The sequence below is a fragment of the Thermodesulfobacteriota bacterium genome, from assembly GCA_035559815.1.
Taxonomy (GTDB): domain Bacteria; phylum Desulfobacterota_D; class UBA1144; order Nemesobacterales; family CSP1-2; genus DATMAT01.
The window spans coordinates 1-45,165 of sequence record DATMAT010000014.1; the positions used below are offsets into that span (position 1 = coordinate 1).

Annotated in this window: 46 protein-coding genes; 29 read left to right on the forward strand and 17 right to left on the reverse strand. The window is 44.5% G+C overall.

From position 1 onward, the window contains the following. Nucleotides 1-184: 184 nt before the first annotated feature. The gene (locus tag VNN20_02990; GenBank protein HWP91150.1) at nucleotides 185-1,054 is read left to right on the forward strand and encodes a phosphatidate cytidylyltransferase; all 870 of its coding nucleotides are present in this window, start codon (nucleotides 185-187) and stop codon (nucleotides 1,052-1,054) included. Nucleotides 1,055-1,392: 338 nt separating this feature from the next. Here VNN20_02990 and VNN20_02995 read toward each other — a convergent pair whose 3' ends face one another. Continuing rightward, the gene (locus VNN20_02995; GenBank protein HWP91151.1) at nucleotides 1,393-2,730 is read right to left on the reverse strand and encodes a YihY/virulence factor BrkB family protein; all 1,338 of its coding nucleotides are present in this window, start codon (nucleotides 2,728-2,730) and stop codon (nucleotides 1,393-1,395) included. Nucleotides 2,731-3,113: 383 nt separating this feature from the next. Here VNN20_02995 and VNN20_03000 point away from each other — a divergent pair, with 383 nt between their 5' ends. From VNN20_03000 to VNN20_03010, 3 genes are all read left to right on the forward strand, one after another. Next, on the forward strand, nucleotides 3,114-3,251 hold the full coding sequence (locus tag VNN20_03000) for a hypothetical protein (protein HWP91152.1): 138 nt from the start codon (nucleotides 3,114-3,116) through the stop codon (nucleotides 3,249-3,251). 47 nt (nucleotides 3,252-3,298) lie between these two features. Further along, nucleotides 3,299-4,015 carry an ABC transporter ATP-binding protein gene (locus VNN20_03005; protein HWP91153.1) on the forward strand — a complete coding sequence of 239 codons (717 nt, stop codon included), beginning with the start codon at nucleotides 3,299-3,301 and terminating at the stop codon, nucleotides 4,013-4,015. A 65-nt stretch (nucleotides 4,016-4,080) separates the two neighbouring features. Beyond that, entirely contained in the window at nucleotides 4,081-4,749 is a 669-nt protein-coding gene (locus VNN20_03010; GenBank protein HWP91154.1) for a heme exporter protein CcmB, read from the forward strand. Between the two features lie 51 nt (nucleotides 4,750-4,800). On the opposite strand, the gene VNN20_03015 is transcribed toward VNN20_03010, so the two are convergent. After that, nucleotides 4,801-5,238: a hypothetical protein gene (locus VNN20_03015; protein ID HWP91155.1), complete on the reverse strand. Its 438-nt coding sequence runs from the start codon at nucleotides 5,236-5,238 to the stop codon at nucleotides 4,801-4,803. A 563-nt stretch (nucleotides 5,239-5,801) separates the two neighbouring features. Here VNN20_03015 and VNN20_03020 point away from each other — a divergent pair. From VNN20_03020 to VNN20_03085, 14 genes are all read left to right on the forward strand, one after another. After that, a complete protein-coding gene (locus VNN20_03020) occupies nucleotides 5,802-8,195 on the forward strand; it encodes an OmcA/MtrC family decaheme c-type cytochrome (protein HWP91156.1) in 2,394 nt (797 codons plus the stop codon). Between the two features lie 10 nt (nucleotides 8,196-8,205). Next, nucleotides 8,206-8,505: a hypothetical protein gene (locus tag VNN20_03025; GenBank protein HWP91157.1), complete on the forward strand. Its 300-nt coding sequence runs from the start codon at nucleotides 8,206-8,208 to the stop codon at nucleotides 8,503-8,505. Further along, complete coding sequence (locus VNN20_03030) at nucleotides 8,506-9,807, forward strand: hypothetical protein (protein ID HWP91158.1); 1,302 nt, start codon at nucleotides 8,506-8,508, stop codon at nucleotides 9,805-9,807. 13 nt (nucleotides 9,808-9,820) lie between these two features. Then, nucleotides 9,821-10,438, forward strand: a complete 618-nt coding sequence (locus VNN20_03035; protein ID HWP91159.1) for a cytochrome c3 family protein — start codon at nucleotides 9,821-9,823, stop codon at nucleotides 10,436-10,438. Continuing rightward, nucleotides 10,428-11,024: a hypothetical protein gene (locus tag VNN20_03040; GenBank protein HWP91160.1), complete on the forward strand. Its 597-nt coding sequence runs from the start codon at nucleotides 10,428-10,430 to the stop codon at nucleotides 11,022-11,024. The genes VNN20_03035 and VNN20_03040 overlap by 11 nt, the downstream gene beginning before the upstream one ends. After that, nucleotides 10,976-11,482, forward strand: coding sequence for a c-type cytochrome (locus tag VNN20_03045; GenBank protein ID HWP91161.1), 507 nt, complete (start codon nucleotides 10,976-10,978; stop codon nucleotides 11,480-11,482). The genes VNN20_03040 and VNN20_03045 overlap by 49 nt, the downstream gene beginning before the upstream one ends. Nucleotides 11,483-11,523: 41 nt before the next feature. Then, complete coding sequence (locus tag VNN20_03050; protein ID HWP91162.1) at nucleotides 11,524-12,150, forward strand: NapC/NirT family cytochrome c; 627 nt, start codon at nucleotides 11,524-11,526, stop codon at nucleotides 12,148-12,150. Next, a complete protein-coding gene (locus VNN20_03055) occupies nucleotides 12,140-12,346 on the forward strand; it encodes a hypothetical protein (GenBank protein ID HWP91163.1) in 207 nt (68 codons plus the stop codon). Before VNN20_03050 ends, VNN20_03055 begins: the two co-directional genes overlap by 11 nt. A 223-nt stretch (nucleotides 12,347-12,569) precedes the next feature. Beyond that, complete coding sequence (gene ccsA / locus VNN20_03060; GenBank protein HWP91164.1) at nucleotides 12,570-13,232, forward strand: cytochrome c biogenesis protein CcsA; 663 nt, start codon at nucleotides 12,570-12,572, stop codon at nucleotides 13,230-13,232. Nucleotides 13,233-13,237: 5 nt separating this feature from the next. Beyond that, nucleotides 13,238-13,408: a hypothetical protein gene (locus VNN20_03065; GenBank protein HWP91165.1), complete on the forward strand. Its 171-nt coding sequence runs from the start codon at nucleotides 13,238-13,240 to the stop codon at nucleotides 13,406-13,408. Nucleotides 13,409-13,411: 3 nt separating this feature from the next. Continuing rightward, nucleotides 13,412-13,825 (forward strand): cytochrome c maturation protein CcmE, encoded by a 414-nt coding sequence (locus tag VNN20_03070; GenBank protein HWP91166.1) that lies wholly within the window; start codon nucleotides 13,412-13,414, stop codon nucleotides 13,823-13,825. Nucleotide 13,826: 1 nt separating this feature from the next. After that, complete coding sequence (locus VNN20_03075; protein ID HWP91167.1) at nucleotides 13,827-15,836, forward strand: heme lyase CcmF/NrfE family subunit; 2,010 nt, start codon at nucleotides 13,827-13,829, stop codon at nucleotides 15,834-15,836. A gap of 54 nt (nucleotides 15,837-15,890) precedes the next feature. After that, nucleotides 15,891-16,421, forward strand: coding sequence for a zinc-ribbon domain-containing protein (locus tag VNN20_03080; protein ID HWP91168.1), 531 nt, complete (start codon nucleotides 15,891-15,893; stop codon nucleotides 16,419-16,421). After that, nucleotides 16,393-17,889, forward strand: a complete 1,497-nt coding sequence (locus VNN20_03085; GenBank protein HWP91169.1) for a cytochrome c — start codon at nucleotides 16,393-16,395, stop codon at nucleotides 17,887-17,889. Before VNN20_03080 ends, VNN20_03085 begins: the two co-directional genes overlap by 29 nt. A 58-nt stretch (nucleotides 17,890-17,947) precedes the next feature. Here the strand turns inward: VNN20_03085 and VNN20_03090 are convergent, their stop codons facing one another. Both VNN20_03090 and VNN20_03095 read right to left on the reverse strand, forming a co-directional pair. Further along, a complete protein-coding gene (locus VNN20_03090; protein ID HWP91170.1) occupies nucleotides 17,948-20,254 on the reverse strand; it encodes a transglycosylase domain-containing protein in 2,307 nt (768 codons plus the stop codon). 59 nt (nucleotides 20,255-20,313) lie between these two features. Then, nucleotides 20,314-22,137 (reverse strand): hypothetical protein, encoded by a 1,824-nt coding sequence (locus tag VNN20_03095; protein ID HWP91171.1) that lies wholly within the window; start codon nucleotides 22,135-22,137, stop codon nucleotides 20,314-20,316. A 627-nt stretch (nucleotides 22,138-22,764) separates the two neighbouring features. On the opposite strand from VNN20_03095, the gene VNN20_03100 reads away from it, so the two are divergent. Together VNN20_03100 and VNN20_03105 are read left to right on the forward strand one after the other, a co-directional pair. Beyond that, a complete protein-coding gene (locus VNN20_03100) occupies nucleotides 22,765-22,986 on the forward strand; it encodes a hypothetical protein (GenBank protein HWP91172.1) in 222 nt (73 codons plus the stop codon). Continuing rightward, nucleotides 22,956-23,267 (forward strand): hypothetical protein, encoded by a 312-nt coding sequence (locus tag VNN20_03105; GenBank protein ID HWP91173.1) that lies wholly within the window; start codon nucleotides 22,956-22,958, stop codon nucleotides 23,265-23,267. Before VNN20_03100 ends, VNN20_03105 begins: the two co-directional genes overlap by 31 nt. A 27-nt stretch (nucleotides 23,268-23,294) precedes the next feature. Here the strand turns inward: VNN20_03105 and ligD are convergent, their stop codons facing one another. The 9 genes from ligD to VNN20_03150 all read right to left on the reverse strand — a co-directional run bounded on the left by ligD (nucleotide 23,295) and on the right by VNN20_03150 (nucleotide 31,738). Then, a complete protein-coding gene (gene ligD / locus VNN20_03110; GenBank protein HWP91174.1) occupies nucleotides 23,295-25,880 on the reverse strand; it encodes a DNA ligase D in 2,586 nt (861 codons plus the stop codon). Between the two features lie 3 nt (nucleotides 25,881-25,883). Further along, the gene (locus VNN20_03115; protein ID HWP91175.1) at nucleotides 25,884-26,657 is read right to left on the reverse strand and encodes a Ku protein; all 774 of its coding nucleotides are present in this window, start codon (nucleotides 26,655-26,657) and stop codon (nucleotides 25,884-25,886) included. Nucleotides 26,658-26,659: 2 nt separating this feature from the next. Continuing rightward, nucleotides 26,660-26,845, reverse strand: coding sequence for a hypothetical protein (locus tag VNN20_03120; protein ID HWP91176.1), 186 nt, complete (start codon nucleotides 26,843-26,845; stop codon nucleotides 26,660-26,662). 38 nt (nucleotides 26,846-26,883) lie between these two features. Continuing rightward, complete coding sequence (locus VNN20_03125) at nucleotides 26,884-27,399, reverse strand: ferritin-like domain-containing protein (GenBank protein ID HWP91177.1); 516 nt, start codon at nucleotides 27,397-27,399, stop codon at nucleotides 26,884-26,886. 141 nt (nucleotides 27,400-27,540) lie between these two features. Then, the gene (locus VNN20_03130) at nucleotides 27,541-27,999 is read right to left on the reverse strand and encodes a YetF domain-containing protein (GenBank protein ID HWP91178.1); all 459 of its coding nucleotides are present in this window, start codon (nucleotides 27,997-27,999) and stop codon (nucleotides 27,541-27,543) included. Between the two features lie 35 nt (nucleotides 28,000-28,034). After that, nucleotides 28,035-28,547: a hypothetical protein gene (locus VNN20_03135; GenBank protein ID HWP91179.1), complete on the reverse strand. Its 513-nt coding sequence runs from the start codon at nucleotides 28,545-28,547 to the stop codon at nucleotides 28,035-28,037. 84 nt (nucleotides 28,548-28,631) lie between these two features. Further along, complete coding sequence (locus VNN20_03140; GenBank protein HWP91180.1) at nucleotides 28,632-29,591, reverse strand: TIGR03557 family F420-dependent LLM class oxidoreductase; 960 nt, start codon at nucleotides 29,589-29,591, stop codon at nucleotides 28,632-28,634. 59 nt (nucleotides 29,592-29,650) lie between these two features. Next, complete coding sequence (locus VNN20_03145) at nucleotides 29,651-29,857, reverse strand: hypothetical protein (GenBank protein HWP91181.1); 207 nt, start codon at nucleotides 29,855-29,857, stop codon at nucleotides 29,651-29,653. Between the two features lie 837 nt (nucleotides 29,858-30,694). Next, nucleotides 30,695-31,738: an AI-2E family transporter gene (locus tag VNN20_03150; GenBank protein ID HWP91182.1), complete on the reverse strand. Its 1,044-nt coding sequence runs from the start codon at nucleotides 31,736-31,738 to the stop codon at nucleotides 30,695-30,697. 245 nt (nucleotides 31,739-31,983) lie between these two features. Here VNN20_03150 and VNN20_03155 point away from each other — a divergent pair, with 245 nt between their 5' ends. The 8 genes from VNN20_03155 to VNN20_03190 all read left to right on the forward strand — a co-directional run bounded on the left by VNN20_03155 (nucleotide 31,984) and on the right by VNN20_03190 (nucleotide 35,156). Next, nucleotides 31,984-32,172 carry a hypothetical protein gene (locus VNN20_03155; GenBank protein HWP91183.1) on the forward strand — a complete coding sequence of 63 codons (189 nt, stop codon included), beginning with the start codon at nucleotides 31,984-31,986 and terminating at the stop codon, nucleotides 32,170-32,172. Beyond that, nucleotides 32,172-32,579, forward strand: coding sequence for a surface-adhesin E family protein (locus VNN20_03160; protein HWP91184.1), 408 nt, complete (start codon nucleotides 32,172-32,174; stop codon nucleotides 32,577-32,579). Before VNN20_03155 ends, VNN20_03160 begins: the two co-directional genes overlap by 1 nt. Nucleotides 32,580-32,773: 194 nt before the next feature. Then, entirely contained in the window at nucleotides 32,774-33,043 is a 270-nt protein-coding gene (locus tag VNN20_03165) for a thiamine-binding protein (GenBank protein HWP91185.1), read from the forward strand. Next, entirely contained in the window at nucleotides 33,012-33,179 is a 168-nt protein-coding gene (locus tag VNN20_03170; protein ID HWP91186.1) for a hypothetical protein, read from the forward strand. The genes VNN20_03165 and VNN20_03170 overlap by 32 nt, the downstream gene beginning before the upstream one ends. 234 nt (nucleotides 33,180-33,413) lie before the next feature. After that, nucleotides 33,414-33,965, forward strand: a complete 552-nt coding sequence (locus VNN20_03175) for an ankyrin repeat domain-containing protein (GenBank protein ID HWP91187.1) — start codon at nucleotides 33,414-33,416, stop codon at nucleotides 33,963-33,965. Nucleotides 33,966-33,991: 26 nt separating this feature from the next. After that, nucleotides 33,992-34,174: a hypothetical protein gene (locus VNN20_03180; protein HWP91188.1), complete on the forward strand. Its 183-nt coding sequence runs from the start codon at nucleotides 33,992-33,994 to the stop codon at nucleotides 34,172-34,174. Between the two features lie 57 nt (nucleotides 34,175-34,231). After that, nucleotides 34,232-34,414: a DUF2934 domain-containing protein gene (locus VNN20_03185; protein ID HWP91189.1), complete on the forward strand. Its 183-nt coding sequence runs from the start codon at nucleotides 34,232-34,234 to the stop codon at nucleotides 34,412-34,414. Nucleotides 34,415-34,550: 136 nt separating this feature from the next. After that, nucleotides 34,551-35,156, forward strand: a complete 606-nt coding sequence (locus tag VNN20_03190; protein ID HWP91190.1) for a response regulator transcription factor — start codon at nucleotides 34,551-34,553, stop codon at nucleotides 35,154-35,156. A 366-nt stretch (nucleotides 35,157-35,522) separates the two neighbouring features. Here VNN20_03190 and VNN20_03195 read toward each other — a convergent pair whose 3' ends face one another. The 4 genes from VNN20_03195 to VNN20_03210 form a co-directional block, all read right to left on the reverse strand. Continuing rightward, a complete protein-coding gene (locus VNN20_03195; protein ID HWP91191.1) occupies nucleotides 35,523-36,896 on the reverse strand; it encodes a sigma-54 dependent transcriptional regulator in 1,374 nt (457 codons plus the stop codon). Between the two features lie 263 nt (nucleotides 36,897-37,159). Further along, nucleotides 37,160-37,960: a LuxR C-terminal-related transcriptional regulator gene (locus VNN20_03200; GenBank protein HWP91192.1), complete on the reverse strand. Its 801-nt coding sequence runs from the start codon at nucleotides 37,958-37,960 to the stop codon at nucleotides 37,160-37,162. Nucleotides 37,961-37,972: 12 nt separating this feature from the next. Further along, nucleotides 37,973-38,515: a response regulator gene (locus VNN20_03205; protein ID HWP91193.1), complete on the reverse strand. Its 543-nt coding sequence runs from the start codon at nucleotides 38,513-38,515 to the stop codon at nucleotides 37,973-37,975. A 56-nt stretch (nucleotides 38,516-38,571) separates the two neighbouring features. Continuing rightward, a complete protein-coding gene (locus tag VNN20_03210; protein ID HWP91194.1) occupies nucleotides 38,572-44,064 on the reverse strand; it encodes a PAS domain S-box protein in 5,493 nt (1,830 codons plus the stop codon). Between the two features lie 814 nt (nucleotides 44,065-44,878). Between VNN20_03210 and VNN20_03215 the strand changes: the two genes are divergently transcribed. Then, on the forward strand, nucleotides 44,879-45,165 hold a 287-nt coding region (locus VNN20_03215; protein ID HWP91195.1), incomplete at its 3' end, for a PA2779 family protein.

Here is a 45,165-nt window from a genome sequence, read left to right on the forward strand (position 1 = left end):
ATTATTCGTAACATTTGACCAAAAATACTGCTATACTTGTTCACGGGATGCCTCCTTCAGGTGGTTGTTTTGTTGTTGCAAATAAATCAATTCTACCTGTTGGAGCTCCCTTCCCTTAAAACCTATTTTGGACAGATATGGCCTTGACCATCTTTTTTATGCAAAGTATATCCGCTTAACGGACATGGGCAATTTGACCAAGAGGGTTCTTACGGCAGTCTTTGGAGTTCCTCTCCTCCTTTTTATTTTCCATATAGGCGGAATCCCTTTTCTCCTTCTTATACTGGCCATTATTCTCGCAGGTCAGGTCGAGCTTCACAAGCTTCTCAAGGAAAAGGGTGTCTCGTATCAGCCGATGCTGGCTTTCCTGTCCGGTGTAGCTCTGGGCATGGCTGCTTTCTTTGGATATATACCTCTTCTTGCCATCTTCACAATCGTGACGGCGCTGGCTTTTATTTTGCGGCTAGGTAAGGGGGACTTGTCCGGGTCCATCTCAGAAATAGGCGCCACACTTTTTCCAGTAGTTTACCTGGGATGGTTTCTCAGCCATTCCATCCTGCTAAGGAACATAGACCAAACCCCGGCCCTTAAAACCTACGCCGAAACGGTGCAGGGGCTCGGGGACCCCGGGTTTTTCTACGTCGTCCTGGTCGTCGCCTGTACATTTTTGAACGATACCGGGGCATACTTCGTGGGGAGATGGAAGGGAAGGAGAAAGCTAACCCCGGTGCTGAGCCCCGGAAAGACGGTTGAGGGAACCGTAGGCGGGTTGGTTTTGTCGATTATTACCGGAGAGGTGGTAAACCTTATTTTTAAGTCCCCGCTCGAGTTCTACTGGGCGTTTTTCTTCGGTTTTATAGTCGGGGTCATAGCCGTATTCGGTGATCTTGTAGAATCCATGCTCAAGAGGAGTGTGGGGATAAAAGACTCAGGCGGGATACTTCCCGGGCACGGAGGGGTGCTCGACCGGTTTGACAGCCTTATACTGGTCTTTCCTATCTCTTATTACGTGGTCTTGTTTTATTACTGGTTAAAAGGGGTTTTCTTGATTTGAAGAATGGTATGCCCAGTAAACCGGGATTGTAATAATCGGAATTTGAGTTTAAAGATTCCTCACAAGCTCCCTCGAGTTAGTTCGAGAGAGGCTCTTCATCAAGGCCTGTGGTGAGCCCTTCGATGAAACTCAGGACAGGCCTGTCGAATAGGGGATTCCTTACATTTTAAATTCATACTTCGACAGGCTCATTATGAGCGGATTAGCATCCGCTAGAAAAGAGGGATAAAAATCCGTTCACCCTGAGCGCAGTCGAAGGGTGAACACATCAAGAGAACCATCCTTCGATTAGACTCAGAGCCCGTCCTGAGCACTTCGCTTCTAGCAGACGCAGCGAATTATATATCTTTTTTATGAGAAAGTACTATGTCCTTGATAGTTTCCTCACCGAGGGCGCTTCCGATGGATTCATCAACCCTTTCCACAACCGAATCAACTTCCGGAACTGAGTAAATTTTATGTTCTAAATGATTATTTTGGCCGTCGGCTCTGGTGGAATCGAGTATTTCTTTAAGCCTGATGGTTTCAAGGTCCCTCGCCGGAAGATATGTGGGGGGTTCATCCGCCGTCTCGATGACCAGCTTCTTCTTCTCTAGCTGGCTCAGGGCGTTCTGGATGGGCTCTTCCGGAAGCCCCAGGCGGTCTACCAGCAAGTCCAATGTCCAGCGGTGCCTATCGTGGTAGTAGTTATAGCCGATGAGGAACATTATCAGAAAAGAGATTTTCTCTTTCAACCGGTTGCTTAAGTGAAAAGCCTCTTTTTTCAAGGTCAAGAATTTCAGATTCTGGTGGCAGAAAGAGATTTGAGCACCTATCAAAAGTATGAGCCAGCTCAGGTATAGCCATATCATGAAAAGTATGATCACTGCAAAACTGGAGTATATTGCCGGATATTTTGTCGATGATGCTACAAAAGAGGTGAACGCCCAGCCGGTGGTCTGCCACATTACCCCGGCAACCACGCCGCCCAAGAGTGCGGAATCTATCTTCACCTTAGTGTTGGGTATTATCATGTAAACGAAGGTATGGGCTATGCTGACCACGATGTACGGAACCAGTTTGCTCCCGTAGTAGATCAGCGTGCCGAAGGGTTCTATGGCGATCAGTTTTTGCACCATGGCATTGCTGGAAAGAGAGGCATTGAGTCCGATTGCGGTGAACATAAGAACCGGGCCGATTATGATTATGCTTATATAGTCGCTAAGCCTTCTTACAACACTCCTCCCTTTTTTTATCTTCCATATGTGGTTTAGCGCGTCTTCAATCTTTTGGACGAGGGATATGACCGTATAGATCAAAATTGCCAGTCCGAGGGAACCCAGAACGCCGACTTTCATATTCTCTACGAACTCTAAAATCTTCTGGGCTATTTCATTACCCTGAGGGCCGAGCGGTTCGAGGAAATTGTAGAGTAATGGCTCTAGTTCGTTATGAACCCCAAAGGCTTTGAGTATGGAGAAGCTAAAAGCAAGTAGAGGGACCAGGGAGAGAAGGGTGGTGTAGACGAGGCTCATGGCCCTCAACGTGAGTTCACCCTCGGAGAACTCACGGACGGATACATAAATTAGCCTGAGTACCTTTACCAGGAAAGCCCGGAAACCATCGAGGGAGCCGGTGTCAATATACCAGAGCTCCCTGGCCAGGAAGTCGTTCAGTCTTCTAACCAATTCATGCATGATTCTTTGACTCTTTGTTATTCTATCATCTAAAAGGGGGAAAAGTAACTGAATCGGTGTTACTTACTTGCAGGATGAAGCATAAATCTGTTTTGTCTACCCCCTTTGAATTACCCCCTTAGTAAGGGGGAACTAAAGAGGGGTTGCTATCTCTTTGTCCATCATCCGGGCCCTTTGATTACCATCACATGAACTCTGATAATGAATCTCTTATTTTGACCAGTTTGCAATGAAACTTTAAGTCGGGTTTCGGAGTTTATATGAACGAGAATACCGGATAAGGAGAATACAGATGAGAAAATATTCCTTTTTATTGATAGCGGTTTTTGCGCTCGGCGTCATGATTTTAAGCTTGGGTTGTCATTACTACGATCCCGGCCACCATGGCTACAGTTATAACTATCGCAGCCATCATTACCATAACTATCACGGGCATAAACATTATAAACATCATAAACATGGGTATAAGCATAAAGACCACCGCTCTTACTATCGGTAAATTGCAAGATCTTTTCTTTTAGGGTACTTTACCAAATCCGGGTTTTCGATATTCAAGGACAATGCCTAGGTGGAAAGCAGCGAGTTAGATATAATTGCCGAGGGTGTAGCGAAATCCTACGGAAATTTTCAGGCTCTCAAGGGACTAAATTTAAGAGTAAAAAAAGGTGAATTTCTTTCCATCTTCGGTCCCAACGGAGCGGGCAAAACAACACTCATAAAATTACTTTCCACGCTTACCAAGCCTACTTCGGGAAGATTAATCATATCCAATCATGATATAAAAAAAGAGCCGGATAAGGTGCGTAGTCTGGTCGGTGTAATCTCCCATGACCCTTATCTTTACGAAAGTTTGAGCGCCGTAGAGAATATTAGATTCTTCGCCGAAATGTATGGTCTCCCCCATCCGGTAGAGAGGGCCTTCGAGTTGGTCAAAGAGGTCGGACTGGAGAGCAGGATGTACGACCTGGTGAGGACCTTTTCTCGCGGGATGAAACAGCGCCTGGCCGTTGCCCGGGCGATTGTCCACGCCCCCAAGATTCTACTCCTGGACGAGCCCTACACCGGTTTAGACCAGAATGGGGCCAGGATATTTGGGGAGATGCTCAGATGGCTTAAGTCGGACGGCAGAACGATTATAATGACCACGCACAATATTGCCGAGGGACTAGAGATAAGTGACCGGGTCTCGATTTTAAGCGGAGGCAGAATCGTTTACGAAAGTCAAATAGATGGAGTTGAAAAGGAAAGGTTCAATGAGATTTATCTTGAGAAGGTGAACTTATAACCATAACTACACTAAGACGCGAAGTTTTTCTTTGTGTCTTGGAGACTTCGTGGTTAAAAAATCCAATGAAAAAGATCTGGGCGATAGTCTGGAAAGACATAATAACCGAACTGAGGACCAAGGAGCTTTTCTCCTCCATGTTCACCTTCGCTCTCCTGATTATGGTTATCTTTAACATTGCTTTTGATTTTTCGGCCGAGCTTATCCCTGTCGCCGCCCCGGCCATACTCTGGGTGTCATTTACCTTTGCCGGGGTTTTAGGCCTAAGCCGGTCGTTTGCCCTGGAGAAGGAAGGCGATGCGATTCAAGGGCTTCTGCTCACCCCTACGGACCGAAGCCTCATCTTCTTTGGAAAGATGGTCGGCAACCTGATTTTTGTGTTTGTAGTGGAGATGATTATTCTTCCCCTCTTCGTACTCTTCTTCAACTTCGATTTGAGCAATCACTTGTTACCGTTACTCCTGATTATTTTTCTGGGTACGGTAGGGTTTGTGTCCGTAGGAACCCTGTTCTCGGCGATAGCCCTGAGCACAAAGCTACGCGAGGTGCTTCTGCCGATTTTGCTTTTTCCCATAATCATCCCGGTAATCGCAAGCTCGGTAAAGCTCACCACCGCCATATTGGACGGCAGGACGATTGGTGATGCTTTGTCTGCTTTTAAGGTTCTGGTTTCTTTCGACATAGTTTTTGTGGTAGTTTGCGCAGTTATTTTTGAATATGTACTTGAGGAATAGGGTCTTGAACAGCACTCACGGTGAAGTTTTATCGAATTATACGAGCGTTTGCTACTTTAGAACCGTCGGGTCTTTCTCATGCTTACGAGCTGTCCTTGAATTTGTCGATCCGCCTTTTCTATCCCTTCCATATGAATAGCACACGCCACACGTCTCGACCGCCTTTCGCCAGGAGCCGAAGTGATACGTGGCTGCTGACATTAAACTTATCATCCCATTGTCTCTAAAATTCCTTGGCCTTAAGCTTTGACCACTTTCATATAGTTTTTTTATCTCCTTTAATACTTTTTCCCGAGACCATTTCTTTCGATTTCTAGACTCTTCATAATCTATCCCGCAGGCCTCTAGAGCTTTCCTCCACGAACCGAAAACCTTCCGGGCCTTAAGGTAAAGCCTTGGGTGTTCCTTAGCCACATTGGAAGGTTTTTTACCGGGGACTCTATATAGGGCGTTAATCTCGCTTCTTATTTTCTCGGCTTGTTTCTTCACGTAATAAACAAGCGCAAGAGGGGTGCCAAAACGTAACTCACTATAGAGACTGTCATTTTAAGGAAGGCTCTATCAAATAGTTGCCCGATTTTCAGACAACTTACAATCTTTAACCTTGCTCTTTTGTATTGTCTTCTGAGATGTACGCCCAGATCTTTATGATACGCATAACCCAAATAAGCTTGGAGCCGTAGCCTAACCAGGGTTTTCCACTTCACGCGTCTCAGGTTTTTTCTTCCTAATTCTAAGGGTTTTACCTGATTGTTCCATCTGAGTAGAGCGTGTATAAGCAGAAGAAGGTAACAGTGCTTGAATGTTTCAACAGGGTTAGAAAAAAGTAAAAAAGAGAGGCTTTTATTAAGTTTTATTCGTATCCTAATCAGGTGACATCTAGAATTTGATTTTACTTGCAGCTCAATCCATCTCTTCCCAGATTTTAATCCTAGAAGGGGAGTGTATTAATTGTTAGTTTTATTAGGTTATCACTAAAATTGTCCCTTGATTCAGGAAGCATTTTATAATAAAAAGTGAGTAACAAAGATAAGCTAGGAGAGGGTGGGGAAATGCTTGCTATTTTTCAATATTTTCTGAAATGTTCTTTTTATTTCTCTCCATTATTTAATCTTGTCTTGATATTTATATTCTCTTTCGGTCTCATCGGCGGTTGTGGTGGTGGGGGTGGAGGTGGTGGGGGAGTGGTTCCTCCTCCGGAAGTAACTGGAAATAAGCTTAATGTGGAGATCATCGGGGCTTCGATATCGCCTGACAGAAGACCGATCGTAACTTTCAGGCTTACGGATGATGAGGGAGACCCGATAGGAACGGACGGGGTTAGCATGAATTGGGTAATTTCCAGGATCGAAAGAGGAAAATCCGAGTACATTGACTATATTACCCGGGTTCAAACAAGCCCTACTACCGGCGAATCAGCCGTACAGGCCAGTTCAGAGAGTTCGTCAGAGGGTAGTTTTCAGAACCTGGGCAACGGGGTATTTACCTACACATTTGCTTTTGTTCTTCCGGAGAACTTTGATAGCAATATTACTCATACGGTGGGTGTTTATGCGACTAAGACTATAGGAAGCCAGAGATTTGTCTCAAACGCCACTTTCGATTTTATACCTGCGGGCGGTCAGGTCTCGACCGTTAGGGATATAGTAAGAGTGGAAACATGCAATACCTGCCACGACCCGTTAGAAGCGCACGGAGGTGCTAGGAGGGACGTTAGACTATGCGTGCTTTGTCATTCCACGGAGATTGAAGACCCGTCTAGCGGAGAAATTGTAGAACATATAGACCCGGGAACCGGAAACAACATCGGTTTTGAAATCATGATCCACAAGATTCATTACGCCGAAGAACTCCCAAGCGTCCAGGCTGGTATTCCTTACCGGTTCGAGGCTTTTATGGATCAAATACTGGACTTTTCACATGTAGCCTTTCCCCAGGATGCGAGGAACTGCACCAAGTGTCATACCGGGGCAACCCAGAGCGAGAACTTCAAGAATAACCCCACTAGAAATGCCTGCGGCTCTTGTCATGATGATGTTAACTTTGTGAGTGGAACAAACCATGGCGGAGGTATACAGCTCGACGATAACAATTGTTCCGGATGCCATATTCCGTTCTTCGGTAAGGAGTTTGACCTGTCGGTAGAAGGCAGTCATACGATACCGGTGAAATCGGCGCAGATTGCCGGAGTAAATTTTGAGATTGTGCGGGTTGAGAGTGCAGAAACCGGAGCCTCCACGGTAAAACCCGGCGAGCATCCCAAGGTCACCTTTAATATCACCACTGACCTGGGAGAAACAATACCACCCACGGATATGAATTTTTTAAGACTTACCCTAGCCGTACCGACAAGGGAATATTCGGGCCAGGATTACAATGGTGACGGGGAGATAGTGTCAGGCGACCCGACAAGCCCCTGGACGCCCGGTGGGGAGAATTATATACAGGAGACGATTAATGTACCCGGTGCAGCCGAAGGCCCTGACGCCGACGGTAATTTTACTTATACCTTTAAAGCCATGATACCTAACGATGCGTCTGGAAGCGGAGCCGTGGGGATTGAAGGCTATAAGTGCGCCACTGTTCAGGGAGCGAATCAAAGAAGGGGAGGGATAGCATGTACTCCCCCTCCTAATTCGCCGGACCTCAATGGAAATGGAATAGAGGATGTAGGCGAGGTGTTTAACGAGGTCCGTTTTGCTGGACACAACGTGGTTTCTTATTTCCCTATAACCGATGAAGAAGCCGTTCCGCGGCGGATGGCGGTTGATACCTCTACAAAATGTATAGCTTGCCACGGGGTATTTTCCAGGGATTTCAGTGTCCACGGCAACATTAGAAACGACAGTGAATACTGTGCCCTGTGCCATAACCCTTCGCACGACACGTTGAGCCGACAACTCCCTCCCGTAGGTGAGACCGCTTTGACCAATTCCCTCGATTTTAAGGTCTTTATTCATAAGATACATACTGGAGAGAATTTAACTAAGCAACCGTATTTACTATATTCGCCACCGGGCGGTACTTTCCCCAACCAGTCTGAAAGGGCGGTTAATTTTGGGGAGGTTCGCTATCCCGGCAATACAGCAGACTGTGAGGCATGTCATTTGAGGGGGACAAATACCCTAATTCCAGGAACCGGTGTTTTGGGGGATGACGTGTTGCCATCTACTAACCACGAGTTCACAAGGGGATTTAACACCAAGACAATCACAGAAACCTTCTTTACTCAACCGGTTATTTCTGTTTGCACCTCTTGTCATGACAGTCTTGGAGTGAGTGCGGACGGAGAAGCGTTAACCGGGGAAGGCCATCTTGCCGGCCCGCAGGCCGAGGGTGATTGCGCCAACTGTCACATAGCTGGTGATCCACTCGGCGTGGAAGAGGTGCATCTGCCTCCACTTCCGCCTGAGGAGAGAATAATTCGTCCGCAACCGGTAGATTAAGGGTAATTAAATGAAGAGGTCCCTGCTTGTAGCGTCAGTCTTTCTACTTCTCGGTTGTGTAGGCGGTGACGACGAGGGGCAAGATTTCGGCAACATATTCGAGGGTACTGACGGACTAATCTTAACTCAGGAAGACCACCCGGACGGCTGGGGTCGTTCGGATTGTTTTGCCTGCCATCCCATAAATGAGATACATAGGGTAGACCGAACCGGAGGGCTTCTCCCTTTGGAAGATATACAAGAGTTTGTCGAGCAGGAGGGGCTTGATAGCTGTCCCATATGTCACGGGGATAATGGAGTGATGGAGTAGGTGAGAAAGACACTTATAGCCGCAACATTTTTTGCTTATATATCAATATCTATCAATGGTGTAACAGTTTACGGTCAAGTCTATGGTCAGGGCGAGGTATTTTTACCCCAATCCTTGGGCTTCTTTGGAAATTTTTATTCGGTATTCCAAGCACCTAGTCCTTTACTTCGGCCGGATGGAACCGAAAAAAACATTTATCCTTTCTACCAGTATCTGGAATTCAACACCGTCAGCCCGGACGGGCGTGTCTCGTTTAACACCTTTTTGAGAGGAAGGGAAATCTTCAACGGAGAGGACTATTCCTTTGATGTGTATAATGCTTTTTTTCAGTTTAACAATACCTCCAGGTCTCTCGAATTGCGATTGGGAAGGCAAATCATCACCGAGAGCTTTAATTTTTTCCTGCTGGACGGGGGGCTGGTCCGGTATCGTCCGGTCGATGGAATCGAGCTTGTGGCCTATGGGGGTTATCAGGACAAGGATATTCAACCGGAGCCTGAAGAGCCCCTGGAGAGTTCTACCGTGTTCGGTGTCAAGATCAAGTCCGATAAGCTTCTCGGCTCGATAATATCCCTCGGTTATGAATTCTTCAACCCGGACGATTTTTCCACCAGACATTTCATTAACTTTGCCTTCAACCGGGTGATTCCCTTCACCAAATCTGCGGACATTTATAGTTTGGTCGAGTTTGACGTCGGGGAGGGGAATCTCGCCCTCTTTACCGTCGGCGTCGGGATTACCCCGCTCAAATCGGTGCATTTAAACCTGGAATACGATACCTACAAACCGGATGAGGACCGTGATGAATACCTGATAGATGCCATCTTTGACCTGTTTTCTATAAGTCGGCTTCACGAGGCCAGGGTCGGGGTTACGTACTTACCTACCAGTTATCTCGAAGTTTCGTCGAGTTTTTCGTATGCACACTATGATGTATTAGAGGGGACATCGACCAATGGATACATCTTTAAGCTCGGGTTTTCCTGGGACTTCTGGCGGGAGATTGGCCTCCGGGCATTTCAAGGTTTTTATTACATGGATGCCCGGGACGATGACCGGGCAGTAGGATTAAATTTTGGAATATCGGAAGAAATATTCAGAGGGCTCGACCTTCAGTTCTCTTTTGCCTACGCTCACTTTGAGACAATCACTAATAAAGACGGCAACGCCTTCAGCTACATTATGGGGGCTGAATACCTCTTAACCAGAGACCTGGTATTAAAGGCTGGAGTGGAAATAAACACCAACCCGGATTTTGACAAGGATATAAGAACTAACTTAGGAGTGAGCTATTATTTCTAATAAGAAATTATTCGTGGGAGTTCTTTTTATTGTTTCTTTTCTCATCGCGGCCTTGTATGGGTGTCCCACGCAGGATGGGGAGACGGAATGGGGATGGAAAGCCAAGCGGCCTCAAAGGATGCAGGATACCTTCTCACACGAGGTGCATAAAAAGGTTTTTGAAAAAGAGGGCTTTGGCTGTTCTGTCTGCCATACAATGGGGATAGAGATTCCGGAAGAGACAGAGGAAGAGAAAATGGTTGAGATTTCTAAGGAGGCGTTCTTCCCGGGGAAAGAAACGTGTCATTTTTGTCACTACAACCCGCAGGCGGGCAACAGGGCACCGGATGAATGTGGTTTATGTCATTTCAACCTCAGGGAGATTCAGCCGGCCAACCATAACTTCGACTGGATGACCAAGCATGCCGTCTTTGCCAAGGCCGATGAAGAGGACTGCCAAAGCTGCCACAGCCCCCGGTTCTGCGAGGACTGCCATAAAAGAAGGGATCTTCCGACTCTTAGGTTTCATGACCGGAATTTCCGGTTTGTTCATGCAATCGAGGCCAGGGCAAATCCCCGGGCGTGCGGGAACTGCCACGAACTCAAGTCTTTCTGTGTTAAATGCCATACGGAGGGTGGGTATGACCGGTAGGTCGTTGGTGCTCAGTCTCTTATTAATATTATTGCCGGCGGGTCTTTCTGCCCAGGAAGATGAAGAGGTAAACCCGCACAAGGAGATGCTGGAGGACCAAACGGTGTGCCTAGACTGCCATACGAAGGTTCCCAAAGAAGGTGAGACCAGCCCTGATTATTTTCTGGTTGACCTTCCGTCGGAAAACTGTCTCGGCTGTCACGAGGAGATGGAACATGCAGGGGTAAAGGAGCACCAGGGGAAAGAGGCCAAGCCTCTTCCCGGGGATGAAAATGGAAAAATCGCCTGTTTCTCCTGTCACGACCCCCATCCGGAAGGGGCGATAAAGGGAAGGGTCGTATATGATGCCGATATTAACGAAAGGAGCAGAAGGTTTATTGAACTGGTCGTAGTACCGTACGTCGAGGAAGAGGTTGAGGATAAAATTAAGGTAGAAGAAAATAAGGAAGTTTATCTAAGGCTTCCCATAGCTAATAATGAGCTATGTGCAAAGTGCCATGAAACTTTTAAAGATACTGATTGGAGGAGGTATGTAATATGGGACAAGTTTTATGCTCCGTTTTCTATAGACCCGTTCTCATACTGAGTGTTTTCGTTTTCTCAGCCAGCCTGAGCTGGGCGCAAGATAAAAGCCAGGTTGACGCCGGGCGCAAGATCTTCATCGAGAAGAGGTGCTATACATGCCATACGGTAAACGCCGAGGCAAAGTTGATCGAGAAGGAGAAAGAGGAGTTTGCCAAGGCCAAGGGGGTAGAGGTCAAACCGAAGGAAGAGGACGAGGACGGTGAGGAAGACCAAAAGACCGGCGGCGACCTCTCCGCAGTGGGTAAGATGAGGAGTGCAGAGTGGATAGAGAAATTTGTCCAGGATCCCAAGCCCTATTTTCAGGACAACCCGGAATGTGCCAAGAAAGCGAAGAAAAAATACAGAAAGAGGTTCAAAGGAACGAGCGAAGAACTCACTTCACTGGTTGCATTCCTGTCGAGCCTTAAATATGAAGAGCAGCAGGATAAGGATTTCAAGTCCTGCCTGAAAGAGGAATAGATGTAATTCGTATAACCACGGTTTTGGACTAGAGGGCCCCGATGCACGGTATGGAGTTAGGCTTAATAAAATCGGTTATAGTGGCGCTATCCGTTGCGACCATAATCCTGGTTGTCTATTCCGTTTTTATCAGGAAGAAGAATTTCATAGAGGATACCAATTCTAAGTGGCTTCTTTTTATCGGGTTTTTTCTTCTTTCTCCTCTGGTTTACTTCCTGAATTATGGTAAAGCGCTCGAGCAGTCAAAGACGGTTGATTTCTGCAACTCCTGCCACGTAATGAATGGATATATTGAGGACCTTAAAAACCCGGACAGCGAGCATATAGCCGCCCTTCATTACCATTACCGGTGGATATCGGATAATCAGTGCTATCAATGCCACAGCGAGTATGGGCTTTTTGGGACCTTTAAAGCAAAGATGTCCGGGATCGGGCATATAATGTCTTACTACGTGGTGGGTTATGAAACTCCACTCAAATTAAAAGGGACCTACAACAACCAGATTTGTCTTCACTGCCACGGCCCGGTGAAGGAGTATCAAGAAGTTTCAGAACATGAAGAATACGAGCAAGATATAGAGCTGAATAAGCAGTCCTGTTTCGGCGCGGAATGTCACGTATCACCGCACCCAGAGGATGCTTGGAAGGGTATTAATAATGGAGAATAAAAAGTTCAACAGTATTATAGTGCTTGCCGGGATATTGAATATTCTGGGCTTGCTTTCGATAGTCCTGACTGCTTTTAACCTAACCCCTATTACGCTCATAATCTCGCTTACATTTGGCGGCGTCTTGATAGGCCTTGCGCTGGTTCTTTACTTATATGTAGTGATTCAGGACCTGAAGGCCAGGAAGGTTCTTTGAGCCGGAGCTTCGGTAATAAATCCTGCACGAGGAAGGGTGAATTTAGTCAGAGCCTTTTTAGGTATATTGTCCGCTTTGAAAGTTCTGGTTTCATTCGATATAATCTTTTTGGTTATTTGCGCCGTTATTTTTGAGTACGTGATAAGAGTAGACACGGATGCAGGATAAAAGATTAATCCTAATATCGTGTACCATTAGTGGCTAAATAAAGAATTCTTCCAAGATGATAAAAATTCTTCTGGGTTTAACCTTTGTTTCTATGATAGCGTCTCTTTATGCGGTGTTTATCTACGCCCCGACCGAGGCGGTTATGGGGCATATTCAGAGGATCTTCTATTTTCATATGGGCACGGTGTGGGTGGCCACGGTCGCATTTATCATTGTGTTCATAGCCAGTATTCAGTACCTGAGAAAGGAGACCCGTTTCTGGGACATCCTAGCCTTTACCTCTGCAGAGATCGGCGTTCTGTTTATCACCCTCACTATCATAACCGGGAGCATCTGGGCAAAGCCGGTATGGGGCACCTGGTGGACATGGGATCCCCAGCTTACTACTACATTCATTCTCTGGATGCTTTACATCGTCTACCTGATATTACGCTCAGCGGCAGGAAACGATTTAAAGAAGGCGAGGTACGCCGCCGTATTTGGAATAATCGCTTTTCTTGACCTCCCTCTGGTTTATGCCTCGGCCAGACTGATGCGCGGCATTTCACCGGTAGTCTTTGGCGGGAGAGGAGGGGGCATAGCCCCGGAAATGATGGTGGCCCTTTTGATCACCCTTTTTGCGTTTACTCTTTTGTTCATCTTTATTCTTATAGAGAGAATTAATTTGGAGAAAATGAAAGATGATATCGCCAGGATCAAGCTCGAGGAGGCTGCGTAGTAGGGATGCCATATTTATTCTGGGCGCAACTAGTTTGTTGGTTAGGTTTATTCATATACACATTCATTCTTTTCAGGAAAAACCAAATTTTAAGAAAAGAGATAGAGGCGCTCAAGGGTGCTAATCACAAAACCGGCCAGCAGGGTGCTGGCTGGCATAGCCAGGGGGCGAATTAAGAGATGCTTAGAGGAAGGATCAAATTTATCATAGCGATAGCGGTTATCGTCGTTACGCTGTCCTATCTGGTATACGGCGGGGTGAAGGAGGCCAAGGTTTATTACCTCACGGTAGGGGAGCTAAAGGAGGGGGTTCCTTCCGTGTACAAGGATAAAGTAAGGGTTTCGGGAACGGTAGTTCCAGGCTCGATAAAGAAGGACTTGGATGGTAGCCTCGAATTTAAGATCACCGATGGAGAAAAGACATTAGATGTTCATTATAAGGGAATAATCCCGGATATATTCAAGGATGAGGTAGAGGCGGTGGTGGAGGGGGTATACACGCCGGAGAATGTGTTTCAGGCGAGCGTGCTCCTGGCCAAGTGCCCAACCAAATACGAATCGCTTGACCGGTTAGAGAAGGGAGAGAACATCTAAGATGGTCGAGACCGGGGTCATTTCTGTATTCCTGTCGTTCATAATTTCCGTTTATATCCTGATTGCATCTCTGGCCGGGGGAAAGACCGGAAGGCGTGAGTTAATAAAGAGTGCGGAGAACGGGGCAGTCGCCTTATTCTTTCTCCTGACCCTGGCTTGTATTTCATTGATAAATGCCCTTCTCACTCGTGATTTCAGCCTTAAGTATGTAGCATTGAATTCGAGTAGGGACCTTTCCACCATATACACTGTCACCGCCCTCTGGGCCGGGCAGGCCGGTTCACTACTCCTCTGGTCATGGATACTCTCAATCTATATGGCGCTGGTGGTTGTTCTAAATAGGGAAAGAAATAGGGGGCTGATGCCTTTCGTCCTGGGGGTTCTGGCGGCGGTATCCTGTTTTTTCACCTACCTGATTGGGTTTGTGGAGAGCCCGTTTGAGAGGCTTCCTTTTGTTCCTGCTGATGGGAATGGACTTAATCCTATACTTCAGAATCCCTACATGGCTATTCATCCGGTTACGCTCTACATAGGTTATGTGGGGATTACGGTTCCCTTTGCCTTTGCCCTGGGAGCCCTTATCAGCGGAAGGTTGGGAGACGAGTGGATAAGAATCTCCAGGGCCTGGACTATCTTCTGCTGGACATTTTTGAGCCTAGGTCTACTTTTGGGGGCGCGCTGGGCTTACCTGGAGCTGGGCTGGGGAGGATATTGGGCCTGGGACCCGGTGGAGAATGCGGCGTTCATGCCCTGGCTAGTGGCAACTGCATTTCTTCACTCGGTCATGATTCAGGAGAAGAAAGGAATGTTGAAGAAATGGAACATGGCTCTGGTAATACTCACCTTTTTCCTGGCTATATTCGGGACGTTTATCACCAGAAGCGGCATAATCTCCTCCGTTCATTCCTTTGCCCAGTCCGATATAGGGCCTTATTTCTTGGCTTTTATCGGCGTAATACTGCTCTTTTCCTTCGGTATGTTCATACTCAGGCTCGATGACCTGAAGAGCGAGGATCATTTCGATTCTATCCTTTCCCGGGAGAGCGCCTTTTTATTCAACAACCTCATTTTCTTGGGCGCGGCCTTTTCCGTATTCCTGGGGACCATATTCCCGATACTGACCGAGGCGATCAAAGGGGAAAAAATACTGGTGGGTCCGCCCTATTTTAATCGGGTAAACGTGCCGATGGGCTTGATTTTGATATTGCTCATGGGGGTGGGGCCGCTGATATCGTGGAGAAAGGCGTCCAGGCAAAATCTAACGAGGAATTTTTTATATCCGACCATTTTCGGTCTTCTGACCGGGATAGTGCTATTCATTCTCGGTATCAGAGAAATCGTAGCGCTGGTCTCTTTCGGTCTCTGCGCGTTTGTTTCTGCTACCGTGTTTACCGAATTCTTCAGAGGGGTAAGGGTGCGCAGCAGCCGCGGTGAAAATTATATGATTGCTCTTTACCGTCTCATCTCCAGAAACCGGAGAAGGTATGGCGGGTACATAGTTCATCTGGGGGTGGTGCTGATAGTGATAGGTATAACTGCATCGTCGGCTTTCGTTACTCAGAAGGAGGCGACCCTTAAAAGAGGCGAAACACTGAGCATAGGAAAGTACACGATGAGGTTTGACCAGCTTAGGCGGTACAGTACTCCGGCAAAGGATGGGACGGCGGCCACCCTAACGGTATTCAACCGAGAAAAAGAGATCGGGAGTATGGTACCGGAGAAGAACCTTTATAAATACGAGGGGAACCGGGAGATAAACCAGGAGACGGAGGTGGCGCTCCGCTCCACTTTTAAAGACGACCTTTACGTCATTCTTACCGGCGTGGACGATACCGGGGCGGCAAATTTCCGGGTGCTGATAAACCCGATGGTCAGTTGGATATGGGCAGGGGGGGTGGTGCTCCTTCTCGGGGCGATCGTAACCATGTGGCCGGCCGGAGTGGAGAGGAGGGCGGAAGCGGGTGCGAGGTATAGCGTAGGGGTTTCGAAGGATACCATAGTCAAAGCCTGAAAAGTGTTCCTGCCAGGTTATTAAAATCACACAGTTTCCCCAGTAGGAGTAGTCGTGGAAAAGATATTTATCCTGATAATAGTTATGGCAGTAGCGGTTTTTATATCCCTTCCTTTTTTCAGGGGGAGGGTTGAAGAAGACTCCGAAGACCCGGATAGGCCGAAGGGTGATAGGGAAGCCGAATTAAAGAGACTCAACGCGGAGAAGGAGTCTCTTCTCGCTGCGATCAAAGAGGTCGGTTTTGACTATGAAGTGGGAAAGCTTACGAAAGAAGACTACCAGGAACTGGAGACAAAATACAAGACTGAGGCAGCCTTGCTTCTCCAGAATATAGAAAAGCTGGAAGCAGAAATGAATGATGCTGGTTTAAAAGACGGGTTAGAAGAAGAAATTAGAAAGACTCGAAGGACCAAATTGGCTGATGACAAGGGGCTCGAAGAGGAAATTTTGCGTGCTCGCAAGTTGAGGTCTAAGGGCCTTGAGCATCTTTGTTCCAAGTGTGGGGCTTCTTATCAGCCCGAAGACAGATTTTGCTCCAAGTGCGGGACCAAATTAGGTGAGGATCAAACTAGACAGGCGTATTAAAAATTCCGGCAGGGTATTTTTTCTTATGCCCTTTGCCATTCTTTTACTTTTTACATACCTAGTTCTGATTCAAGGGGTGTACGCCCAGGATAATCCGGCCACGCCATTAGATGGAAAGGGCCTGTTCATAGAAAACCGCTGTGTGAACTGCCACACGATCGGCAGGGGAAGGTTCGTCGGGCCAGACCTGGAAGGAGTCGGGGCCAGATACGAGCGGAAGGAGATAGAGGAGTGGATGGTCAACCCTCAGATGGTTTATCAATCAAAGGGGAAGATGCCTCTGAATGAGGGATATCCTCCGATGCCCCCTATCGGTGTCCCGCCGGAAGAGGCAAAACTGATAGCCGATTATCTGCTCTCGGTGAAAATCACGGATGTTTCAAAGCCGGAGGGAGGCGTCATAAAGGGACGGGTGATGAACGAGACCGATGAAGATATCCCCGAAGAGATGGAGTTAACCCTAACCTCTTACTTGGGCGACCGGGCCATGGAGGAGAGAAAATCGAAAACCGACAGTAAAGGTCAGTTTGAGTTTGCCAACCTGCCCTGGGACAGGAGCTACACCATCTCCCTCAATTACAAGGGTGCGGAGTACACGACGGATAAAATGGTTTTCTATCCTGAGGAGAATACCAAGACTCTTGAATTACCCGTTTACGAGCCCACCGAGAGTAACCAGCACATTAGCGTGAATGCCGACCACATGATTATTCAGGTTTCCGACGGGCAAATTTCCATAGCGGAGATAGTAGTTTTTCACAACGGAAGCAAGCAGATCTACGTCGGCAAAGAAAACAAAGACGGCATCAGAGAAACTCTCAGATTTGACCTTCCGGAGGGGGCGGAGAATATCCAGTTTATGGACGGGCTGGCTTCTGAAAGCGTGGTTCGAACTGAACGGGGTTTTATCGATACTACTTCTTTCGGTCCGGGGATCAGAAGGGTGATATACGCCTATCAACTCCCGTTTAAAGCCGGCAAAAACATGATTGAGAAGAGGATAATATACCCAACCGGGGGGTTCGTTCTTCTGGTCTCTGATACTGGTGTGGATATAAAGGTTAACGGCCTCGGCGGGAGTGAAAGGGTGAACATAAACAATGAGAGATTCATCCGATGGACCGGTTCCGGTCTAGAGCCCGGGTCGGAAATAAAAATCGAGTTAGGGCAGTCCGTATTGAGCGAGAATTTTCTCAAATGGGTAGCGTTTGGGGTGGTGCTTTTATTAGTGGGCATAGGGGTTTTATATTCCTTCCGGGTTAAGAGAAGTTCTGCTCTGCTTAAAGATTCTACTTTGAAGGAAGAGAATTTAGCAGGAGAGAGGGAGAAGCTTATTATGGAGATTGCCGAGCTTGATGATAAGTATGAGGCAGGGGAAATCGCTGAAGACGAATACAGGGAGATACGCTCAAACAAGAAAAAAAGGTTGGTATCGGTAACCGAGAGAATCAAAAAAAGCGATGTCTAGTTCACCAGAATTAAATTAATTTCGCATAACTACCACTGGAACTAAAAACTTTTAAGGGCTAAATCTCTTTTTTCTTCCCTTTTTTAATCTCTTTCATCAGATGCACCAATATAATCACAAAGACAAAAACCCAAATTAAGGCAACAACCAACCCAACACCCGCTTTAACCCGGGGAAGATGAGATGAGAGCCAATGGTAAAAGTCTTCGAGTAGTACTCGAAAATAAAGATGGTCCGAATAGACACCCTCCACATCGGTTATTCTCCCGAGCAAGGATCCCCTTTCCCCCCCTTCTCCTAGTTCAAGACCGGTGACTGCTACTCTGTTGAGTTTTATGAGATGACCCTGTTTATTAAACACTCCCCAAATGGCGTGTATCGCATAAGGCTTTCCTTTATCTTGTCCCAAATAAAGCATGATGTGTCCGGGGAGGCGAAGAAGCGTTACCCCGGGCTCCCAGTGTTTTATCGTATAGAGCTTATCCTTGGCCGGTGTTCCTTCCTTGAATGAGGCGATATCGGTGCCAACCTTTGCCTGCCAGCCTGAATTTCTGGGAAGTTTTATACCGAAGGTGCTGAAGATATCCTGTACGAATAAAGAACAGTCCCAACCGGTTTTTTCCCCACCCCAGCTATAAGGTCCGCCTAGTAGCTTGAATGCTTGGGTCAGAGCATTGCGCTTTGTGTAGGGAAGAAACCCCTCGTTGACTCCCTCGTGGCTCAAAAAATCTTTAACAAATGTGAGTTTGCCGTCATTCCCTTTAGTGGGAATGTTTATGTCAAAGCCGTTATCATAGTTTTTTACTAATGGGATTTGGGTTCCCATTTCTAGATTAACTCCTGATTTTGTTTGTTTCGAGCGGGATGTAATAATCAAAAAGGGTGAGCCCGGGTAAGCGTTAGCTTCCTCACGGGTTGTCAGGGCCAAATGTTCTTTTTTAATCCATCCGTGGAAATACTGTGTACGTATAAAAAACCATTTGCCGTCTCTGGAGGTATGGAGCACTGCGACCGGGGTTCCCAAGTAGATAGCACTCTGCTCAATCGCATTGAATTCATAGTCGTATGGTTTACTCATTATTAGCTCATCGATAGGCCATGCAAATACGTCTGTCCTCTCTGTGACCAAGGCGTAGCGTATCCTCACTTCATCCGAAATTTTATCCAGGTTAAGCTTATATATTAGGTCGTAATAGAAATTTTTGGAAAGGAGATTATTATTACGGTCATATCTTATTAGTAGTTCATGGCCGACGTTTATAGTTTTTGGCTCGATAAATGAATCATTATTAGTTTGGTATTTTGTAGCAAGTGAAGAAAGCCCGGAGGCCTCTACGATCTTATCTATTACTTCCCTCCCGGATAGCGAATCCGGGAAGCCAAAAATATCTATTCCACCGCTTATAAGCAGGGCACGCCTGTTGAAATAATTAATTTCGGTATCCGTCATGATTACCTTATCCGGGTCAGAGAGCTTTGAAATCCAGTAATTAGGGTCAAGAATCTTGGATGGTGGCTGGGGGGGCACAACTATGGTCAATTCCCTTTCTTTAGATGACCGAAAGCCATATAGCTCTTCTAGAGCCAGGTCGTATTTATGTTTGCTTATCCAACCCCTTTTAAGCAATCTTGAGGATATAATCCGAAATCTTTCCTTCACGTATTCATCAGTACCATCAAGGGGGGAAAATCGGTACGGATTAGGTATAATCGCAGCTAGTCGAACGGCATCGGATAAACTCAATTCAGCAGCAGGTTTGTTAAAATAGGCTCGAGCTGCGGCTTCTGCCCCATAAATTCCATCGCCCCACTCAACCGTGTTTAGATACAATTCCAGGATCCTTTCCTTAGTCAGGTTCTTCTCAAGCTGATAGGCAATGAAAGCCTCCCGTATTTTTCGTCCTAGATTGGGGGATGGTTCTAAGAAAAGGTTCCTTGCCAGTTGTTGAGGGATACTTGAGCCTCCTCTGGTAATTCGGACTTTGTATAAGAGGGCCTGCCATCTAAATTCCCGGTTGAATCCCTGGTGCCCAAAGAATTCGCCATCTTCTGCGGCAACAACGGAGTGAATTAAATAAGGTGATACTTGTTGAAGTGAAACCCATTGCCAGCGTCTCTGCACCGGCTTGCCCGCAGCTTTTTTTCTGCTCTCTCTATAACGTATAATCGCCGTCTCCTGTGGGTTTGTGGTCTGTAGCCATCCTACCTCCGGGTTTTGCCACCAGAAAGAGACAGCTATACCGAGTATGAGTATAAAAAAAAGGAAGAACAGAACGCCAAAGGCAAACCCATACCTTAAAACCCCGCTTTTCCGGATTAAACGTGGTAGAGAGAAAGATGCCGACCGGTTCTTGAACTCTTTCATATCCCGACAGCGTAAGCGTCTTTCATAATGATTACTTTACTTGATAATTTTCCGGGCTTTTATTCAACGACTTTATCGGGTTCAGGAACAAATTTATAAATAAAGGCGTAATTAGGCCCAACCCTTATAGTCTTGATTAACTTAAAATTTGATTTATCTCGTCCATCACCAAGCTCTGATATTAAGTGTATTTTATTTGCTTTGTAGTAATAATAATCTTGAGGGTATTTGCCATGATGAGAATTCCAGACGACATAGGTGACTCCCCTGCTCTTTAATTCGCTGATGAATGACTCATATGAAGATGCGTTGAAACTCCCTAGGGAGAGAAAGTTCCCGTGGTTATCGACATAGGGTCCCGAGACTGGAACCTTGCGATTTACGGCTATATCTCTTGACGCTATCATTAAGTTGTAGTAATAACCAGCTACTCGCGGTACTGTTACCACAATCTTTTCACCATCATTTATATTCAGGGAAAGCCACTCCCCAACCAGCCTCAATTCGGACTTTGTATATGCAGCATTTTCCATTCTTTCCTGTGTTAATAATATATTTTTTCCAAGAATGAAACTTAAGACGGGCAATAGTACGATTATTAAAAGCCGGTTCTTCGGAATCTGTGAGTCGTATGAAATGATTACAAACCACAACGCCAGGATAGAGGGCAAGATATAGAGAATCCAAAATCCAAAAGTATGGCTATCCATGGTGCTCAGGCTGGATAAGAGTAAACTGGCAGTCATTAGTACGAAAACCAGAATATAGAACCTAGGTTTTGTTGGAGATCCATATCTCAGATGATGACTGATGGGTGATTTGAGAAGGGTTTTTTGCATAGACTTTGCTATGTATATTATCCCTCCCGCAATAGCCAGGTAACAGATCCAAGAGATGAGGAAGAAATGTTGCTCGGCCAGAGCATAGAATATAAAGTGGATGGTAAGATGACCAATCAAGAACAAAAACAAGAGAAGGGTATTTCTGAAGCTTTTTTTGAAGAATGAGTAAAACCCAATCGCACCCAGAGTTAGTGCCAATGTGCCCAACACTTCTCTCACTAGAAAACCACTCGGGATGAAATTCAGTAATCCGGCTAGCTTCAATTTAATGTATGGTATGGCAGCGGAGCTGAGCTCACCTGCAAGGTTCCTTCCGATTTCATCTCCATGGTAATTATGATAGGGATTTATGTGCCCAGAAGCACGGTAATTTAGTACTACCCAAGCTATGATTCCCAGAGCTGAAAAAAGGCAGAGCAGAACAATCAAAAACCTTCTCTTGGAAAAAATAACGTCCTTGATCAGCAGAGAAACTATAAAGACTACTCCTTCGTACCTGGTTATTGCTGCTAAAAAACCGCATAAATAAGACGAATATTTGTCCTCAAAGCTCAACCAGAATCCGGAGAGGATAAGCATAAGAGTCAGCATTTCTGCTCTTGGCTGAATGGTCATGTGGGTGGTTAGCGGATGAAAAGCGAACAACAATGCGACGAAGAATGCACTTTTCCCGATAAATCGGTGTGAGATTAAGTAAATTAGCAGTATGGAGGCAATAGAGCTTACTAGATTTATAAACTCCGCGGCAAAAAGAATCGGCTCTCTAACCGGCAGAAAGATGGATAAAAAACCCATTAATACGGAATAAAAGGGTAGGCGCTGATAGCTTTCGGGTTTGTTGGGAAGCGTTAGATTTGTGAACGATATTGCCTTCTCCCTAAAATCAAAGAAATCGGTATCTGGTACCAGGAATGAGTTAAAGTAGTAAAGATTGTAGATGAGAATAAATATGAAAAATGAAAATATTAGAGTCCTGGAACTAGTCAGTTCCTTTCGTATCCGGTGTACCCAAACCTTTCTAGATGTGCTTTCTATCTCCATGTTTAAGCCTATGCAAAGCAAATAGAATTTTTTATTCTTTAAAGTAGTGAAGCACCGCTTCGTCTCAAGCGAAAGGTGTCAGAAACCCCTTTACTATTCAATCAAATTTGGGCAATCAAGTTCAATTGGACTTTAGTATTATTTTCTTAGCTGGCATAGTCAATACTTTTGTTATAGATGTTTCTGATTCTTCAAATATCTTTTACCCACCTGCAGAATTTCAGGGTCTGGTAATTATAGAAAGTCTCAAGTTTTACCTTTATTTTACATTCAATCAATAACCGGGCCGATAAAATTAACTGTTCTTAGATGGATTTTCCGTGCTATATTATCAGTAATAGAATCACGACCTATCTTCGGTAAATATCAGGGACATTTTCCCTGGGCAAGCGAAGTGATAGGAACTATAAGTTTATAGACCAGAAACTATCACCAGCATAAAGCTCTAAAGCATGGCATTGAAAAATTCATCGATTTCCGGGTCGCAAACAGGATGGTTGCCCTGAGGATTCGCATATTTATTTCCCTAATATTTTTTTATCTGGGTGCTCTTTTCGTGTAGTTGATCTAGAGCCGGAGTCGAGACTTCCGAAACCCGATTCATTCAATACCGTTGCCGAACCCGTAGTGCCCGTACAGGCTCCCTGGTGGGCATCTTTTAACGATGTAAAGCTTAACGTTATCTTGAATGAGGTGCTCTACAATAATTTCGATGTAGCACAAGCCCTAGCCCGCTTTGAGCAGGCTTCGGCACTGACCAAAGAGGCGAGGGCGGCGCGGTTTGCAGCAGCGTATGCCCAGGGCTTATTCGGCGTGGAATGGAGAATAACGAAGATTTCAATAGCCTGACTGAAGCTGGCGGCCTGCTTTTTTCGAGTATAGCTGTCCTGTTCGTCGTCTCGACACTACGTCTGGTAGTTGCGGACGTTCAGTCATTTTTCTCCGGGACCTCATTCAGTAGAATCTCCAAGTGGTCAGGGAATGATAATCGCTTTTTCCTTGAGATGAAACAGGCAGAAGGGCCGGAGAACAGCCTAGCGTGTTCAAGAAAACTTGAAAAAAACCTTAATGAGTTTACTGGTGGTTTTTACCGTCGGGCTCATCCTGGAAGATTATTGGCTCGTGAATAGAAAGTAGATAATGATGAAAGTAACCGGTCAAAAAACTGCCTTATTCAGACGCTCCAGGCATTTTTCCAGGTCAGTGCCCTTTCCTAAAATTCTTGAAAAAATATCTCCTGTATTTTTTATACGCTCGACCGCGTTGTGAATATTAAAATCGGAGGGTTTCAAGCCGCTTTTCACCTCTCTCCACCTCGAAGGCATAGACACCGGCGCGCCCGGACGCGGCCTTAGGCTGTAAGGCGCAGTAATGGTTTGTCCTCTGCGGTTTTGGAGGTAATCCAGGTAGATGTGTTTTTTCCCTCTTTTTCTCAGATTTCGCTTAAGGCTGGTAAAATCAGGTAACTGCTTCTCTGTAAGCTTGCAAACATGATAAGCGAAATCTTTAGCCTGTTCGTATGTATATTTCTTGCCCAGAGGCACATAAACGTGCAAACCCGTAGCACCCGATGTTTTGCAATAGCTGGCGGCCCCTGCTTTATCTAATATTTCCTTAATCATATTAGCTGTCTCGATGACTTGCTCGAAAGTGTTCTTTTCCGAGGGGTCAATATCAATTACCAGGTAATCGGGATAATCAAGCGCCTTTATGGTTGAATGCCAGGGGTTGATTTCGATGCAGCCTAGATTATTGAGGTAGGCGAGCGTGGCTTTGTCGTTGCACAGAATATAATCAATATCTTTATTAGCAGATGCTGAAAAAATCTTTATGCTCTCCACCCATTCAGGCGCTTCGTCGCCGGCATCTTTATGAAAAAACCCTTCGTCTTTTATTCCGTTAGGATTTCGCTTCAGCGATTGCGGACGGCCTCTCAGGTAAGGCATGATATAATCAGCTATTCTCAGATAGTAATCAATCACATCGCCTTTGGTAAGACCTTCTTCCGGCCAGAATATTTTATTTCGGTTGGTAATTTTCACCTTAATCTTTCCAAAAGAAATTTCTTTCGCATTCTTTTTTCTCCTCAACCTGATCTCTTTGACAGGTGATTTGCTCTCCTTCTTCGATGGATTTTGTTTTTGGGTTTTGCCGTCCGCTGTTTTCAGTCTTTTTATATCTGGCATGGTAACTTCTTTTGCATTCTTATCGTCGCGCAGTCGCATGAATATAGGATGCCGCAATCTTCCATCATGGGTAATCTCGGTATATTTTACTTCGCAAACCAAAACGGGTTTTACCCAGGTAGCAGGCATATTGGTCTTGACCGGTTCATCAAACGGTGATTCTTCTTGTATCAAAGGCTCGAGCAATTCGCTTATTTTCTTGAGTGACTGTGTGTTGAAGCCTGAACCCGTATGTCCGATGTATTTGAGCCTGTCACCATCTTTGACCCCTAGTACCAGCGCCCCAAAATATTTTCGTGAGCCGCGCGGTTTGGTGAACCCGGCAATTATAGCTTCTTGTGCCTTATTATGCTTGATTTTTAACCAGTTGCCGGTGCGCACGCCGGAATAATAAAGAGAATCTTTCTTTTTTGCCATGATACCTTCTAAACCCTTCTTGCCCGCGGCATCAAAAAAATCAATGCCGCTCTTCTCGATGTGGTCCGAGTATTTCACCGATTCGTTTTTTTTCAGTAACTGCTTTAGAGTTCTTTTTCTTTCCAATAATGGAAGCGAGCAGATATTTTTGCCTTCAACATATAACAAGTCGAACACATAATAGATAAGAGGGTATTCATAGTTATAATTCTGCAATAACTGGAAGCTGGGAAGCCCGTTTTCGTCTAGCACCACTATTTCGCCGTCCAGGACCGCATGAATATTGAGTCGTGATAATGCTTCAACTATAACCGGGTAGGAATCGTTGAAAGTGTTGCCGCTCCTGGAATATAAGAGCACATTTTTGTTGTCCACCTCGGCAATAGCGCGATATCCATCCCATTTAATTTCAAATATCCATTCCTGGTCATCAAAGGGTGATTCGGTTTCCTTGGCCAGCATAGGCGGTATATGATTCCTCAGCTTTTTTCCTTCCGGGGATGAATGTGCTTTTGTTTTCTGCTTTCCGTTAGATGCACTCTTGGCTCCGACTTTTTCGGCAGGTCTATTTTTTGCCAGCCATTCATTAATCGGCGAGTCTTTAGGAGTATAATCTTCGCTGTTGTATTCTTCATGCACGGCGTATTCATCATCGGGTTTAATCAACAGCCAGGAGTTATCTTCCTTTCCTTTGAGTCTCACCAAAGCAAATTCTCCTTTCAATTTCTTCCCATAGAGCCTGAATTTAAGACTGCCCGATTTTAACCCGGCTTTCAGCTTTTTTTCGGCGGCCGTCTTTTCGGAATTATCGATATCGGAATAAAAACCGCTGTCCCAGATTTCCACGATGCCTGCTCCGTAATTTCCTTCAGGAATGACGCCCTCGAAATCTTTGTAATTATAAGGATGGTCTTCGGTCATCATGGCCAGGCGCTTGTCTTTGGGATTTAGTGAAGGCCCTTTAGGTATTGCCCAGCTTTTCAACACACCAGCCATTTCTAGACGGAAATCGTAATGCAAATGGGAAGCTTTGTGGCGTTGGATGACAAAGGCCAGCCTACGAACAGTCTGGCGTTTTTTACCGAAAGGCTCCGGGGTTTCTTGGAAATTTCTCTTTTTATTATATAGCCGTAAACTCATGCATCAGGACGCTTTCTTCTGCTTGAGACTGGCTTTCAACTGGTCCATTAAATCATCGGATTTGCTATGAACCAGCCTTAGCTTTGGACGCCTGTATTTAGTTCCTTTTGCTCTCGATTTGACCAGCTTCATTAATTCTCCGGTGTATGTGTCCTTATATTGTGAAATGTCAAACTTACCGGAAAGTTCATCGATAAGGTTGATAGCCATTTTCAGCTCAGCCGGTTTAACTTTTGATTTTGAGGGCAATTCAAGCTCTTTTGTATTCCTGATTTCCTCCTCAAAGCGGATACGGTTTAAAACAATCGCATCTTCTTTTGCCTTCAGTACGGCCAGTGTTTCCTTGCTTCGCATCACAAAAAGAGCCACTCCCACTTTTCCCGTTTTCAACAAAGCCTCCTTGAGCAGCACATAGGCCCGCTGTCCGTTTTTGTCCGGAGCAAGATAGTAGGGTGTTTCATAATAAATAGGGTCAATCTCGCCGGGGTCGGTAAATTCGGTAATTTCAATCAGTTTGTCTTTTTTTGCTGCGGCCTGTTCGAAATCCTTATCTGTGAGCACCACGTAATCGTCATTGGGGAGCTTATATCCTTTCACAATCTCTTCCCATTTTACTTCCCTGCCCGTTTTCTCATTGACGCGCACGAAGCGTATCTTAGATAGGTCTTTGCTGTCGAGCATATCCAAATCCAAAGTATTCGACCGTGTGGCCGGATACATCTTGACCGGAATATTCACCAGCCCAAAGCTTATTGAACCCGTCCATACCGGTCTCATGGCTACTGCCCTTTCTTATGGCCCTTTTTCTTGTGTTGTTTCAGCACTGTTCTTGCGGCAACTTCTTTTGCTCGCTTACCGTAGCGTCCTTCCTTCTGGGCTTTTTGCTTGATATGCTCATACTGACGTTGTTCTTTTTCACTAACGCCGCGTAAGTGCTTTTTTCTCGGTCGCTTCTTTCTAGGCACGGTAATTTACCTCCTGACCTTACGGAATCAGGCGATTCTTAACGATTTGGAGGTTGGGCGGCCTCGACATTGATCATGGTCTCTGCAAGCAGAGTCAGTTTCTGATCGGTCTCTTTTTCCTCGTCTAAGGTCTGTTGAAGTAAATTAGCCGCTTTATCGTGTCCAAGCATACTGGCATAAGTGCGAACGGTTCCATAGCCGGCGATTTCGTAATGTTCGACTTTTTGAGCGGCAGCGACTATACCGGCGTCCAATGCGTCCGGGTTGCTGTTCGTTTTCCCCTTGCTTATCAGCTCCTGGCCTTCCTCTATAATTCCTTCTATGCCCTTACACTTCTTGTTTCTAGAAGAGACCTGAAGCATGTCAAAGATTTCGTCAAGACGGTCTATATGGTTCTTACTCTGTTGGAGATGCTCTTGAAAAGCGTCCTGAAGCTCGGATGAGGAAGCAGCCTTAGCCATCTTTGGTAAGGCTCTAACAATCTGCTTTTCTGCACTGTATAGGTCTTTCAATTCGCTAATGAATAAATCGTGTAAAGTATTAAATTTCATCATGGCCCCCTTTTATAATTTTTACTTTATGTTTATTTTTTTACCGAATCTATAATTTCCAATCAATCACCAATTCATTGTATTTTATCTGCGGTGAGTATGTAGCTCTGGTTTTTAGTTTCATATCACGGGTTTCGTGGCGTATTACAACTCATCATTCTTCTGCTTAGGGATGATGGAGATGCTGCCATTACTCTCTAGTACGGCGTACTTAATCTGTTCCATACGTTGTAATCCTCGCAGTTTACGTGCCGCCGCCAATATATCGCGCTCGTCTATTCTCGCTTTATAAATACGGTCTTTAAGCGGTTGACCGTCTTCGACAACGATTAGCGGTACCCCTTCGAGCAATTTTCCCATTAGAGGCGATTCTCGTTTCCATAGCGATAAGCCGACATCAAGCCCGATTAACGTCACTATGAGTAAGAAAGAGTGTGTAATTGAGGAGTCTTCGCCCAGCAGCCCCTGCTGAACTGTTTCTCCGATAATCAACAATAGGACGAAATCGAAGCTGGTCATTTGTCCTAGTGTTCGTCTTCCGGCAAAATGAAGGATTAATAACAAGAAAAGATAAACTGCAACTGCGCGTAAAATGCTATCCATTCAAAACCTCCTCTCTAATAAAAGATATGACCGCACTATGGGTAAATTAATTGACCAAAGCTCAGGGATGGTCCGTCTACTAATCCCAAGCGAGCCGACAGCACACCAGGTTTTTCGGGCTTCAGGCGGAATATAACTAACGTAGATTTGTCTCGTTCTGCTACTTTGAAAACATAAATAAACCGGTCTGAAGCGACCTCCATATTCTTCGGTTGTGGTATTACCTGCTCGATTTGGACTCTCTCTAAGTAGTAGCGACTCAGCCAAATCCGTGCCCTTCCGTTTGATGCAACCCCTGGTCCCAGGTGAACGGAGAGCACGGTTGGAGTCTTAAGGCGTTCAAAACGGTCGTATTCAAGCCACATTGGTCCCTCTTTATCTCCCATCATAGCACTGCTAAATGGTCCCGACCCAAACAGTCCTAACGACGCTGCTAATAGAACTGTTACTATTATTATCCAACTTATCCTTTCTATCATCCAATAGCGGGACTGAAAATCAAGGTCTTGATTGATTTCTATGTTGTCTTGGCGCCTCTGATTCCTCATAACACTATGACCGCCGGAATAGGACTGCTAATCATTTATAACCCGATGGCTCCGGCAATCCCATCGGAGCATTATGTATAGGCTTCAACCAAGAAACTCAGTCAAGATATTCCGTTCATAGAACTGGAAGAAACCTTCCTGATTGGGGCCAATCTGGTGTATGTATATGTGATCATAACCCGCATCAATAAATTTCTCGATTTCGGAAATATGCTTTTTTGGGTCGGGACCACAGACAACCGATTGTGCCACGTCTTCCTCACGGACCATTCCGGCAGCCTGTTCGAAATGAGCAGGTGTCGGCAATTCTACCCACAACTCACCTTTAATGGCGGTATTTGGCCACCACTCGTATGCGGTCCGGCGCGCCTCCGCATCGGTATTTGCCCAGCAGACGGTTAGTTGACCGTAGCGTGGTTTTCCTATACCACCATTAGATTCAAATTGCTGGATAAGTTCTGCATCTGGAGCAGTGGTTATAAATCCGTCTCCAATTTTCCCAGCGAACTCTGCGGCTTTGAGACCACTGGCCGCAATCATAATTGGAGTCTCATTATCAGGAAGGGTATAAATGCGGGCATTCTCGACCGTATAGTAATTCCCCAGATAGGTTAATGTATCGCCCTCCCAAAGAAGACGAATAATCTTGATTGCTTCCTCCAGCATATCCAATCTGATGTCAGCGGAGGGCCAATGTTCGCCCAAGATATGCTCGTTAAGATTCTCCCCCGTACCTACTCCGAGGAAAAAACGCCCCGGCATCATCGCTGCCGCAGTAGCTGCTGCTTGAGCAATAATAGCTGGATGTATTCGCATTGTAGGACAGGTTACACCCGTACCCAACTTTAGGCGCTCCGTAACCTGGGCGATTCCGCCTATAACGCTCCAAACGAACGGAGAATTACCCTGGCGATCTATCCATGGATGATAATGATCGGAAATTAAAGCAAAAGTAAAACCTGCTTCTTCTGCTCTTCTGGAATATTTAACCAAATCGTTAGGAGCATGCTCCTCGCTGGAAAGGGCATAACCTATTTCAATCATATCTATTCTTCTATTCTCCTTTTTGGGTTTATACCATGAATCTATGCTTTTAGTAGAACTTAAGACTTGTCTTTTAACCAATTTTCCATCCATGATTTTGTTTCTTCAGCCAGTTGTCTACTAGACGTATAGGATATCTGCTCATTGTTGAGATAGATTCCCCAATAAACGACTGGTTTTTTGGATTTTTCCTGGTCATTCTTGAATAAATACAGTTTGAGTTCGGCCTCTGAGCCAATCGTAAAGAGACTTACGGTTACGGTCATTTGTGAACCTCCTAACCCCTTGCTTTGGGGCCATTAACTACCTTTCACCAGTTATCATTTTGGCTATCTGTTTACTATAATTCTCTCTAGAATGAAATATGGATTCAATCGGATAATCTTGGTATTTCAAACACGGCAACTTAGTATTTCATGTTTAGTTTTGCGTGAGATAAATTAAGTATGCCTATTTCGATGAGAAGTGTTTCTCGTCAGTAAACTTTATCCAATATCTGATGACCTTATAACGTCAGCGAATCGATTTGGAGACGAGTCTTCTATTTTTAATTGGTAGATTATGGACCTAGTAATTTGCTCACTGCATCCGCCGGGGCAGAATTTTCGTCTTGCTCCCGGAGTTTAATGTTGATAAAGTCTTATGATGTAATCGCTGCTGTGAGTAACCTTTTGTCAACCTTCGGGCAGTGTCGATGACCTTCGTTTCTCTTTTTGAATTTGTTTCATAAGTAAGCCAATAATCTAATAAGCGGATATCTATATCGTTACGTTCCACGTTACACCTCCTTAACTTCATTCCTTCCTCGATAGTAAAAAGCACTACTGTCAAATTTCGTTTTCGTTACCTGCGTGGCGCATTCGAACATTTTTTTCTAGAACGCCGTGCTCTGGTATCTCTTCAAAATTTTTTTTAACCCGCTTGAGAATGAAAATCAATCAGGAGATCCTAGTATTCTTTTTACGGCAATTGTGTATTTTGAGAAAGGCCCATTTAGTCGATGAGTCAATCAAATCAAGTGGGAAAATCTTCCAGATTAATGAATATAATACTTAAAGACCTCATATCTCATATCCAACATTTTTAGGAAAAGTCAAAAATTACTATTTACCTAAGAACTCTCCAATTGGTGCCAGCGGTTCGATATGATCGCAGATTATTTTAAAGATGGCCATCATTGGAACAGCGATCAGTGCGCCGGGAATTCCCCATATCCAAGCCCAGAAAGTCAAGCTAAAGAATACTATCGCCGGATTAAGTGTGAGGCGGTGCCCCAGAACTATAGGTGTAATAAAATTGCTTTCAAATGCGTGAATTACAAAGTATGCAGCAGGTACAAGAATTATGTGTCCTATGTTTTCAAATGACGAGAATGCAACTAATCCAACCGTGGCGATACCTACTATCGCGCCAAGTAAAGGAATGAAATTTAGAAGCCCTGCCATTACACCCCAAAGCATCGGGTTGGGCATTTTCAATAGGAACATGGCCAGCCCAATCGTTATACCTAGACCGGCATTAATGATACTAATGGTTAAAAGATAGATAGATATGTCTCGTTCTGTCTGGCGGGCAATTTCTACGGCTCGCTTTTTGTCTTTCAATCGGGGCAATACCCTAACTAACTTTAACAGGAATAAATCTCCAGAGGCAAGGAGGAAATAAAGAAGGATGATTATCAAGGCTGTCTCGACCACGAATTCCCAGGTCCGGTTTAACAGTATATCGCTATAGGCAGTTTTTTTAGCTTCTATTTTCTGTGTCTCATTATCATCATCTATTTTTGCCAGTTTCTCGGCTTGTTTTGTTGCTTCGGTAACTTGTTCGACTGGTTTTTTCCACTTGCTGAGTTTGTATTCAATATCTTTTAGAGTTTCAGGAGCCTTTGCTATCCATTCTGAAGCAGGTTTAGAAAGACTGTAGAATCCATAAAACACGCCCCCTAATAGTAGGAGTAGTAATAAAGCTGCTCCTAACGCCTCCGGTACTTTTAATCTTTTCAAGCTGCGCACTAACGGTGTTAGCATAAAACTTAATAGCAAAGCTAAGACCAGGGGTAAAAATATGACTCGAGCGAAGTATAGCGTATAAAAAAAGGCAAGTAAGAAAATCCCGGCAAGAAATAATGATTGTATATCGATGGGCATCCGCGGAGGCTTGCTTACCTTTGGTATGTCAGACTGAGAACTTTTTTTCATCGGAATTAATAACAGGGGAGCCGTTCCCCATGTAAAAACCCTCCTTTATATAGGGATTATTATAGAATTTAGTATTCAAAAAGATATACGTAGTTCCCCTAAATGAAATACCATAATAACCCGATTGAATGACAGTGTGCTTTTTGATATATATGTTTTGGACGACAAGATTAAGGAAGTTCCGAGGAGAAAAAATGAGAATTAAAAAAATAATCTTAGCTTCTATAGTAAGTTTGCTACTTGTTATGAGTTATGGTTGTGGATTCCTGGTGGGAGCGGCAGCCGGCGGTGCGGGTGGGTACATCTTAAGGGATCAGGGTTATAAAGTTCAGTCTCCGGTCGAGGACGTACAATCCCCGGTCAAGAAGGAAGGAGGAGAATAATGGTGAAAAAGTTTTTTATATTTTGCACATTGCTTATAACATTTTTTATCTTGGCTTCCGGTGTCAGGGCAGAAAACTGGGTTAATGTAGCAACGGCAAAGGATGACAGTGTAAAAGCCTACGTGGATGAAGACAGCATTACCGTGGAAGGGAATAAAAGGAAATTTTGGATGTATCACGATTTTAAGGGTGCACAGTCGGCGGACGGAAAACCCATAGAAAAAGCCTACGGCCATAGCGTCGTTAACTGCGAAGCCAAGACAATCGGTTATATGGAGACAATTATCGAATGGGCTGACGGTAGCAAGAAAAAGAGCAGGGAAAAACTCCAAGAAGAGCCGGTAAAACCGGGAAGCATTGATGCCGCTATCTTGAATTACGTTTGTCAATATAAAAAGCAAGGATAAAGGTCTTCAGAAACGTTATAGAGCGAATGGTAATTTCAGGCAGTATTCGTTGATGGCTTTATGCTTTAGTGACAGGCTTGTGCGTTTGTGTTCAGAACAATTTTAGTTCTTTCCATTTCGAGCGGTGCTTTCTGACTTCTGTTAGTAGGAAATTCCAAATACCTCAGATTCTATAATCAGAAGGAGATGTTGAAATGTCTAGAATCGAGATCACTGTCTTTCCCAAAGACGGGGAGGGTATTTCCAGGATAGGTGATTTTGGGGATTACTGTTTGAATGTATCCAGGATTAGAGGTGTTGAATGCCGGCTTACGGAGAATGGGACGGTGATAGAAGGCGATACTGCTACTCTTTTAGAAATTCTACATGAGCTTGATAATAGCTCTTTTATCATTGGAGCTAAAAGGAGGGTGGTGGTCATACTGAGGATCGATGAGAATAAGAGCGAGCACCCCCCCAAATAAGGGGAAATGGAATCGCCGAGCGGGTTCTGAGACCGATGAAGTCGAGAAACCGGCAAAAATAATAACAACTGTTGTCGGGATGAGCGGCTCTCCTGGTATTGCCAGAGACCGGATGAACTACGGCAAAAACTACTAAAATCAGCCTATTTCTGGGCGGCTATTTCGTATCTATTCTCTTCTCTGCATATCCGAGCAGGACTTTGGTTGTTAAATGGATCTCTTACCAAGATTAGAAACATGGGTACTATCCACATATAAAATACAATGACTTACTAATTGATTCGGAATCGGCAACTTTGATAGAGTAGGTTCTGAATAGAAAACAGCGGGCTTCTCCGATGAAACGGCCCGCCTTGGATGGGGAGAAAATATGAGAAATATCCGGGTATTAGTTTTAATCCTGTTTTTTCTTCCGCTTCTCTTTTGTGCTAATGAACGGGAAGGAGCGAAGCAAGGTTTAGAAAAGATGGGGATTGAATTTAACGAACCATCTTTTTTTGAAGCTGTCAAAGGAGGAGACACCGAGGCGGTAAGATTGTTTCTAGAGGCCGGATTCCAGCCTGATGTGAAGAATGAAAACGGAAAAACTCCATTGATGCATGCCGCCGAACGAGGTTATATCGGATTAGCTAAGTTGCTGATGGAGGCTGGTGCGGATGTCAACGCAAAGGACGAAAGTGGGAAGACCGCTTTGATGTATGCTGCAAGATCGGCGCAGATGGAACTTGTAGAAATCTTAATTCAGTCCAACGAGGGTCTGGATTCTAAGGACAAGCTTGTATTAGTCCAGGACGGTGCCGATATAAATGTAGAAGATCGGAGCGGTATGACCACTTTGACGGATATGGCTATGTCGGATAACAGCGAGATCATTCCGATCCTTCGTAAATCCGGAGAAAAAGAGGAGGAAAGGTATAGATAAGCAAAATCTGTGGGGAGGTGGTGAAAGTGACGGAGATGCTTAGATTAAAAGGTCCTGAAAAAGGAACCAAAAAAAATAAAGAAGCGCTTCATGACATGGTAATGAGGAGACTGGCAAGATACGTCGAGAATGAAGTGGAAGACACTTTAACAATTCCAAATGCTGAATTAAAGCACAGGGATGATGAAGAGGAATTTGAGGAAATGTAACAAAGGTTCTTGAAGATTTGTGTATCTCGGTATTTAAACTCTGAGGAGGTGATTATAATGGCAAAAGAGACACATAAGGGATTGAGAAATTTAAAAAAAGTAGACGAAGAGACGCTTCGCGGAATGATTGCAAAGAAGGCTTACGAGTTGTACGAAGAAAGAGGAAAGGAACACGGCAAAGACCTGGACGATTGGCTTGAAGCAGAGAAGATTGTGAACGGAAGAAAAAGGAGGAAATAAGTATAGTAATGCTCAACTATGATCTCCTGGCCGGGGTGCATTGGATAAAAGTCTGTCTAAAATAGAAATCTGGAAATCACTTACAATTAAAAAGCATCTGGTTTAGCACTCAGCTCAAATAAAAGGAGGATGTATCATGAGGAACGTGAATAAACTTACACAATTGGTGTTATTATCAAACTCTAAGTTTTTCCTGGATGGAATCAAAAAAATTCTGGAGGATGAAGATGATATAAAGGTAATGGCCGAAGCCTTAAATCCAGCAGAGGTTAAGAAATGTATTAAAGATGTAAAGCCGGAGTTTCTCTTCATTGATAATAGAACACCGGAGCTCAATGTCCACTATCCTCTGAATCTACTGAATGGCAAAAATTGCTTCACCAAAGTTATTTTATTTGATATATACCACAGGAATAAACCTGCTTTCCCACACATTATATACATATCCAAAGAAATAAACTCAGTCGGGTTAATAGAGACCATGAGAAGACATGGTTTAAGCAATGGATTTCAAGCAAAGAAAGACCAAAGTTCAGGTTACATAAAACTAACGAATAGAGAAACTGAAATAGTAGATTTAATCAAAATTGGGTTTAGCAATAAAAGGATAGGAAGAAGACTCTCTATAACAGAAAGAACAGTCAAATCTAACCTAACTAATATATTTAAAAAACTGAATATCCAAAGCAGATACCAGCTCATGGTGTGTGCAGCACATTTCCCGAATACGAAATTCGCATAATCTTTTAGTGGAATTAGGAGGCGGGGTATGGAGCTGCTCGCCGACCGATATAAGAATCATGAGTTTTATCATCCTGGTCGTTGCTTTTCATAAACTTTAACTAGATGCAATTTTAGTGATTATAGGGGGTTTAGGTGGAGGAGGTCCAGGTGGAGGCGGTGTAGGGGGTATGGGTGGCTCAGGCGGTGGTGGTTCGATAGGAGGTTCGGGTGGCAAAGGAGGCCCAGGAGGTACGGGAGGTTTGGGTGGCTCGAATGATTCATTATGGACAATGTATTCTAAAAAGAATGTTTTCATTTCTAATCACCTCACCTCCAATTTCGCCAAGATATTTTACGTATGGATTTTTAATTAAAGGCAAATTAGTTAATAGTGGAGTCCCATTTTTTTCATTCTGTGTATTAAAGCCTCCCTTCTCATTTTTAGCATAGCGGCTGTCTTTGTTTGGTTCCATTTATTCAAGTCCAGTGCTTTTCTTATAATCTTCTCCTCTATTCTTTGAAGAGAGGCGTCCTCTAGTGGTATCTCCAGAATAATTTTGTTCCCGGATTTCTCAACTTTTACATTACTGCCTTTCCATTCTTCGAGTTTTATATATTTAGGATTTAATATTCCATTCTCGCTCAGAATCATGGCCCTTTCAATCATGCTTCTGAGCTCACGAACGTTTCCGGGCCAGTGATACCGCAAAAAAAGCTCTCTGACCTCTTCCGGTATAAAAATTGTATTTTTATGAAGCTCTTGTCTGAAAATTTCCGTAAAGTAATCGGTAAGAAGTGGTATATCCTCTTTTCTCTTTAGCAGTGATGGCATCTCAAAGCTTATTACGTTAAGACGATGATACAAATCCGAACGGAAAAGGTTCTCACGAATAAGCTCCTTGAGGTCCCTATTAGTCGCAGCGATGACCCTTGCATCCACACTGATTTCACTGGTTCCTCCTATCCTTCTGAACCTCCTTTCCTCGATTACTTTTACCAGCTTTGCCTGGAGTGTAAGGCTCATATCTCCAATCTCATCCATGAAAATCGTTCCTTTATCTGCCAGCTCAAGAATGCCTTTTTTCGTCTTTTTTGCATCTGTAAAAGCCCCAGCCTCGTAGCCGAAAAGTTCGCTTTCAAGGAGTGTTTCGGGAATCGCCGCACAGTTTAACTCTATGAATGGTTTTTCGGCTCTTGCACCATTAAAGTGGAGGAGCCTCGCCGCCAGCCCTTTCCCGGTTCCGCTCTCTCCGGTAATAAGAATTGTTTTACAATCAGTCGAAACTAAATTGTGAAATAGGCAAATAACATCCTGGATAGCCTTGCTCCTTCCGATAAGGGAATTGAATCCGTATTTTTCTTGCTCTTTTTCGGCTGCAGCGGTCAACGCGCTGCTGAGTGCATTCATTATAGTCACTTTTAATTTATCAATGGAGATTGGTTTTTCCATAAAATCATAAACGCCCATTTTGATAGCCGATACAGCTTCCTGGATGTCTCCCTGGTCAGTCATAATAATTGTGGTGGGCTTAGGCTCAAGGTTATCTATGCTCTTAAAAACCTCAAGACCATTCAAATCCGCTAACTTTAAACAAAGAAGAACAACATCCGGATTTTCTTTCCTAGCGTATTCGATACCGTCTTTTCCTGTCGAACTAAAAATAACTCTGTATCCTTCTTGAAGTAAAACTGGCTCTAATTGTTTGGATAAATGTTCGTCATTGTCTATTATCAAAACAGTTGCACTCACTATATTCACCACTCTTGACTCAAGTAATTATCGACCTGCAAATTAGATCATATAAGTCCTCAGAGATACTGTGTATGTATTAATACCAAATCTTACGGTTACGGTTCAATCAGGAGTTCTACGTATTTTATCTACACTAACTGGGTATTTGCTGTATAAGCAAAGAATTATTATCGGCAGGTAGCTAACGAGTCTATCTGACCGACCTAGAATAGATATGTCTAATTGTGAGTACTTTAATTTGTGTTTCTCGGGGAAATTGGTATCAGAACTCAGCTAATGCCGTTTTGTATGGCAAACTTTACCAGGTCCACTAATTTGTTAATCTCCAGTTTTCTCATGATATTTGCCCTGTGAGTCTCCACCGTTCTTACGCTTATAGAAATCTCTTCGGCGATGTCGTTATTACTGTATCCATTGACGATGTATCTTAATATCTCCTTTTCCTTGTCGGTGAGAACCTCCATCTTACTGGATGCCTGGCTTAGCCGGGCCAGTATCTGGTCGGGTAATGTGTAGAAGGGACTGTCGAATAAGGTGTTCTCGAAGACTACCAGGCGATGGGTGCTGAGAAGATTCATCAAATCCTGGCCGGCGATTTTTTTTATATCGTACTGACACATGAATATTATAGGCATTTCCGAGGAAAGTTTATCCAGTAAAGCTTCTCGTCTGAGTAGATTTTCATGAGTGTGAAATAAACTTTCTTTATTCTTTAGTACCCTTATAGTCATGTTGCTGTTTTTTGACATTTCTTCTAGCACAGGGCTCAACTGGTCTATGAATGACTGCGGCTCCTTCATGCTATCAGCTTGTTTTTTGAAGATCGTGAGTTCTTTGAAGATGCCTTGCTTCCGGGCCTTATTAATATCTATTCCGGCGGCCTCTAAGCGGTATATAAATTCATTTGGAATAACTCTGTCTGAAATATAAATGCATCTTTCTTTATTTCTAAATCCATGGATGATGAATTTAGAGCCTATGTCCATCCTTTCCGTATTGTTGGGGTATAAGTGGCATAGACGGTCATGCTCTTTTAAAGAGCCTAGTCTCAGGAAAATAGATTCTTTCATGTACCAACCTTCTCAGATCTTTTCGATAGACTGTTTGATCTTGTGTACTGCTCTTTGTATGATATCAATCTTGGTGATGGTTTCCCGGTCATATTTTTTAGGAGCATCCTCGAGCATAAGCTCGACGCTGCCCATGATCGCCGCCAGTGCGTTTTCGGTCTCTTCTCTTATCTTCATGAGCATCTCATGCTTATAAAGACCCATAATAATCATGGTGCTCAGGTCTTTTTCTTGAAACGGTTTAACGATATAGCCATAGGGTGCGGTTGTCTTTGCTCGCTCCAGTGTATCGTCATCGGCATAGGCCGTAAGGTATATCACCGGGATCTTAAAACGGGTTCGGATTTCTTCGGCCGTTTCTATTCCGCTATCCTTTCCCCCTAACATAATATCCATGAGCACTAAGTCGGGATTGGTTTTTTCTATTTCTTCTATAGCGTCTTCTTTAGAGTTGGCTATTCCGACAGCTTCATATCCCAAATCTGTCAGCATGTCTTGTATGTCCATTGCTACTATCTCTTCGTCTTCGACAATCAGAATTTTCTTTTTTGCCATGGCCTCGGTATCCTTTTATAGTAAATTTAAACTCTAAAAAATGACTCTTTTTTACCTTAAGCCGGAAATGTAATTTTAAATTCTGTCCCAGAACTCCTGTCGAGTGTGATCGTTCCCTTCAACTGTTTCGTCAATGAGCATACTAATTGTAACCCTAATGATTTTGCACTTCTGAAATCTAAATTTTGGGGAAACTTAACACCATTATTACTGACGATTAGAGTATAAGTACAGGAATCAGAGGGTTTGTCCGGAGCATTATCTGAATATACAGAGATTCTAATTTCTCCTTCTTTCCCCACTGGAAATGCATGTTTTAATGAATTTGAGATAAGCTCATTCAAGATTAGACCGCAAGGAACAGCCTTATCAATAGGCAATAGCACCTCGTTTGTACTTATTTTCAGTCTTATTTTCGAACTTGTTTCATAAGAACGAACCAGGTTATTCGATAGATTTTTGACGTATTTCGAAAAATCAACAACCGATATGTTGCCAGATTTATACAATCTCTCGTGGATGAGTGACATGGCTTTGACGCGGCTCCGGCTATCGTTCAACTCCTCACGAATCTCTTCATCCGTAATGCGCCTCGACTGCATGCTCAGCAAGCTGTGGACAATCTGCAGATTATTTTTGACCCGGTGATGAATTTCTTTAAGGAGTATCTCCTTCTCTTTAAGAGATGCTTTGAGTTCTTCCTCCGTCCGCTTACGCTCGGTGATGTCCAGTATTGCGCTCAAAACCATAATTCCCTCACTTGTTTCGATGGGATTGAGTCCTATCTCCACTGGAAACTCACTGCCATCCTTGCGCAGACCGTAAAGATCTCGACCTTTCCCCATTGCCCTAGCCTGAGGCTCGGAGAGAAAGGCGGCACGGTATTTGAAGTGTTTGTTTCGAAAGCGTTCGGGTAACAGAATTTCGACCATCTGTCCGATCAATTCTTCTCGGGAGTAACCGAATAACTTTTCTGTCTGGGAATTGATAAGGACGATTTTACCCTCCTGATTAATTATCACCATAGCGTTAGGGGCTGACTCAACTGCTAGGTAAAATTTTTCTTCAGCACGCTTGCGCTCGACCACCCGCCCAAGCTGGGTGCCGATATAAGCCATCACTTCGAGGAGTGATTGATCGGGTTCCAAAGCATGATCGGAGAAGAACTCAAGAGCGGCTACCGTTACTTGTCCTATTAAAACAGGGAAAGCGAACCCGGCTTTAACTCCGATGTCCTTAGCCGGATTAGCTCTGATGAAATTTGGGTCTGCTGTCACATCGGTAACCCATGCAGGCTTTCCACTGGCGAAAACTCTGCCAAGCAGTCCTCTTCCTGAAGTAATTCGGGTGGCCTCGGTGACCTCCTTGAATGTTTTAAAGCGCTCTGCATTTTCCAGATGCCATATCCTTGTGGGGACAAGTACTCCCTTTGATGTAGCGTAATAAACGTGTCCAACTGACCATCCGGTGTGGTCGCAAACTAAGTCGAGGGCGAGCTGCATTGCCTCTTCTACTGTGGGAGCTTCATTAGCGGCAGCAGCTATTTTCTGTAGCAATTCTAAAAAAGCTATATTACGATGCAGCATCTCCTCAGCCTGCTTATGCTCTGTTATGTCTATACTGCACCCGACATAACCGACATATTGGCCAGACGGAGTAAAGCGCGGAAGACCGCGCGAAAGCAACCAGCGCCACTGTCCATCGGCATGGCGAACGCGAACTTCAGCGGTAAACGGCTCCTTTCTCTCTGCTGTAACCTTGTACACCTCGACATAACTTTCATAATCCTCGGGATGGACAAACCTGGTCCAACCAAATCCCAGCAATTCCTCTTCATGACAGCCAAAGAAATTGACGTACTCGCGATTGACGAACTGGCAGCCCTCCGGTCCGTTGACCCAGATCAGCACGGGGGCACTGTTGGCCAATATGCGGAAACGCTCCTCGCTTTCCCTTAGCGCCTCCTCAGCTTGCCTGCGTTCGGTTATGTCTATGGCAATTCCTCCGACTAGATTTGTCTGGCCATTCTGGTCAAAGATGGGGAATTTGTTAACGATCGAATAATGGATACCATCTTCTTGGGGGAGCGTCTCGATTGTCTGCAGGCTCTCTTTCCTGCTAATAACAATTAGGTCGTTTTTTTTGAATTGGCTGGCCGTATCCATATCGAAAACTTCATCGTCGTTCTTGCCTAGTAGGTGGCCTAATGGTTTATTGAAAATCTTTTGAGCGACTTCATTGGCGTAAACATAACGTCCCTCGATATCCTTTATCCATGCCGCTCCCGGAAAATGACGCATGAATGAACTAAAACGTTCCTCGCTTTCCCTGAGTGCCTCTTCCGCTCGCTTGCGTTCTGTAATATCGCGTCCCACAACAATTAAGTGAGTGCGGTCACCTACCCGAAGCGGGTGCACTGATATTTCCAAAACAAGTCTCTCTTGATTTTTATTCAAAATAGAAATTTCGTATCGTCCTTTCAATTTTTGGCCTAAAGATATCTTCTCTAATTGTTTACGGACTTGAGACCGCTGTTCGGGTGCAATAATGTTAAAAAAGGAGTGCAGGGATGTTAGCTCTCCAGGGCAATAGCCAGTGATTTGGTCGCAGGCCTCATTTGCATAGATGATGCGGTCATCTTCGATAATAAAGAAGCATTCTCCCACATCGCTCTGGGCTTTCAGTATTGCTTCGTACAGTTCCTTCTGACGGCGCAGTTTCTCCTCTGCATGCTTGCGTTCGCTGATGTCGTTGTTGATTTCCAGGATTACCGAAGGGTTTTCTTCCGTAGCTGGCTGGAGGGTCCAGCGGCTGGCAACAATGACTGTCGTGCGGTCACGTTTTGTGTGTATGAGTTCTCCCTCCCAATACTCGTCACGCTCTAATGTTTCTCTTATTTTCTCTAACGGCTTTGGGAATTCCGTTCGCAGAAGCTCGTGGATATTTCTTCCCACCGCCTCTTCTTTTGTCCATCCGTACAGCCATTCGGCGCCCTGGTTCCAGTAGATGATTGTATCGTTGATGTCACGGATGAGGATAGTATCATTGGCCAGGTCCAGAATCTCGGAATGCCTACGCAGGGCATCTTCCATACGCTTTCGGTCGGATATGTCTTCGGAGACAATCTGGGCAACGGTACTGCCGTCCAAGTTCTGTACGGCGCGGGCGGACTCTCGCATCCATATCATGCTCTGATCTTTCTTGATTTTGCGAAATTCCCACTGAACCAGCTCCCCATGATTTTCAAAGCAATATCTGATTCTATCCAATACTTCCTTTTTGTCGGCTTCATGGATTATGTTAAGCATAGATTGCCCTATTAATTCATGGGTGGAGAACCCTAGGCGTTCCGCTCCGAATTTGTTGACGGAAAGGATCTTTAACTCCTCATTGATGGTGAAGTACATGGATGGGTTTTCATCATACAAAGCCCGATAACGCTCTTCGCTGGCACTAAGCATATCCTCTGCCCATTTATGCCAGGCAATTTCCTTCTTCAGGTTTTCGTTCAACTGGGCCAGCTCCTTCGTACGCTCCGTTACCCTTAGTTCCAGTTCCTCTTTGGATTTTTTTAGCGCTTCCGCCTGCTTGGCGTTGTTAATGGCTATTTCGATCTGTCTTGCCACGATCTCCAGCAGCTTCAATTCTTCCTGGTCAAAGGCATTCTTCTTGAAAGAATCGATGTTTATCACGCCAATCGTTTCGCTGTTCAAGCAAATAGGCATTGATAGATAGCTCTTGGCTTGTACTTCTCTTAAAGGAGGGTCTTCAACCGTAGCTAAATCTACATCCTCAATATATCTTGACTTTTCTTCTATGATTGTATTCCAGGTGGCTCCTTCCGAGTATGGAATTTTTCTGACCTGCTCGATGAACCAGGTGGGATAACCCCTATAAGCCTTCAGTACTGCTTCTTTGCCTTCAACCAGGGAAATAAAAATGTTGTCCACATCATCTATATTTTTAAACATGGCATCAACGGCGTTTTCCATGACCTCCTGAAGATTAATTGAGCTATGGACACTACGAGTTATGGAACTAATGATAGTTTCGTAACGATTTTTCTTGTCTAATTGGATTAGTTTTTCGTTGAGTAGTTCCTCCGCTTTCTTTTGCTCGGTTATGTCTTCCACCGTCCCTTCATAATAGAGAACCGTTCCATCTTCCGCCCTGATTGCCCTTGCGTTCTCGCGAACGTGCATTGTGGTCCCATCTTTTCTTGTCCATACGGATTCTAAACCCCGGACTTCGCCCTTTGCTTCGAGGTTTTCCTTAAATCGACTCCGGGAATACCGGATAATAGCTTTTTCATCCTCCAGGTTTTGGGAGGCCAATTCATCAAAAGAGGAATACCCTAGCATTTGCACTAGTGCCGGGTTAGCCATGAGGATTCGTCCATCCGGCGTGGTGCGATAAATCCCTACCGGAATATTCTCAAAGAGACGTCGGTAATTCTCCCTACTTACTCGAAGCGATTCCGCCTGGCGTGCGTTATTTATCGCTATCTCTATTTGTCTTGCCACTATCTCCAGCAGTTCTAGCTCTTCTTCGTCAAAGGCATCTTTGTTGAGGGAGTTTATATTGAGGGCCCCTATCGCCCTCCCTTCGGAGTAAATCGGAGTGGATAAATAGCTTTTTGTTCCGATATCCCTCCCGGCCGGGCCTATGGCAGTATCCTGGTCTACATCCGGTACATACCTGGACCTTCCTTCTATTATGGTTTTCCAGGTGGTTCCTCTCTGGTAAGGTATTCTTCCCGCTCGTTTCAAATAATGGTCGGGATACCCTTTATGCGCCATCAGTACAGCTTCTTCTCCTTCCACCATATAAATAGAGACAAAATCGGTATCTTCGATGTTCTCACTGAGTGCCTTGACTGCATTCTCCATGACTTCTTTCAGGTCTAGTGACCGGTGAACGCTCTGAGTAATGGAGCTAATGATCGACTCGTAACGCTTTCTCTTGGATAACCGGGCAAGATTTTCCTGGAGTATTATCTCTCCCCTTTTTCTTTGTGTAATGTCGAGTACGGCTAATCTGTACTGGCTTAGCTTATCCGAGGCATCAAACACGGCTACACCTTTCAATTCCGCATGAAACAACGTTCTGTCATTTTTTAGCATCTTTAGCTCGCAGCTCTGCGGAGATTTAGTCTCAACAAGACGTTTTCGATAAGAATAAAATGCATCTTGGTTTTCTTTAGCAATGTAATGAGAAAACCGTTTATTGGCTAGATAGCTTCTTTCTACTCCCAATAATGCGGCACCAGCGAGGTTTACTCCGAGAATCAGAGTCCTTTTATCCAATGTGAAATATCCGACCGGGGCAAACTCATACAGGTCAGCGTATTTATTCCTCGATTCTTCGAGGTCCATTTGTACGCGGCGAAGCTCTTCATTCTGCATCTCCAGCTCGGCTTGGTGCATCCGCAGGTCGTGTATTAGTCTAGGAACATCGACAGTGGAAAACTCATCCGAGTTTTCAGGCCCGGATAGCTCTTTAGCCTGTCTCAGAATATCATACTTATTCCCTTCCGATTGCTTTCCCATCTTATAAAGTCTCCAACATACTTATTGAAATAAACTTCAGCCCAATTCATTTTAATACACCACAAGTCTGAAGAGAAGTAAATCCGTAGTGACCGCATTTAGAATACGTATTTCACCTTTTTCTCCGTAATTTCCCGGAATCGGGGCATGGGATGGAAAATACCAAGTCCCCGCAGATAAAATACAAGGATTACCTGGTTGATTACCAACTATGGATTTGATAAAAACTAAAGCAAGGCGACTGAGAATAAACAAATCAAATAGCAATGAATCTTGAGTAAAGAATAGGGGGTCTAATATACTCAAGGACAGGTCAGGTAGTCCATGAAAATAACTGTAATGTAAAGATTGGAAACAAATTAACCTGCTTTTTTATTACCGGTCTCTCTGTATCCTCGATGCCGCCGCGGTTATTCCTCCTCAAGCCGCGGCGGTCTTAATAGCTTTTAGTAGGTTAAATCTGTCTCATCCGGAAAGGGGATGAAAAACAATAATGTTACTTATGTGCTCTTGGTGCGAAAGATTCATGGGGGAAAAGGAACCTTTGGACGATACATCCATATCTCACAGCATTTGCGTGCATTGTTATGATGAGGTCATAGAAGAAGTTAAAAAGTTATCCAGAGAGCGCAAAGAGAATCGGAGAATATCAGGAAACAAAACACGGCAAAGAAAAAAATGAATACTGTCAAATTCGAGTTATGGAACCAAGTTTTGTTATCTTCGGGACCAGGTCTTTTAGAGGTTCATAGAAAGAAGAGAAATAAAAAGGTTTTTATGTACCTCTTAAAATTCTACTAAAGGAGGATAAATCATGAAGCTAGTGAGAAATAGACTTTATAGATTATCGATAATAGTTATCGTTTTGGCCAGCTTCACCCCGGTTTCTCTCATTTCCAAGAGCGTAGAAGGGGCAATGGTCAGCTCACGGATGATTCTGTCAGGTGGTAAGGCTGTGTCCAGGGGGATGGATGAGGAGAAGGTCCGGCGGATGCTGGAGAATAAGATAGTGGCGGAGAGGCTTAAGAGCCATGGGCTTAGCAAAGAAGAAGTAATGGCCAAGATGGATAGGATGAGCGATGAGCAGATACATCAGTTGGC

What these genes read in the sequence shown, in the direction of transcription:
- VNN20_03130 (HWP91178.1), bottom strand. Translation starts at nt 27,999, where the DNA reads ATGGATAGCATTTTACGCGCAGTTGCAGTTTATCTTTTCTTGTTATTA.
- VNN20_03190 (HWP91190.1), top strand. Translation starts at nt 34,551, where the DNA reads ATGAGGAACGTGAATAAACTTACACAATTGGTGTTATTATCAAACTCT.
- VNN20_03150 (HWP91182.1), bottom strand. Translation starts at nt 31,738, where the DNA reads ATGCCCATCGATATACAATCATTATTTCTTGCCGGGATTTTCTTACTT.
- ccsA (HWP91164.1), top strand. Translation starts at nt 12,570, where the DNA reads ATGATAAAAATTCTTCTGGGTTTAACCTTTGTTTCTATGATAGCGTCT.
- VNN20_03050 (HWP91162.1), top strand. Translation starts at nt 11,524, where the DNA reads ATGCACGGTATGGAGTTAGGCTTAATAAAATCGGTTATAGTGGCGCTA.
- VNN20_03140 (HWP91180.1), bottom strand. Translation starts at nt 29,591, where the DNA reads ATGATTGAAATAGGTTATGCCCTTTCCAGCGAGGAGCATGCTCCTAAC.
- VNN20_03055 (HWP91163.1), top strand. Translation starts at nt 12,140, where the DNA reads ATGGAGAATAAAAAGTTCAACAGTATTATAGTGCTTGCCGGGATATTG.
- VNN20_03175 (HWP91187.1), top strand. Translation starts at nt 33,414, where the DNA reads ATGAGAAATATCCGGGTATTAGTTTTAATCCTGTTTTTTCTTCCGCTT.
- VNN20_03020 (HWP91156.1), top strand. Translation starts at nt 5,802, where the DNA reads ATGCTTGCTATTTTTCAATATTTTCTGAAATGTTCTTTTTATTTCTCT.
- VNN20_03025 (HWP91157.1), top strand. Translation starts at nt 8,206, where the DNA reads ATGAAGAGGTCCCTGCTTGTAGCGTCAGTCTTTCTACTTCTCGGTTGT.
- VNN20_03090 (HWP91170.1), bottom strand. Translation starts at nt 20,254, where the DNA reads ATGAAAGAGTTCAAGAACCGGTCGGCATCTTTCTCTCTACCACGTTTA.
- VNN20_03170 (HWP91186.1), top strand. Translation starts at nt 33,012, where the DNA reads ATGAGAATAAGAGCGAGCACCCCCCCAAATAAGGGGAAATGGAATCGC.
- VNN20_03155 (HWP91183.1), top strand. Translation starts at nt 31,984, where the DNA reads ATGAGAATTAAAAAAATAATCTTAGCTTCTATAGTAAGTTTGCTACTT.
- VNN20_03045 (HWP91161.1), top strand. Translation starts at nt 10,976, where the DNA reads ATGGGACAAGTTTTATGCTCCGTTTTCTATAGACCCGTTCTCATACTG.
- VNN20_03160 (HWP91184.1), top strand. Translation starts at nt 32,172, where the DNA reads ATGGTGAAAAAGTTTTTTATATTTTGCACATTGCTTATAACATTTTTT.
- VNN20_03075 (HWP91167.1), top strand. Translation starts at nt 13,827, where the DNA reads ATGGTCGAGACCGGGGTCATTTCTGTATTCCTGTCGTTCATAATTTCC.
- VNN20_03065 (HWP91165.1), top strand. Translation starts at nt 13,238, where the DNA reads ATGCCATATTTATTCTGGGCGCAACTAGTTTGTTGGTTAGGTTTATTC.
- VNN20_03200 (HWP91192.1), bottom strand. Translation starts at nt 37,960, where the DNA reads ATGAAAGAATCTATTTTCCTGAGACTAGGCTCTTTAAAAGAGCATGAC.
- VNN20_03105 (HWP91173.1), top strand. Translation starts at nt 22,956, where the DNA reads ATGGAGAATAACGAAGATTTCAATAGCCTGACTGAAGCTGGCGGCCTG.
- VNN20_03185 (HWP91189.1), top strand. Translation starts at nt 34,232, where the DNA reads ATGGCAAAAGAGACACATAAGGGATTGAGAAATTTAAAAAAAGTAGAC.
- VNN20_03040 (HWP91160.1), top strand. Translation starts at nt 10,428, where the DNA reads ATGACCGGTAGGTCGTTGGTGCTCAGTCTCTTATTAATATTATTGCCG.
- VNN20_03165 (HWP91185.1), top strand. Translation starts at nt 32,774, where the DNA reads ATGTCTAGAATCGAGATCACTGTCTTTCCCAAAGACGGGGAGGGTATT.
- VNN20_03070 (HWP91166.1), top strand. Translation starts at nt 13,412, where the DNA reads ATGCTTAGAGGAAGGATCAAATTTATCATAGCGATAGCGGTTATCGTC.
- VNN20_02990 (HWP91150.1), top strand. Translation starts at nt 185, where the DNA reads ATGGGCAATTTGACCAAGAGGGTTCTTACGGCAGTCTTTGGAGTTCCT.
- VNN20_03210 (HWP91194.1), bottom strand. Translation starts at nt 44,064, where the DNA reads ATGGGAAAGCAATCGGAAGGGAATAAGTATGATATTCTGAGACAGGCT.
- VNN20_03000 (HWP91152.1), top strand. Translation starts at nt 3,114, where the DNA reads ATGGCTACAGTTATAACTATCGCAGCCATCATTACCATAACTATCACG.
- VNN20_03135 (HWP91179.1), bottom strand. Translation starts at nt 28,547, where the DNA reads ATGAGGAATCAGAGGCGCCAAGACAACATAGAAATCAATCAAGACCTT.
- ligD (HWP91174.1), bottom strand. Translation starts at nt 25,880, where the DNA reads ATGAGTTTACGGCTATATAATAAAAAGAGAAATTTCCAAGAAACCCCG.
- VNN20_03095 (HWP91171.1), bottom strand. Translation starts at nt 22,137, where the DNA reads ATGGAGATAGAAAGCACATCTAGAAAGGTTTGGGTACACCGGATACGA.
- VNN20_03010 (HWP91154.1), top strand. Translation starts at nt 4,081, where the DNA reads ATGAAAAAGATCTGGGCGATAGTCTGGAAAGACATAATAACCGAACTG.
- VNN20_03205 (HWP91193.1), bottom strand. Translation starts at nt 38,515, where the DNA reads ATGGCAAAAAAGAAAATTCTGATTGTCGAAGACGAAGAGATAGTAGCA.
- VNN20_03145 (HWP91181.1), bottom strand. Translation starts at nt 29,857, where the DNA reads ATGACCGTAACCGTAAGTCTCTTTACGATTGGCTCAGAGGCCGAACTC.
- VNN20_03125 (HWP91177.1), bottom strand. Translation starts at nt 27,399, where the DNA reads ATGATGAAATTTAATACTTTACACGATTTATTCATTAGCGAATTGAAA.
- VNN20_03115 (HWP91175.1), bottom strand. Translation starts at nt 26,657, where the DNA reads ATGAGACCGGTATGGACGGGTTCAATAAGCTTTGGGCTGGTGAATATT.
- VNN20_02995 (HWP91151.1), bottom strand. Translation starts at nt 2,730, where the DNA reads ATGCATGAATTGGTTAGAAGACTGAACGACTTCCTGGCCAGGGAGCTC.